This window comes from Arcticibacterium sp. SM2516, assembly GCF_057914865.1.
This window is the reverse complement of sequence record NZ_CP195290.1, coordinates 5,362,466-5,420,136: the sequence shown is the minus strand read 5'-3', so window position 1 is coordinate 5,420,136 and position 57,671 is coordinate 5,362,466. Positions and strand designations below refer to the sequence as shown.

Below are 57,671 nucleotides of genomic sequence, written 5' to 3'. Positions count from 1 at the left end.
ATCTATTGGTTTCCCCAACCTTTTGGCAATCTCCAGCTTTTTCAAAACTTCAGTGTCTTGAAAAATTACGCCTGGAAAATTCATCATTTCAGCCAAATAAGAAATTTCTGGCATATTAAGAAGCTCTTCAATAACTTCTGAATCTATGACTGCACCAGCAGTTTCAAAAGAGGTGGCTGGCACACAAGATGGAGCACCAAAAGCCAGTTTAAATGGAGTTTGTTTAGCATCTTCCACCATGTACTTCACGCCATCAATACCTAAAACGTTGGCTATTTCATGGGGGTCAGAAACGGAACCTACTGTGCCATGGGTTACAGCCACCCTTCCAAATGAGGCAGGACTAAGCATAGAGCTTTCTATATGAACGTGGGCATCCACAAAGCCCGGTAAAAGATAGCTCTCTCCCTTCTTTTCCTCGCCAAAGTTCTTAATGGTAAAAATTCTCCCATCCTTAACTATTAGCTCTCCCCAGTAAATAGTGTTATCAAAAATATTGACAATGTTACCTTGTATTACCTCCATATATCCATTTTTAAAATGACAAATTTAGGAATTAAATGAACCGCCCAACAAACAAACAGAGCTATTAGTCTTCATAAAAAAATGGCCTTTAGAAATTTACCCAAGGCAATTCGTCTTATAAAACGAAAGAGGCTATCCCACATTCATGAAATAGCCTCTCTTAAAATATAGCTGTGGCTTAGTTGGCCACTTCACTTAAAAACTTAACTCTAATTAGTCTAACGTCTTCTTCCGTTACTTCTTCTTCGTAATCTTCAAACTCCACCATAGCTTTATCTATGGCATCAGACTGTGAAGACATGAAATAATCATAAAGATCGTCTTGCTTATCCTCATCCATCTCTTCTTCCAGATAGTAATCTATATTAAGCTTGGTGCCTGAGTAGCAAATGTTTTCAATCTCCGTTAGCAGTTCATCAAAACTTATCTTCAGAGAGTCCGCTATTTCTGGCAAACTAACTTTTCTATCCACCTGCTGAATGATAACAATTTTGGCCTTTGATTTATTAACTGCAGATTTCACTACAAAATCCTGCGTCGTTTCTATGTCGTTTTCTTCAACATATTTGGCTATCATTTCAATAAAATCCTTACCAAATTTCTTAGCCTTACCCATTCCAACACCTTGAACCTGTGTAAGAGATTCCATATTAATAGGGTAAACACTGGCCATCTCTAATAAAGAAGGCTCTTGAAAAACAGCATAAGGAGGTATTCCGTGGGCTTTTCCTACCTTTTTACATAAGCTCTTAAGCATTTCCAGAAGAGCCTCATCTGCAGCACCACCGCCGCCACTTGGGCCGGAAGACTGAATACCGTCATCTCTACTACCTTCTGCAAGAGAAAGGTCGTGGTCGTCACGCATTTCTATTTCATGCGGTTTCTTTAAAAACGCCTTCCCGGTAGCAGAAACTTTTATGACGCCATAGTTTTCAATATCTTTTTCTATAATACCGTAAACCATTAACTGACGAAGCACTGAAACCCATCTGTCTGTAGGCCCAAATTTCTCTTTCTCCGTGTCGTCTTTACCGTTAGGTTTAAAAAAGTCTATTTTATCTCCTTTGAAATAATTTAAACCTGCACCATACTCTGCTAGTTTATGATGATCATGACTAACGATGTAATCATTTTTAGTGGTATTGGCAGTCAGTAAATCTGCAATGTGTTGCAAAGGAAACCTCTCTTCTGTTGCCAGAATAGCTTTAAGAGCTAAGGTAATCTCATCTTTCACTACAAAAGAACCTGTCTTGTGCTTACAGTTATCACAGAAACCACAGTCCTTGTCCATGTATTCGCCGAAATAGCCGAGAAGCTGACGTCTACGACAAACACCTAAAGTAGAATACGAAACTATTTCCATCAAAAGTGCTTTGGCGTTTTCACGCTCCATCACACTTTTATCTTTATTAAATTTCTCTAGTTTGAGAACATCATCATAAGCATAAAACATAAGGCAGGTTCCATCCAAACCATCTCTACCTGCTCTACCCGTTTCTTGATAATAACCTTCTAAAGATTTAGGGGCATCGTAATGAACCACAAAACGAACATCTGGTTTATCAATACCCATTCCGAATGCAATAGTGGCACAAACCACGTCACAATCTCCCTTCAAAAAGGCATCCTGGTTTTTAATCCTCACATCAGGATCCAAACCTGCATGATACGGAAGAGCTTTAACGCCGTTTACAGATAATAAACTCGCTATTTCCTCTACTTTCTTTCTGCTCAAACAATAAACAATCCCACCTTTCCCTTTGTATTGACTTACAAACTGGATTAGCTGTTTCTTAGGATTAATCTTTGGCCTAACTTCATAGTAAAGATTGGCTCTATTAAAAGACGTTTTGAATAAAGTAGAATCATCCATGTCAAGATTCTTCTTAATATCCATCTGAACCTTTGGCGTCGCGGTAGCCGTAAGGGCTATAATGGGCAAATTAACGTCAATGCTTTCAATAATGCTCCTGATTTTTCTGTACTCTGGTCTGAAGTCATGACCCCATTCAGAAATACAGTGAGCTTCATCTACAGCCACAAAAGACAATTTGGCCTGTTTAAGAAAAACAAGGTTATCTTCTTTTGTTAAAGATTCTGGAGCTATGTAAAGTAATTTACACTCTCCGCTGAGTACATCTTTCTTCACTCTGTTCATTTCTGACTTGTTGAGTGTAGAATTTAAAAATTGGGCATTGATCCCAAAGGCCACCATTTGGTCAACCTGATTTTTCATCAGGGCAATCAAAGGGCTAATTACAACTGCCGTACCGTCTAGCGTAATTGCGGGAAGCTGATAGCATAAGGATTTTCCTGCACCAGTTGGCATGATCACGAAAGTGTTTTGACCAGAAACCACACTGTGTATTATCTTATCTTGCTCTCCTCGAAATTTGTCGAAACCAAAGACATCTTTAAGATTTTGCTTTAGTTTGTTTTCTATTATTATATCAATCATGGTAAGTCACTAAGTACCTGCTCCTTACGTCCTATCAAAGGGCTTTAAAATTATGGTATCTAAATTTAGCCAAAAAAAATCACTTTACTTAGTACTTTTTAACTCAATTCACCTTAAGGGGCTTTAAATCTTATGCTGACAAAGATTTTATACTTTTGTCGAATAATTATTACTGAATTTTATAAGTGGATACGAAAATAAAGAAAAAAATAACCGACTTAGCCAAAAAAGTCATCACCGCTGAGTCAGAGGCAATAGATTCTTTGAAAAGTTCTATTAACGAAGACTTCATAAAAGCTATAAGCCTGATACTCAATTCTAAAGGAAAGGCTGTTTTAACGGGTCTTGGAAAGAGTGCGATAATTGCCCAGAAGATTTCTGCAACCTTTAATTCTACTGGGCAGAGAGCTGTCTTTATGCATGCCGTAGACGCACTTCATGGTGATCTTGGCATATTGGACAAAAACGATATAGTCATTTGTTTGTCTAAAAGTGGAAACAGTCCAGAAATAGTAAATTTACTTCCTTATATTAAACGGGTTAAATCTCCACTAATAGCCATTACTGGCAATGTAGACTCCGCCTTAGCCAAAGCTGCAGATTGCACTTTAAATGTATTTGTAGAAGTAGAGGCCGGCATAAATAACCTTGCTCCTACTTCTTCTACCACTACCGCTTTGGTAATGGGAGACGCCCTTGCAGTGTGTTTGATGGACATGAGAAATTTCGGCCAAGAGGACTTTGCTCAGTATCATCCTTCAGGAAATTTAGGAAAAATCATGCTCCTTAAAGTCTCAGACATTTATACAAAAAATGCAATTCCTGTGGTCAGGGAGAATGAGGGAATTAATGCCGTAATTCTGGAAATCACGTCAAAAAGACTAGGAGCTACTGCCGTTTTAAACGAGGAGGAAAACTTGGTAGGCATCATCACTGACGGTGATTTAAGACGTATGCTAAATGAGAATGCCGATTTCAGTGGATTAAAAGCAAAAGATATCATGGGTAAAACCCCAAAAACCATCAAAAAGGATGTTTTGGGCGTTGAAGCTCTAGGATACATGCGTAAAAACAGCATTACACAGCTCATCGTGGTGGACAACCAAAAGGTTTTAGGATTTATTCATTTACACGATTTACTTAGAGAGGGATTGGTATAATCAGTGGCATTATGGAAATTTCTTCTTTTTTTTGTTGAATAGTCTCAAACACTAATATGCGTCAAACAGATTTTTTAGTTATCGGTTCTGGTATAGCCGGTCTTAGTTTTGCTCTTAAAGCCGCCAAGGAAGGGAAGGTTTTAGTTTTAACCAAAGTAAACGCGGAAGAAACCAACACCAAATATGCCCAAGGAGGGATAGCTGCTGTTTTCAACCCAGAAGTAGATACGTATGAAAAACACATTAGCGACACGCTTATAGCTGGTGATGGGCTTTGTGACAGAAAGACGGTGGAAATTGTCATCAAGGAAGGCCCAGATAGAATCAGAGAATTGATAGAATACGGTGCCAATTTTGATAAAGACGAAGACGGTACTTATGATTTGACCAGAGAGGGCGGTCATTCAGAAAAAAGAATTCTCCATTATAAAGATATTACAGGCTGGGAAATAGAAAGAGCTCTTTTAGAAGAGGTCTCTAAAAACCCAAACATTGAAATCTTAACGCACTATTATGCCGTTGAGGTGATTACTCAGCATCATTTAGGCATTAAGATTACCAGAGAAACGGAAGACATTACGTGCTATGGTATATATGCTTTAGACGTAAACTCTGGAAAAGTAGAAAAGATTCTGTCGAAAATGACACTTATGGCCACAGGTGGTGCTGGGCATATTTATGCAGCCACTACTAATCCTGTGATAGCCACCGGAGATGGCATAGCGATGGTTTATAGAGCAAAGGGGAAAGTTAGAGACATGGAAATGATTCAGTTTCATCCAACTTCTCTTTACAACCCTGGCTCTTTCCCTAGCTTTTTAGTCACTGAAGCCGTAAGAGGTGAAGGCGGCGTCTTAAGAGATAAAAATGGTCGTGAGTTTATGTACGACTATGACGAAAGAGGCTCACTGGCTCCTAGAGATATTGTTGCTAGGAGTATAGATGCCGAAATGAAGAAGTCTGGTGAGGAGTTTGTTTATCTTGACATCACCCATAAGTCTAAGGAAATGATCCTTGATCATTTCCCTAATATCTATCAGAAATGTCTGACGGTAGGGGTAGATATGACCAAAGACTATATTCCTGTAACCCCCGCTGCCCACTACCTTTGTGGTGGTATTCTAGTAGATTATAATGGACAATCTAGCATCAGCAACCTTTTTGCCTGCGGAGAATGTTCCTCCTCAGGACTACACGGAGCCAATCGACTAGCATCTAACTCTCTTGTAGAAGCAGCAGTTTTTGGTAATAGAATAGCTCAAAAGGCCCTTGATAATATTGAAGGTATAGAATTTAATACTTCTATTCCCGACTGGGATGAGTTTGGTGCCGAGCAACCCAAAGAGGCCGTTCTAGTCACGCACAACCTTAGAGAGCTTCAAAGAATGATGTCTGATTATGTGGGAATTGTCCGTTCAGATTTTCGTTTAGAAAGAGCTATGAGAAGATTGCATTTATTGCAAGATGAAACGGAAGAGTTTTATAAGAAAACCAAGTTGTCTGTAAAACTTTGTGAACTTCGTAATCTTATTTTATGTGCCGAAATGGTCATAAAATGTGCTCAAAAAAGAAAAGAAAGTAGAGGCTTACATTACACCACTGACTACCCCTATAAACTTGGAGGGACCCCAGAGAATTCTGTTTTATAAATTAAATATTCTAGAGCAATACAGTAAAGAAAAATTAAACGCTTGAAGGGCCGTGGATAGCCTATAAGATTTTGCGTAAAAAGACCTAGTAAATTGGCTTAATAGATGCCATTTTGTAACTTCAAGCCAATTTTATCTTAAAATATTACATGCAAGAATTTCTCATTTACTTAAAACTTGGTTATCAGCACATAACCGACTTAAAAGGTTTCGATCACATCTTATTCATCGTTGCACTCTGTGCCATTTCTTCCTTAAAACAATGGAAAAGTGTACTTATATTGGTAACCGCCTTTACCTTAGGGCATTCCATGACTTTAGGTCTTTCTGCCACCGGTTTAGTAAAAGTAAATTCTGACCTGATAGAATTTTTAATACCTATAACTATTCTACTAACCTGTGTCGTTAACTTTTTCCATAAGTTCCAGAAAAGTATCTACGCTGAACCGCGAAAAAGAAAACTTGTAAGATACATCATTGCTACCGTTTTCGGATTAATCCACGGACTGGGCTTTTCCAATTACCTTAAAAGTTTATTGGGTGGAGAAAGCAGTATCATAAAACCACTTTTCGCCTTTAACTTAGGATTAGAATTTGGTCAAATCATCATTGTCCTTGCGGTGCTACTATTAAATTTCTTCATGATAACCATACTAGATTTAAGAAGAAAAACTTGGAACCTTATACTTAGTGGAATAATATTCGGAATGACACTTATGCTGATTATAAATGCCAACTAAGTCAAAAAGAATGGCATTGGACTTATTCTAAAAGACTTAAAGACTACCCTGTCCTGAAGGGCTTTTATAGATGATTAAGAATGGATTGCCATATAAATACCGTTAGTAAACCCCTTTACTAGAAACATAGCCTTACTAAAAAAACAAAATTTTTAATTCGACGTTAAAAGCACTTGAGTAAAGACCGAAGACCTTCCTATTATGTCAAGAAGGCTACATTATCGGCAGGTCTCTATAAAAGATATCTTTTTTCATATTCTTACGGTTTTTCTTTGTGGATTTTATTGATCAAATTAGCAAGCTCTTTACGTAATTAGAAAACCTATTAAATAATGTACATACAAGGAAAGGCCAAAGAAGCATTGACTTTTGACGCCATAGTGGTGGGATCTGGAATATCAGGAGGTTGGGCTGCCAAAGAATTGACCGAAAAAGGTCTTAAAGTGCTCATGATAGAACGTGGCAGACACATTGAGCACGTAAGTGGCTATGAAAATGCCATGAAAAACCCTTGGGACTTTGAATACAGAGGCCAACTTTCCAACAAAGAAAAAAAAGAATATTACTCAGGATCAAGAGCTGGCTTTGCCAATGCTCAAGACATACTACCACATTTCGTAAAGGATGTAGATTATCCTTTTGCGGAGCGAAAAAGATTTGACTGGGTACGTGGATATCAAACGGGTGGCCGCTCCCTAACTTGGGGAAAGCAAAGCTACAGATGGAATAAAAGGGATTTTGAGGCTAATTTAGAAGATGGTCATGGCGTAGACTGGCCCATCAGATATGAAGATTTGGCTCCTTGGTATGATCATGTAGAACGTTTTGCGGGTATAAGTGGAAGTATGGAAGGGCTAGACGTATTGCCTGATGGTATATTTCAAACACCCATGGAACTCAACTGCGTAGAAAAAGAAGTCAAAAAAGGAATAGAATCAAATTTTAAAAACAGACACCTTTTTATTGGAAGAGCTGCACATTTGACAAACCCAACAGAAGAACAATTAGCTCTTGGACGTGGTACTTGTCAAAACAGAAACCTCTGTAAAAGAGGGTGCCCTTACGGTGCTTACTTCAGTACACAAGCTGCCACATTGCCTGCCGCCAAAAAAACAGAAAATCTTACGGTGGTCAATGATAAGATAGTTTATCAAACCATTTTTGACAAGGAAACCGATAAGGTTATTGGCGTAAAATCCATTGATGAGAAGACCAATGAAGAAATAGAATATTTTGCCAAAATCATCTTCATCAATGCCTCAGCCATGAATTCAGCGTGGATAATGATGCAGTCGACCTCCTCAAAACATCCAAATGGACTGGGAAATGAAAGCGACCAATTAGGTCGTAATATTATGGACCATCACCTAAATGCAGGTGCAAGAGGTCACTATCCAGGTCATGAAGACAAATATTATTATGGCCGCAGGCCTAACGGTATATACATTCCGAGATTTGCCAATTGGGGGGATGACAAAAGAGATTTCTTAAGAGGTTTTGGCTATCAAGGTGGAGCCAGCCGAGCTCAAGGAGACCCAGGCCTAAACGATGCCAGTTTTGGTGCTGATTTCAAGGAAAAAATGAGCTTACCTGGACCTTGGTCATTTAGTATGAGAGGGTTTGGAGAAACCTTGCCAGACCCTAATAATAGAATAAGATTAGCTGATAAAAAAGACAAAAACGGGTTGCCTCAAATTGAATTTGATGCGGCTTGGGGTCAAAACGAGCTCCAAATGAGAGAAACCATCATGAAAGAAGCCATAGATATGTTAGAAGCAGCTGGCTTAGAAGATGTGGTAGGATATAATGAGATGGAGAAAAGTCCGGGAGTAGGAATACATGAAATGGGTACAGCCAGAATGGGTCGTGACCCAAAAACATCTGTATTAAACAAATGGAATCAAGTGTGGGGAGCAGAAAATGTATTTGTAACGGATGGAGCAGCCATGACATCTTCTTCCTGTGTAAACCCATCCCTAACTTATATGGCTTTAACAGCAAGAGCTGCGAATTATGCCGCCGAACAATTTAAACTAGGCAATCTATAATTATTCCGCCTCATTGATATAATAACCTATAAACATGTCATGTTTTGAATAAATACTAAGGACATTAGCTCTTGATTTTCAAGAGCTATCCTACAAACCTTTTCATTCACCCGTATTTAATAAAAAATATATTCTACCCATAGCATGTATATACAAGGAAAAGCTAAAGAAAACGTAACTTTTGACGCCATTGTAGTAGGCTCAGGAGTATCTGGAGGATGGGCAGCCAAGGAATTGACAGAAAAAGGCCTCAAAGTACTCATGATAGAACGGGGCAGACATATTGAGCATGTTACTGGTTATGAAAATGCCATGAAGGACCCTTGGGATTTCCCACATAGAGGTCAATTAACGAATAAGGAAAAAGAGGAATATTACGCTGGAGCTAGAGCGGGCTTTGCCAATGCTGAAGATATACTTCCACATTTTGTAAAAGACGTAGATTACCCGTTTGCTGAAAAAAGAAGGTTTGACTGGGTAAGAGGATACCAAACTGGCGGCAGATCTTTAACTTGGGGAAAACAAAGCTACAGATGGAATAAAAGAGATTTTGAGGCTAACTTAGAAGATGGACATGGCGTAGACTGGCCAATAAGGTATGAAGATTTGGCACCATGGTATGATTATGTAGAGCGTTTTGCGGGAGTTAGTGGCAGCAGAGAAGGTTTAGATGTTCTTCCAGATGGCATTTTCCAAACGCCCATGGAGCTCAACTGCGTAGAAAAAGAAGTTAAAAAAGGGATAGAGTCTAACTTTAAAAACAGACACCTTTTTATAGGCAGAGCCGCACATTTGACCAATCCAACAGAAGAACAATTAGCTCTAGGTCGTGGTACTTGCCAAAACAGAAACCTATGTCAAAGAGGCTGTCCTTATGGTGCTTATTTTAGTACCCAATCGGCCACTTTACCTGCAGCTAAGAGAACCGAAAACCTTACTGTAATCAACAACAAAATAGTTTACCAAACCATTTTCGACAAGGAGACAGATAAAGTTATTGGCGTAAAAGCCATTGATGAAAAAACAAATGAAGAGGTCGAGTATTTTGCCAAAATCATTTTCCTAAATGCCTCTGCCATGAATTCTGCTTGGATAATGATGCAGTCTAAATCTTCCAAACATGTCAATGGTTTAGGAAATGATAGCGACCAATTAGGCCGAAACATAATGGACCACCATTTGGCTGTAGGAGCTACTGGAAGGTTTGAAGGCATGGAAGACCGTTACTATTATGGACGTAGACCAAATGGCATATATATTCCAAGATTTGCCAACTGGGGTGACGACAAAAGAGAATTTCTTAGAGGCTTTGGCTTCCAAGGGCAAGCAACGCGAGGAAAAGGGCAATACCCAGAAAATGCTGCCACATTTGGAGCTGCGTTTAAGGACAACATGAGCCTACCAGGATCTTGGAATGTCAGTTTATGGGGATTTGGAGAGACACTACCTGACCCAAATAATCGCATGACAATTTCAGATAAAAAAGACAAAAACGGTTTGCCGCAAATTGAATTTGATGCCGGGTGGGGTAAAAACGAAATCCTTATGCGTGAAACCATCATGAAAGAGGCAGTAGATATGTTAGAAGCCGCAGGATTAAAGGATGTGGTAGGAAACAATGACAAAGAAAAAAGCCCAGGTGTAGGAATCCATGAAATGGGTACTGCAAGAATGGGAAGAGATCCTAAAACTTCGGTACTCAACAAATGGAATCAGGTGTGGGGTGCGGAGAACGTTTTTGTAACAGATGGAGCAGCCATGACTTCATCTTCCTGTGTAAACCCATCTTTAACTTATATGGCTTTGACGGCTAGGGCCGCCAATTATGCCGCTGAACAATTTAAACTAGGTAAGCTCTCGTGATTAATAAAGGACAAATGAACATTTTCAGTGAAAGGATAACCCTGAAACTGGTAGACAACTGTGACCTAGAACCTATTCATAAGCTACTCGCCAGACCGGAAGTAGACCATTTTAATACACTAGGAATACCTAAAGACATTAAAGAAACCGAGGGTACCATAAAACCATGGATCTCGGAAAACAGTAAAGACAGCATTGAAAATTACACCTTCTCCATTGAGCTGACTAAAACCAATCAGTTCATAGGCCTAATTGCTTTGGTTTCTTCTGGTTCAAAAAAGCAGCAAAAAGCAGAAGTATGGTATAAACTTCATCCAGATTTTTGGGGTCAAGGTTTTGCTAGCGAAGCTTTGGAGAGCATTTTAAGTTTTGGCTTTAGTAAACTGAAGCTACACAGAGTAGAAGCAGGCGTAGCCGTAGAAAATATAGCTTCCATTAGAGTCCTAGAAAAACTCAACATGCAGCAAGAAGGAAGAAAAAGAAAGGTATTACCCTTGAAATCTGGTTGGTCAGATAACTATATGTACGCCATTCTTGCCGAAGACTTTAACGCATGAAAAAATCAACTTGGCTACTCCTTTTAGTAGCCTCTTTAGGTTATTTTGTTGACACCTTCGACTTAGTACTTTTTGTGGTTATTGGTAAGAGTAGTTTAGCAGAAATGGGTTACTCTGGAGCATCTCTAGACCATATGAGATTATTACTGTTTGACATTCAAATGGTTGGTTTACTCATAGGAGGAGTTGTATTCGGTGTTCTTGGTGACAAAAAAGGACGCCTTTCGGTGCTCTTTGCTTCCATCATTTTATACTCTGTTTGTAATATCATTAATGGATTCATCTCTGATATTTATTCTTACTCCGCTCTTCGGTTTTTAGCTGGAGTTGGCTTGGCGGGCGAATTAGGCGTAGGCGTCACCATTGTGGCAGAAACTATGCCTCAGAAAATTCGGGGCTATGGCACTTCCATATTAGCCGCTACAGGTGTTTTAGGAGCCGTAGTGGCTGGCCTCATTGGCGATGCCTTCTATTGGCGTTATGCTTTTTTTATTGGCGGAGCACTCGGTATACTTCTTTTACTCTTACGCATCGGTACTTATGAGTCAGACATGTTTCTTCATGCCAGTGAAAGCAAAAAAGAAAGAGGAAACATTCTAAAGCTCATTAGAAATCCGAAAAGCAGAAAAATCTACCTTTTAAGTTTGCTCGTGGGCATCCCAGTCTTTTTCGTGGTCACTATTTTAATGCAAATGGCACCTTCATTGGCAGAAGAATTGGGTATAAAAGGAGAAATAACCACAGGAAAAGCAGTGGCATTTATATACCTCGGTTTAGCTTTTGGCGATGTGCTTTGTGGCGTAGTAAGTCAAAAACTCCAAAGCAGAAAAAAGGCTATAGGCATCTTTCAAGTATGCAGTTTGATAATTTCTTTGGTCTATCTCAACCTCCATGGGCAGTCGGCTTACACCTTTTACACCGTCTGTATTTTAATGGGTATTTCTACAGGTTACTGGATAGTGATGATTACCATGGGAGCAGAACAGTTTGGCACTAACATAAGATCTACCGTAGCCACCACCATTCCTAATTTTGTGAGAGGAGCCGCTATCCCTATCAGTATGTTATATGGCTTTATTGGTGCTATAAACGGATTTACCATTATTCAAGCCGCCATCATTACGGGGGTACTGTGTTTCTCATTAGGTATTTATGCCAATTATGCCCTACCTGAGACTTTTCATAAAGATTTAGATTATCTGGAAGATTGAAGGGCATAAATAAATATTGAGCCAGAAGAAATATTTTAAAGTCTATAGGCGTTAAAATGAAAAACTATCTCAACACTATGAAAAACACTAGCATTCTTTTTCTGCTTCTAAGCTTAACAATATTCTCATGTAAAAAAGACGAGGGAACCGAACCCATATCTGGCGTCGATGTAGTAGATACGATTCAAGAAGAAGTTGACTTGCTTCCCGAAATCACAGCCACAGAAATAGAGCAAAATTCCATTACTCAGATGGATGTAACACTAACACCAGATAATAAAGCCTCCGCCAAATATCTTTTATATTTATCTTACGACGATAATAATAGATTAAAAAGTGTACTTAGAAACACCGATACGCTTTATGCCTACAATTATAAGACAGACCAAGTTTCTGTACTTGATAATGGGAACAAAAAAATAATTTACTTGAGCAATGAGGGAATAGCAAAAGAAATCCAAGGCCTTACAAATCAATACAAATACTATTTTAAGAATAATTACTTCGTTAGAACCACAGAAATTAATTCTCTCAAGAAAGATTATTCGAGCGAAGGAGATCTAATGTTTTATAGAAACGGTGATCTCACCGCAGAATACGACTATACAGACCTACCGAATACCATACGCCAAGAGGTCTTATCTCCTTTAACTTTCCACTGGTCTTTTAGAGACAAGTATCTTGGGAATTTCAGTACACATCTGCTTAAAACGGTTGTTTTCCATGATGCCAGTTTAAATTTTGACTACACGCTTATCTTCTCCTATGAGTTTGACGAATTGGACCGTGTAAGCAAAGTCATTATCAACAGACAAGATGAACAGATTTCGTCATTAATTGAATACAAGCTCACTTACTAGAAATTAATAAAATCCTACTAAAACGGCTTGTACTATTAAAAGAAGAATTCCTTAAAGAATAAGTACAAAATACGAACCTTTTTCCGCTAAAAGGGATTTTATGGAACAAGTGATTCATAAAAATGAAAATTCTAGTTACAGGAGCGGCCGGTTTTATAGGACTTCATCTTATTAAAAAACTAATAGGCGAAGGACATGTAGTAGTAGGTTTTGACAATATCAATAACTACTATTCGCAGCAGCTGAAATACGATAGACTGGCAGATAATGGAATAGCGGCAAATGCTCAAATGCCCGAAAAAACATTAATAGCTTCTACCGTTTTTGATAACTATAGATTTATAAAAGCAGACCTACTAGATACTGAGGCTTTAGATGAGCTTTTTGCCTCAGAGCAATTTGACGTTGTCATTAATCTTGCTGCCCAAACGGGTGTAAGAAACAGTATTGACAATCCTAAAACATATATTAAAAATAATGTTGATGGCTTCTTAAATATCCTAGAAACGGTTAAAAAGTATCCTGTTCATCATTTAATATATGCATCTAGCTCTTCTGTTTATGGAAACAATGCAAAGATTCCGTTTTCGGTAGACGACAAAGTAGACCATCCCGTAAGTATTTATGCGGCTACCAAAAAGAGTAATGAACTTATGGCTCACACTTATAGCCATTTGTATCAAATCCCAACTACAGGTTTGAGATTTTTCACGGTTTATGGCCCATGGGGCAGACCAGACATGGCCCCTTCCCTATTTGCAGACGCTATGATGAATAAACGTGCCATCAAAGTTTTCAATAATGGAGACATGGAGCGTGATTTCACCTATGTAGACGACATCGTTGAAGGTATTTCTAGGCTTTGCATAAATGCTCCTCAAGGCCCGGGAGTTCCGTATGCCCTGCATAATATTGGCAATAGCACGCCTATCAAACTGATGGATTTCATTGAGGCACTGGAAGCCAATCTGGAAATAGAAAGCATTAAAGAAATGTTGCCAATGCAGCCGGGTGATGTGAAAAGAACTTATGCCGATATTGAGAGCCTGCGAAAAGCCATTGAATATACCCCTAACACCTCCCTTAAAGATGGCGTAAAGCACTTTGCCAACTGGTTTAAAAACTACAACGCATAATTTCTCATTTCACTTGAACTAAGTAAGCGGTTTCTAAAACAGAAGCTCTCGTGTTGGGATTTAGAAAATCTAAGCGGGGCTTAGAGACGCCAAAGTGTTTGAAGTGAAATTTCTTATTCCATTTAATACCCGCATTTTGCACCGCTTCTAAATCATCGTCATAGAAAAAAAGCCACTGTCCCGGCTTCACATTTTCTTTAACATCTTCTAAGGCTATTCTTGGCGTGTTTCTTTGGGTATAAAAATCTAAAGACCAACTGTATCTTCCAAAAAGTAGAAAAATATCCTTCGTAGGAATAGCCTCTTCTTTAATCACTTTGGCCGCTTCATTACCCGCTTGAAAAGGCATGATGTTTGGATAATAATGCGTACTCAGGCAGAAATTTATGATAGCCATATAAGAAACCGACACGAAAACTATCTTACGCCAAAGCTCCATTTTCTCCTTAATAATGAAGCCCAATACCACTATCAAAAAGCCATATGCTCCCAAGAGAATAGGTGATGGCAATCCAAAGGCCCAAAAGGTGAGGTAAAAAATACCGCCCGCTATGAGTGTTAAAGAGACATACTGTACTATCAAAATAACTTTCAATGTTTTAAGGCTATTCCTGTCTTTCAAGTTGATGATAAAACCTGCTACCAAAACAGACAAAATAGGTAATAAACTATTCAGATAATGTGGCAACTTAAACTTAGAGGTACTAATAACAAATAAAACTAAAATGGCACCTACAGAAGTCAAAATCTCCAAACCTTTAACATACTTAAAATTGTTTTTGACCAGTGATTTTATTCTGTCAAAAAAGGCCAAGTAAACGATAAAAGACCAAGGGATAAAAGCCCAAAGTAGATTATGAAAAAAGAACAGATAATCGGGATTGTTCTCTCCAAAACCTTTTGCGGTAAGCCTATTAAAGTTTTGGTCCCAGAGAATAAATTTTACGCCAGAAACATTCGTTTGACCTTCTATCACTAGCTCTGGATGTAAATCATACTGCACATAATAGGCGTAAACCACGGGCAAAATGCCCAAACCAAAAACCACTAAGCCTAAAAGCGATTTCCAGCTAAAAAAAGCTGACCACTTTCTGGCGTAAGCCATATAGGCCAGTAAAACCACACCCGTAATAAAAACACTGAGATGCCCTTTGCATGAAAATGCAATAGCGGCCGCAAATGCTCCCACCACCAAATATTTAAGCTGAGAAGTATGAATGTATCTTACCAACTGCCATACACTCCAAATAGACGCACCAGTTAAAACAGCATCTGTACGGACGTCATGATTGGCCAAAATAATGGCATAAGAAGAAAGAAATACTAAAGGAGCAATTTGGGCTGCTATTTCCCCGTAGAACTCTTTGGCCAATTTATAACATGAATAAGCCCCAATACCCGTAAATAAAATGGCCGGCAAACGATAAGCAATATGTGAAATCCCAAATACTTTAAAGGAAATTGCAGACAGCCAAAAGTGCATATGCGGCTTGTCTAGATAAGGAATACCTCCCTTAAAGAGGTGTAGAAAATCATTATCTAGGTATATTTGCATGGCCATTGTAGCGTGCTGGGCAGAGTCATTCTCCATCAGGGGAATAAATAAACCAACCACATATACGGCAGCCAACAAAAAGTACAACAGATTATAATCGTCTTTGGAAATAATACTATTCATAGGATAAAGTCTTAAAAGACCAAAAATTGAGATGAATTTGAGTGCTAATTATTTTCTTATTCGACGGTAAAATTAAATATTAAAAAGAGCATCTATAGCCCGCCAAGAACATATTTTCATGAATAAATCTCCGAAACTATCCATAATAATCCCCGTTTTTAACGAAGAAGGAAATAACGCCTTACTGTGCGATGCCATAGGTAAAGAATTAAAAGACTACGCATACGAAATCATCTTTGTAGACGACTACTCAACCGACGGGACTAGAGAAGAAATAAAAGGCTTCAAAAATCCAAATGTGGTGCTGATAGAACTTAAAAGGAACTATGGACAAAGCTCTGCATTGGCCGCAGGAATAGACTACGCCACAGGAGATTACGTCATCACGATGGATGGCGACATGCAAAACGACCCTTCGGATATTACCATGATGCTGAACCTAGCCATAAAAGAAGAATGGGATATGGTGACAGGTCAAAGGCAAAAAAGAAAGGATAATTTCCTGAGAACACTACCCAGTAAGATTGCCAATTACATCATCAGAAAAGCCACCAAGTTCCATATTACGGATGCCGGCTGTGCCTTAAAAGTAATGACGGCCGAAACGGCTAAAAACATTCCGCTTTATGGAGAGCTTCATCGTTTCATAGCCTTAAATGCTCATATAGATGGGGCCAGAATTACAGAAGTGCCTGTAAAACATCATGCTCGCCAGTTCGGGGTTTCTAAATACGGATTAGGCAGAACATTTAAAGTTATTAATGACGTCCTTTTGATTCTTTTCCAACAGAAATACATGCAGAAACCACTGCATTTTTTCGGGAATCTAGGGATGACCTTCTTTGGTATTGGTGCTTTGATAAATCTTTACCTTTTAATAGTGAAACTATCTGGAGAAGACATTGGTACCCGTCCGCTACTTATTCTTGGAGTGCTTTTAGTGTTGGTAGGTATACAGTTTTTCACCATCGGTATTGTGTCAGATTTACTGATGAAAACCTATTACGAGTCGCAGGACAAAAAGCCTTATAACATTAGAAAAGTCTCCACTTTTGAATAAAAAATCGCTTATAACGGCTCTTAAGATTCTATTTACGGTGGTGTTACTTTATGTGGTATTCACCAAAATTGAGTTTGAAAAAATAAAATCTGTTCTAGCAGATGCACAAATACTTCCGTTACTTCTGGCGGGAGTATTATTGTTAATTTCTCAGTGGATTTCAGCCGAAAGACTTCGTTATCTACTTTCAAAAAACACCTTCAATATCTCAAAAGCCAGCAACTACGCTCTGTATTTGCTGGGTATGTTTTATAATTTCTTTATTCCTGGCGGAATAGGTGGCGATGCCTACAAGGTGTATGCCATGCATAAGAAGTTTGATTGGTCTGCCAAAAAACTAACTGCCGTACTCTTTATAGACCGTCTTACAGGCTTAGCGGCTATCGGTGTTTTGGCTTGCCTTTTAGCCATAGGCTTGCCTTTGTTTCAAACGCCCCCCTTCACTTTACTTTTGATAGCAGCCGTTCCTGTGGGCTTAGTAAGCTTTTATCTTATTGTTAAACAGTTTTTCCCTTCTTTTAAGACAATACTTATACGCCCCCTTCTTCTTTCTCTTTTGATTCAGGGTTTACAGGTTTTCAGTTTGATAGCTTTACTTTACAGCATTTCGGAACCAAGCGACAGCATTGTTTACGCGGTAGTGTTTTTAGTTTCTTCAGCACTGTCTATCTTTTCTTTTTCTGGCATTGGCATAAGGGAGCTTATTTTTTATCAAGCTGCGGTATTCTTTGCTTTTGATAGCACATTAGCCGTTACCGTTGGCTTTCTTTTCTCATTTATTACAGCAGTCATTTCTCTATTTGGCATCGTTTATCATATCCAAAAGCCAGACTTAAAACTGGAGGGATAATTCCATTTTTTTGTACATTGTTGGCTAGAAAAAAATGTAACCCAAATGAAATTCCTATCAATACTGCTTATAGCATCCTCTTTACTGTGTCAAGCTCAAGTTTTACCTACAGTCTCACTCTTTAATGGTAAAAACTTGGAGGGCTGGTACATGATATCTCAAGACAACTCTCCCGCTCAAAACTACTTTGGTGTAAAAGATAAAGCCATACATGCATATCCCAACCAAACGGCAGATAGCAAACAACCCTTTGCTGCTATTATCACAGATAAAGAGTACGAAAACTATGTTTTAAAGTTCGAATACAAATGGGGTGAGAAGAAATTTGCTCCAAGAGAAAACGAAGTAAGAGACGCGGGAGTGGTATTTCATATATTTGGTGAGCGAGTTATCTGGCCCTCTGGCATAGAGTGTCAAATCCAGGAAGGCGACAGCGGTGACTTATGGATAATACAGGCTAGAGCCAGCTCTAAAGTGGATGGCAACGGAAACAATTATAGCCCAGAAGGTACTTTAATAACCAAAGGCGAAAAAAACACCTACAGCCGTATATCTAGAATGAACTCCTGGGAACACTCCGGCTGGAATAATGTCATGGTCACCGTAAATGGTAATAATGCTAAATTCTTTATCAATGGAAAGCTGGTAAACGAGGCCATTAATATGCAGCGATACGATGAAAGCACTAAAAGGTGGGTGCCATTAACCAAAGGTCAAATCCTTCTTCAAGCAGAAGGCTCCGAAGTGTTTTACAGAAACATCACGATACAAGACCTGAAAAAATAAGCCTACAAAAAAGAAGCCGAGCGGCTTCTTCCTGCAGATTTAATAAAAGGGGAAATGACTACAAAAGCACGTAAGCCTCCCAAGAAAGCTTGATGCTCTCATGCCTTATACTATAAAAGTGTTCCACATCTATCATTAAACACTTTGGGGCGTATTGGGGAGTTTTGGGTTATTGTTTGGGGTGTATTTCTTGAGCAGCCCCAAAAGTTGACTATAGTCCGTTGCTCAATAGTCAACATGACTTTACCTTCATTAATATAACATTCAAAATCTAGACAATTGGGAAATCTAGCACACGCTATTGGTCAGCGAATTATAGGCCTTCGAAAAGCTCATAATAAATTATCTCAAGAAGCCTTGGCATATAAAGCTGAAGTGGATAGAACCTACATGACAGGTATAGAGCGAGGCAGCAGAAATGTCTCTGTTCTTGTTCTAAACAAAATTGCCAAAGCTTTAGATACAGATTTGGCTTCATTTTTCAATCATGAATTGTTTAAAGAATAAAAACTGATTAGTATTAAAGACAACTAGTCCAATCAATTTTTTATTTAAAAACAATTAGTTTTAGATCAGTCTTTTAGATTTGTATAACTTATTCTATTAAAAGATGACCCAGCACTATTTTAAGAATATTTCAACTTTCAACCTTTACCAACTCGTGGTTCATAAATCTAAAATCAACAAATGCTGAACTACTATTACTCCGATTCTATTGCAGCATTTTTAAAAAAATCAGCTGAAACCATTATAGGTGAAATTTCAAGAAATGGTAGACAAGGACATATAAACACAGAATTAAAAGCATGGGAAGGTCAGATAGAAATATTAAATACTGTTTTAAAAAGTTTTAATGGTAGTATTTATTTCGAGTTTTCTATACCCCGAATGGGTAAGCGAGTTGATTGCCTTTTACTAATAGGGAATATTGTTTTTGTTTTGGAATTCAAAGTAGGTGAAAAAGAATACTTAAAACATAACTTAGAACAAGTTTGGGATTATGCACTTGATTTAAAAAACTTTCATAAACCGAGTCATTCGCAAATTCTTGTTCCGGTATTAATTGCTACAAAAGCAAAAGACTTACCAATTGAAATAGTTCTAACCAGTCATGATGATGACTTGATAAAACCTATTAAAACAAACTCCAAAAATTTAAAATTATGCATTGATACAGTTTTATCTACTTTCAAGAGTAATCAAATAATAAACGCTTTTGATTTCATTTCGGGAAGCTATTCCCCTACCCCTACTATTATTGAGGCCGCCGTAAAAATGTACAATAGTCATAGTGTGGAAGAAATCACTAGAAGTGATGCTGACGCCAAGAATTTAAAAGTAACAACCGATTACATTTCAAAAACCATTGAATTTGCAAAATCAGAACATAAGAAAGTAATATGTTTTGTAACTGGAGTTCCAGGTGCGGGAAAAACACTTGTAGGCTTAAAAGTAGCTGCGGAACATTTAGATAAGGAAAAAGGGAACACCAGTGTATTTCTTTCTGGCAATAAACCGTTAGTTGATATTCTTCAAGAAGCATTAACAAGAGACAAAGTATTACAAGAAAAACTTAAGGGCAAAAAAATCACAAAAGCACTAGCTCGTGAAAGTGTAAAAACTTTTATTCAAATAATTCACCATTATAGAGATGAATATTTAAGGGATTCAAAAGCACCTTTTGACCATATTGCTATTTTTGATGAAGCCCAAAGAGCTTGGACCAAAGAGCAAACTGTAAAGTTCATGAGGGAGAAGAAAAACAAACCTGACTTTCAGTATTCTGAGCCAGAGTTTCTGATATCTTGCTTGGACAGACACAATGACTGGGCAGTAATCATTTGTCTCGTCGGTGGAGGCCAAGAAATCAATACTGGTGAGGCAGGTATTTCAGAATGGATAGAAGCGGTAAAGAATAGTTTTCCTTATTGGGAAACCAGAATTTCGCCAAACCTTTACGAAAGCGAATATAATGCTATTGAAGCCATTAAAAACCTTCAATTACAGAACAAAGTACTTTTTGAGGAGAATTTACATTTATCTGTTTCCATGCGTTCTTTCAGAGCAGAACTAGTTTCTAAATTCATTAAACAAATTTTGGACAAAGATGAAGCTGCTGTAGAAACATTTCAAGGAATAAAATCAAAATACCCAATAGTACTGACACGTAATTTACAAACTGCCAAAAATTGGCTTAGAGAAAAAGCAAGAGGAAGTGAAAGATATGGAATTGTCGTTTCTTCACAGGCCTATAGATTAAAACCTTTGGCGATGGATGTTAGGTCACCCATCAATCATGTCAATTGGTTTTTAAATAACAAAGACGACATTCGTTCTTCATATTTCCTAGAAGATGTTGCCACTGAATTTCAAGTACAAGGCTTAGAATTAGATTGGGCCTGCGTCACTTGGGATGGGGACCTAAGAAGCTCAAAAGATGGTTGGGAATCATTTTCATTTCGAGGCAATAAATGGCAGAAAATCCATAAAGAGACTAGAAAAAAATATCTATTAAATGCATACAGGGTATTGCTAACTCGAGCAAGGCAAGGTATGATATTAGTAGTTCCTGAGGGAGATATTGAAGACCATACTAGACACCCTAAATTCTATGACGATACATACGAATATTTAAAAAAAATAGGTCTACCAATTATATAATCCCCCTACCCCAAAACAAACGGCATATCCCTAATCCTCTTACCCGTTAACCTGAAGGTAGCATTTGCTATGGCGGCGGCTATGGGGCCTAAAGGTGGTTCGCCTACTGCTCCTGGAGCATTGGAATTTTCTAGTATCATCACATCTATTTCTTTGGGAGCGTGACGCATCATGGCCATTTGATATGGCCCGTAAATGGTAGGGCTTAGTTGCCCATCGGTTACTTCCATTTTTTCAAACATTGATGCACTCATTCCCATAATAATGGCACCTTCACACTGAGCTCTAATCTGGTCTGGATTTACAGCCAATCCTACGTCTATCACGCAGGTTACCTTATGCACTTTAATTTCACCGTCTAAGATAGAAACCTCCGCTATCTGAGCCACTGGTGTGTTGGCATCTGTGCAGCAGGCAAAACCCACTGCCCTACCTTCTGCTAATGTCATATTCTTCCAGTTCACCCTATCTCTGGCCGCTTCTATCACTGTTTTAAGGCGATTACCCGCGGTATCATCCCCTATTTGGTCTAGCCTAAACTGTATGGGATCTTTGTCTGCTTTTACGGCCAGTTCGTCCATAAAACTTTCTATAGAAAAAGTATTGGCCAAGAGCCCCAAACTTCTCCACCAACTGGTGGCAAAAGGTAATTTTACTCGCCAAGAAATAGCACGATAGTTAGGAATACCGCTGTATTGAATCATGCCACCACGCCATGCACCAATATCCGCTCCTAAAGCGACATTGGCAATATGCGGCACTATGGCAGAGCCAAAAGCCACATCACCACTAGAAACATTATGCTCCAGAGCCTCTATTTTGCCATCTGATGTAAGTTTAGCTTTTAAGACATGATGTGTTGGCGGTCTGAAAGTATCGTTTTGAAATTCTTCTTTTCTATTAAAAAAGCATTTGACAGGTTTACCAACGGCCTTTGAAAGCACCGCCGCCTGAATGGCATTTGGCGTATGCAGCCTTCTACCAAAACCGCCACCCAAATAGGTTGGTTTTATTTCCACCTGCTCCTCTTTCAAGCCCAGTCTTTTTGCCACCTCTTTTCTAGTAATTCCGACCACTTGGGTTGAAATCATCACGGTAGCTTTATCTTTCTCTACAAAAGCCACGGCACCGTTTGGCTCTATTTGAGCATGAGCACCCAGCGGGCTCGTATATTCTGCGGTAATCAATCCCTCTTCTGATGCTAAAACTTTCTCAGCCTTACCTTCTTTCTGAATTTCAAAAGGCTCCCCTTTTCCTACTTTCACCAGAGCCTCGATATCCTTGGTTTGCCAGACTTTGTCCGTTTCCCAATTCGCGTTTATGGCTTCCTTGGCATTTTCTGCCGCCATTCTTGAAGTAGCCACCACACCCACAAAATCTTCTTCTTTCACCACTTTGACCACGCCTGGCATTTTCTCCGCTTCTGTAGTATCTGCATCTAGGTATTTTGCACCTATTGCCGAAGGCCTCACCACCGCTCCAAAAAGCATATCTGGCATAGCGGCATCCATTCCAAATATCGGTTTACCCAACACCTTGTCTTTTAAATCGACACGGCTAACGGGCTTTCCTATGTATTTATAGGCTTTCAAATCCTTTAAAGCAGGTGTATCTGACAGTTCCCATTCGGTAATTCCTGCTACGGCTTCGCCAAAAGTCATGGTTTTATTTCCTGAGCTTATGACGCCATCCGTCACTTTCAAAGAGGCTAAGTCTACCCCCATTTTCTTGGCGGCTTCAGCTTTTATAACCTCTCTGGTGGTAGCGGCCAATTCTCTCAGCGGCATCCACAAACTAGATATGGACGTACTGCCACCCGTAGCAAAAGCATCAAAGTGTAAGCTTGAAGGAGCGTGTTCTACCCTAATTTGATTGATGTTTATTTCTAATTCGTCGGCAGCCATTTGTGCCAATCCGGTAAAAGTGCCCTGCCCCATCTCTACTTTTGGGCTATACAGCGTTACCACATTATCAGCACTTATTTCAAACCAAACTTCAGGGTCTGAGATGTTTCCTGCGTATGGCGTTTCTGCCGTATTTGCCACGCCTGCCAAGGTTCTTCTAATAGGCTTTTTAAACAAATACGTTGCCCCCACTAGTAAGCCCGTTCCGCCTAAAATAGACCTAATTATAAATTTCCTTCTAGATACTTTAGCCATGATTTATTTCTTTAAAGTCTTATTATTTTGGATTTCAGCAGCTCTGTGAATGGCCTTTCGCATTCTGTAATAAGTAGCACAGCGGCACACATTGATAATATTATTGTCAATATCTTCATCCGTTGGACTCGGCACTTTATTGAGCAAGGCAGCCGTGGCCATCATAAAACCCGGCTGACAGTATCCACACTGAGGCACTATCTCTTCTATCCAAGCTTGCTGCACGGGGTGCAAATTTTCTTCTGAGTCTGACAAACCTTCAATGGTGGTCACTTCTTTTCCCTCCACAAACTCAATAGGGTAAGAGCAGGAACGCACGGCTTCACCGTCAATATGCAAGGTACAGGCACCACAAGCAGCTTTTCCGCAGCCATATTTAGTGCCTTTTAAATCTAAAATATCTCTTACTACCCAGAGTAGCGGCGTGTTGACATCTGTTTCTACCGTTTCTGGTTTTCCGTTTATTGTGAAGTTTATTTTCATATCAGCATCAATTAAAATGTGGTTTTCTATTTATTCGGGATTTTAGCCCCGTCTTTAATCCAAGTTTTTACGGCAGCTATAAATTCCTCCTTAGAAACTGGCGGTTTTTCTCTAGGGCTACGGTCGGCATGAACACCAGGCTCAAAAGCCCAAAGCACCAGTTCGTCTTCCGTCATATGTTTCTCTATTTCTTTGAGAGATTTATGACCGTTTTTTGACCTGTCCAAAATAATCTCCGCTATTTCTACCCTGGATTTCCCCTCCCAAGCCATACTTTTAGGAGCTAAAGACCAATGTGGTGCCCCAGGTACTCCAGAAGCATCATTGTTTTTTGACTGGTGACAGGTATTACATGTAGTAGCTTCAAAACCGTGATTTTCTTTTCCTCTTTCTATACCAAAATAATGCAGATGGCTATCTTCCCCTTGTCTCGGCTTATCCCCCGATGGGTGACAATTCATACAACGTTTATGGGTCAAAACCTTCATCATGGTATCAAAGGCCGGCTGAGCTTCCTGATGTTCTATTTTCACCACAGGCATGACCTTCTCCTTTTCAGGCATATTGAAAGAAAACACTGCCAAAGGCACAGCAAATAAAAAGATGTATTTTTTGTAAGTCATATCAAAGCAATTCACATTATTAGTAAGTAATCACTCACAAACAAAGCTCAGAATTAAATTTTAAATATTTACAGAAAAGGTCAATTCTTTAGCCTTTTCCTTTAGTGAAGTACTCAAAAGATACGTATTTCTTCCCAAAAAGTTTAAAACATTATCACGCACGCATTTGCCCCCAAATTCCAAATATGCTATATTTGTAAGTATATGCTCACAATTAAACCGTTTCTGTGACCGACAAAAAAGCTAACATATTAATAGCAGCCCTTGAGCTCTTTGCCAATGAGGGCTTTAACGCTACCTCTACCAAATCTGTAGCTAAAAAAGCTGGCGTATCTGAGGCTTTAATTTTTCGTCATTTTCAGAATAAAAAAGGCCTTTTAAATGCTATTTTGGGGCAGGGCGAAAAAAAGTTCATGGAATTAATGGGACCAATTTTGTTTCAAAATGAGCCTAAAAAGATCATTAAAATGACTTTAGAGTTACCTTTCTCCGTCAAAGAATCGGAATATGATTTTTGGAAACTCCAGATTAAACTGAAATGGGATAGCGAATACTATAACCCACAAAAAATGGTGCCACTTACCAATAAGCTTACCGAAGCATTTACGGCCTTAGGTACCGAGATGCCAGAACTAGAGGCACTATCGCTTAATCAAATGGTAGAATCTATTTCTATTGGTTTGATTAAAGGTGAAATTAAAGATAAAAAACAATATTTAGCTTTTCTGTTGGCTAAATACGGGGTATAATTTAAAAGAGCGTTTGTCAAGGTTTTGGAGTAAATCAAGATAAATATTATAGAACACTGAATAACATGTCGCTCCGCTGGAGCTTATCACGTCGGGAATTTACTCGGTGCTATTAACATACCGCTCCTCCGGAGCTTATGAAACAAACCGTTCACCCATTCCTATTAGAATATCGCTTCACTGGATTTTATAAAGCACGAAATTTACCCAATGCTATTAAAATACAACATGTCGCTCCGCTGGAGCTTATCAAACAAACCGTTCACTCATTCCTATTAGAATATTGCTTCTCTTGATTTTATAAAGCACGGATTTTACTCAGAGCTATTAAAACACAACATGTCACTCCCCTGCTGCTTTCAAGCATAAAAGCAGAATAAGTTTCAGAATTCCATCATGATATCAATGCCTTCTTTATCTACTAGTTTTGAACCTAATACGTCCTTCATTATGTTAAAACGAAGACTATGTCAGCATTTTTATACCCATAGACACATCAACAAAAATTGAAAAACATAACCTTTAAAGGCTTCTTCAAAAAAACGGGAATTGGCCTTCTGCTTCTTTTTTTGATACTGACTTTATGGCTCGTATACTTCTTCGTAAAAAATAATGCTCCTTTTCTTAACGGAGATGTGATATATAGCAGTGTTTACAAAGAAAATCTAGCCTTAGACATTTATACCCCTACTAAAAGAATTTATGAAAAATCTCCCGTGGTGCTTTACATTCATGGTGGTGCATGGATAGGTGGCCTAAAAGAATCTATCAACAATAACCGCTTTAATTCGGCAATAAATCAACTGCGAGAAAAGGGTTATACTATTATTAGCCCAGACTACAGCGTAGCCATAAATGGCAAAGGGGCGTTTCCAGATTGTATCATTGATGTAAATCAGGCCATAAAATGGGTTGCACAAAATGCGGATTCCTTAAAGTTAGACTTGAATAATTTTGGAATTTTTGGCGAGTCGGCCGGAGCACATATCGCTATGATGAACGCCTTTCCTACAAAACTTAGTTTTGACAGTTCTTTCTACAACGTAAAATTTAATTATGTGGTAGATGTATATGGGCCAAACGACCTCAAAGGCATTTACAGAAGCAAACTGGCCGACAGTTTGGGAAACATAGTGGCCACCTTGCCAGAATATTTCCGAGATGATTTTGATATAGCTAAACGCATTTTCGGTTTTGACCCAAAATCAGACAGCATAAAAGCTGATAGTATTATGAGGCTTTATTCACCATATCGCTATTTGACAAGACACGCTCCTCCTATTCTGATGATTCATGGCGATGCCGACCAAGTGGTGCCCATCATACAGTCGCTGAGTCTTAAAAAATTATTGGATTCTTTGAAAGTGGAGAATGAAATTCATGTGCTGGAAAAAGTGAATCATGGTTTTATAGATGCCCAACAAGCTCAAATGGATTCTACACAGATATGGATTGTGGATTTCATTTTATCAAAATATAAAGCTGCGGAGAAATAGAGCTAATCAAAAGATTAAGAAACGGAATATACTAGCATCGTAGAAGCGTTTGTCATGATTTTGGCCATAGGCCAAAATGACGCCAAACATATTAGACCATTATACAATTTCAATCGGATTGTAGTATATCGCTCCGCTGGAGCTCTAACCTTTAGTTAAATATAAAGGTGAGAAATGAGGTAACTTATTCCTCATCCTCTGAATTTACGATGATTTCTGAACTGACGGCTACCACTAAAAACGATAGTCCGAATACGGTATAATATAAAATTTCTGATGGATGCATAATTGTTTACTTTTTACAGTAAATAATTAAAAATAAGTTCCACCATTTTGGAATGCAGAAAATGTGGAAAACACGCCACAAAATGCCACATTGGCAACATCTCTAGTCGGTTACATCAAACTCAATGGTAAAAGAAGAACCCTTTCCTAACTCAGAATCCACCTCTATTCCTGCATCATGGGCTTTTAAAATACCCAGTGTAGAGGCTAAGCCCAAGCCTACACCGTTTGTTTTGGCTGTGTAAAAAGGTTCAAAGAGCTTGGACTGTAATTTTTCGTCCATGCCTATACCATTATCTGTAATTACCACAATCACCTTCTCGTTTTTTGCATAGCTTTTTATGCTCACTTTCGGGTTCTCTCTTTCTTCTAAGGCCTCTATTCCGTTTAGAATAATATTAACCAATGCCGTGCAAATTTGCTCTGCATTCAACTTTAGTTTAGGAGATTTATCTATGTCTGTTTCTATTTCCACACCTCGCATATTTGCTCGGTCTTTTATCTGAGAAATAGCCTTTTTTATAACCTTTCTTAAGTCTGTGGCTTCTTTTAGAACTTCCTTTTCCGAGGCTGCATGAAGCACTTCATTAATAAGTTTATCTATCCTTCTGGTGTTTCTTTGAATGATTTCTAGCACCGCCTCATCTTCTGCAAGCACTTTATCTGATAAACTTTCTAAAGAAAGATTAATATTCATCAAAGGGTTTCTGACCTCATGAGCCAGAACCTGCATCAGCCTGGCTGTGGATTCTAATTTCCTGGTTTGTCTTAAAGCTCTTTCTGCTTTAATTTTCTCGGTTTGGTCGGAGAATATGCCGTGTAAAAAGAAGCGGTCGTCTGCATCAAATTCCACCACCACTGAGACCAAACCAGACTTCACTTCGCCATTTTTAGCTTTCAGATGAATTAGATAATCTTTTATGCTACCATCTCCTTTCATCTGGTCTTGCATATCCACTATCTGCATGGGATTTTCAAAATACTCATGGCTCTGCATAGCATAGACCTCTTCTGGCGTATAGCCCATGTAGCCCTCCACCGCCTTACTCACGTGGATGATATTGAAGTCTTCGTTTGCAATAAAAATTATCTCTTTGGAGCCTTCAAAAACTCTACGATATTTTTTTTCACTTTCTCTTAAAGCCTTGAGGGTATTGGCATGCTTTACGGCATACCTCACACTCCTACCCAGTGAATCTGAATTTAAAGTCGTTTTCTCCAGATAATCATAGGCACCTAGCTCAATAGCTTGCTGGTCTATTTTGTCATCGCCCTTCCCTGTCAGTAAAATAGCAGGAAGGTCGTCGTTTTTAGTCTTTAAGAGTTTTAATAATTCTAGGCCAGAACGTCCTCCTAGCAGGTAGTCGAAAAGGTAAATATCATGCCTCTCTTCTAATATGACCTTTTCAGCTTCACGGTAAGACTTTACCCAATCTAGCTTGTATTCAATATGAGAAATCTCTCTTAAGATAGAGCGTGTGATGAGATAGTCATCTTCATCGTCTTCAACCAGTAAAATTTTTAATGGAAAGGTTGTCATTTAAGCAGCTGGTAATAAAATATGAATAGAGGAACCTATAGGTTGATCTTTTTCAGACCAAATGGCTCCACCCATTTTCTCCAGAATGGCTTTAGAAATAGAAAGTCCCATTCCAGCACCTTCAAATTCAGACCTACCATGGATTCTATAAAAGGGTCTAAAAATATCTAAAACATATTCTTCTGGTATTCCAATGCCATTGTCTGTAAAAATCAAATACGCATAATTTCTAGACGGATTTAAGCCCTTCGAGGCTATAACCGTGGAGAAAATTGATTTGGTCGAGATTCTAATTTTCACCTTCCCATTATTAAACTTCTCGGCGTTATCCATCAACTCTTGAAAAGCTATTTTTAACTGTATTCTATCTCCATAAGCAATCTTTGGGCATTGGAATTTAAAATCTGTTTTATCATTCACCTTCAGCTCTTCTATAAGTTCGGATAGTACAATTTTCTGTCTTTTAAACTCCGTAGTATTTATTCGTGATAGCTTAAGCAAATCATCAATCATCCTCTGCTGCCTATTGGCAGCATCCATCATTCTTTCAAAAAAATCTTTTTCTTCTTCGCTTAACCTACCTTCCAAACTCTTACTTAGTCGCTGACCAAAGGTGGTTATTTTCCTCGCAGGTTCTTTTAAATCATGTGATGCCAAATAAATAAACTCATCAAACTCATTTTGAAGAGCCATTACGGCCTCAGGAATTTCGGGTTTCAATAAGTGTTCGCTCATTAAATATTAAGTCTTTTCATTTTGTTGTACAGCGTTTTCCTATCAATGCTCAACAAGGCAGCTGCTTTACTTTTATTAAAATTGACTTTTTTCAAAGCCTCCAATATCATCTGATACTCTGCTTCAGATGCTGCCATTTTAAGATGTCCAGAATTCCCACTTGGTGCATTTTCTGTTTCTACGGTATCTTCTTTCTTTTCAGCAAAAAGCATTTTCTCGTGATTCACTATCTCAAAAGGCAAACTTGCTACTTCTATCCACTCTCCTTCAGTTAAAAGCGTAGCTCTTTTTATCACATTATTAAGCTCTCTTAAATTTCCATACCACGGGTAATCCAGCATGTTCTTTTTAACTTCTTCCGAAAAGCCCTTCACATCTTTTTCTAACTCTCTGTTGGTTTCCTTTAAAAAGTGTTCCGCAAACTCAAAAATATCGTCTCCTCTGTCTCTCAATGCCGGCACTTCCACATTAAACTCGTTAAATCTGTGGTATAAATCTTCTCTGAACTTGCCTTTAGAAATAGCTTCTGATAGTTTTTCATTACTGGCCACCAGAATCCTTACATCTAGACTTATCTCCTTATTTCCTCCTATTCTTTTTACTTTTTGTTCTTGCACCACTCTCAGTAAAGAAACCTGAACCTCATAGGAAAGATTAGCCACCTCGTCTAGAAATAAAGTTCCGCCATTCGCCAGTTCAAAATGTCCAATCTTCTGATTTATAGCACCTGTAAAAGAGCCTTTTTCATGCCCAAAAAGCTCACTTCCTGCTAATTCGTTAGAAATAGCCCCGCAGTCCATCGCTATAAAAGGGCCATCTTTTCTTTTACTCTTATTATGTATGGTTTTCGCGATCGCCTCTTTTCCAGAACCACTTTCTCCGTAAATAATCACACTAAAATTAGTGGGAGCCACTAGATTGACCTGCTTTACCAAGTTTTTTGCCAACGCACTTTTTCCAAAAATATAGTTATTCTCTTTGAAGCTGAGCCTACTCTTTCTCTCTGTTTTAGCCGCAGGCGTACTCGTCTCTTCTGTATGCAGGGCTTTTTTGATGTTCATCAAAATCTCGTCTGGAAAAAGAGGTTTGGTGACGTAATCAAAAGCCCCCATTTTCATTACATTTATAGCCACTTTAATATCAGAATAGCCCGTAATAACTATCACGGGTAAATTTGGCATCATTTCCTTAGCCTTTTTAAGAACTTCTGAACCATCAATGTCTCCCAGTTTAAAATCTGTCAGAAGAAGGTCTGGCTTAAACTCTTTTATTTTTTTTAATCCCAAAATGCCAGATATAGCGGTTTCCACCTCATATCCATTTTTGGTTAAAAAGCGATTCATTAAAAGACAAATGTCTTGGTCGTCGTCTATGACAAGTATTTTAGGCATATATTAAAGTGCTCTTCTAAGTTTTGATGAGGGGATATTCATATTCTCCCTGTATTTGGTAATGGTTCTTCTGGTTAGATTAAGACCATCAGAAGCCAATTTCCTACATATTTCTGAATCGGTAAGGGGTTTCCGCTTATTTTCATCCGATACTAAATTACTTACTATTTGTTGAACTTCTTTGTTGCTAATCAATTCTCCATCTTTTCTTTGAATGGCTTCAGTGAAAAGACTCTTTAAAAGGATAAGGCCAAAGTGAGTTTGAACATATTTTTGGCTTGTAACTCTAGAAAGCGTAGAAATGGTTTTGCCTGTAAGGCTAGCCACATCCTTTAATACCATTGGTTTTAAATCTGATGTACTCCCGCTCTTAAAATATGCCTCCTGAATTTTCACTACAGCCTCAAGACAAGTATTCATGGTATGCTCTCGCTCTTCAATGGCCTGAATAAACCAGGCGGCAGACTCCCTTTTTTCCGACAAAAACTTATTCAATTTTTTATCCGTTCTCTCCCTGAATTCTTTTCCGTAATTTTCATTAAATACTAACTTCTTTCCATTCTTCGTCAACGTTCCGTAAACCAATTTCCCATCTCTATAATCTACCTTATATTCTGGAATAATGGTTTCATTTTTTTCTACGCTAGACAGTTCAAAACCATAAAATGGATATGGCTTAAAACCACAGATAGTTTTTAAATATTGTCTTAATTCATTATTTGAGACACCTAAACGATGCCCCAAAAGATTAAAATCCCTTTCGGATAAAACATCAAAATGTTCTTCCAAAATAGAGATAACAATTGGGTTCAAATTCTTCTCTCTTGCTTGAAATGTCAAAAACGCTTGTAATCCGCTAGTTCCAAGACCCTGCGGCTCCAAACCTCTTAATTTCTGCAGTACGTTTGATATTTCCTTTTGATTCAACAGCATGTTTAAGCCGAAAGAAAGTATATCTTCTAGCTCGTCTAAAGTGTAAGTGAGATAACCTTTTTCATCCACCGAATCTATGATAAAATCTGCTATTGACAATTCCTTTTCGGAGCTTGCTAGGTATTGAAATTGCTCTTTTAACTCTACTCTTATATTGGATTTAACCGCTTTGTTCATATCAAAGAAGCCATCATTACGCTCCGCCAAGTTTTCATGAGACCGTGATAGATAACAACTCTCCACCTCTTCATTTTCCTCCTCATACTCCAACACTGGATTCTCTTCTAACTCCTTCTTAATCTCATGCTCTAGTTCTATTTCATTAAGCTGAAGAAAATGTAGGAATTGAATCTGCCTTGGGCTTATTTTTAAACCTTGTTTCTGGCTAAGTATTAGTTTTTGACTTGACATAGTGGCAATGTTTTATAATAATACTTATTCAATTTGGAGACCGTTTTTATATATAAGAATCATCTTTGCTTTAATCACACCAATAACCGTCACACTCACAGCATATTAAAATCTCAATAGGTTTTAAAAAAAATCATGCTGCGTTTAAAGGGTTCTAAATGTGAGGATTTTTAGGGGAAACAATTCCCCAGAATGTGGCATTTCTAATACATAACACCAATGCATAAAAAGCTCGTCAATCTTATCTTCGGAATTTCTCTAGGAATACTATTACTATTGTGCGTCATGACCTTTGACAGACTGAGTAATTTCAATAAATATTCAAAAATCATTGATAATAGTAACAGGGTGCTACTAGCCATCTCTAATATGCGTTCTGGTTTTAATACATCCATTGCGGAGCAGAGAAGTTATCTACTCACAAAAGACACCGACTATTATAATAACTTCCAATCTGAAAAAGACTCCTTAAGGCGTTCCATTCAGCTTTTTAAAAGATTAACAAGAGGGAATAAAGTCCATCAGCATTACGTAAAAAAATTAGAACAAGAGTCTGATCACAGAATTCAGAGTTTGTTATTAGAAATCATCAATGATACTTCTACCGCTAAATACAAGTTTAATCAGCTAGAGCTTATTGCTGCCAACGACCAGATAAATAAAAACTATTTTAAAGTTCTAGAAACCATTGATCATCATGAGAAAACCCTTTTGAGTAAACGGCTTAGAATAAAAGAATTTGAAGAACAGTTTACGCCATTTCTTTTATTCATTTTGGCACTTATAGCCATGGGAATCATCATTTACTCCTTTATGCTTATCAGTGTAGAACTAAAAAAACGTGACGAAACCACTGAGCTACTAAAGGCGAGTATTGAAGAGCTGAATCAATCAAACCAGGAACTAGAACAATATGCCTATGTAGCTTCTCATGACCTACAGGAGCCATTAAGGAAAATTAGACTTTTCAGCAATAAACTTTTGACAGATTATAGTGAAACCATGAAAGTAGAAGGAAAAGATATGCTACTCAGGATGAACAGCTCTGCAGAAAAAATGACCGTTCTGATAAAGGATTTACTCAGTCTCTCTACCCTTTCAGCTGAAAACCCAGCACCTGAAAAGGTGGATTTAAATTACATCGTAAAGGAAGTAGAAAAGGAATTTGAAGATACTATTCAGAAAGAAAACATAGACTTCAGCTATTCAGAACTACCCACCATTTATGGATATTCTGGACTACTTCACCAACTGTTTCAAAACTTAATTGGCAACGCTATCAAATTTAGACGAGAGAACGAACCGCTGGAGATATCGATAAGAAGTTATAATGTGACCAAATGGGAAGGCGAAACCTCATATAATTATCACCACATTGCCATCAGAGATAATGGAAAAGGTTTTGACAATGAGTTTAAGAATAAAATGTTTACCATTTTTGGCAGATTAGACAAAACTGCTGATATTGAAGGGACAGGAATTGGACTTTCTATTTGCTCTAGAATTATGCAAAGCCACGACGGAGAACTGGATGCGGAAGGGGTTGTGAACAAAGGGGCCACCTTTCATCTTTACTTCCCTCAGCAGCAACAATAACACAGGAATGACAAAACAATTTAACGTACTCATAGCTGAAGACGATCTAGATGATCAAATGCTGATGAAATGTGCTTTTCAGGACAATCAAATTGAGTGCCACTTGGAATTTGTTACGGACGGGGAGCAATTAGTTTCTTTACTTCAAGAATGTAAAACCTTACCAGACCTGATACTTTTAGACCTTAACATGCCCAAAATAGATGGCAGAGAAGTGCTTAAAACCATAAAAAACTCGGATAGATATAAGCACATACCTACCATGGTAATTTCCACTTCTAGTGCACAGGCTGAGGTTAAAAATGCCTATTCTTTAGGTGCCGCCGCATATTTAGTAAAACCGGCAAGCTATGATGCCCTTCTCAAACTTATAAAAGACCTAGCTTCGTTCTATTTTGAAGCCGCCACATTAAGCAAATAAAAATGCCCACCGGAAACCGGCGAGCATTTAAAAAAATATAAGTTGAATTATTAATTAAAAACCTTCTCTTTAACTCGAAAAGAGGAGATGTCCAATTTGGAATCATCTCCTCTTTGATTTTATCTTAATCTGAAATCTACCGTTCCTAAATAATCATCTTTTGAATAAACTTTACCTTTGTAAAAGCCTTCTTCAAGTTTCCCTTTAGTATCCACTGTAAATGTAATTACTTGAGGATTTTTGCTATAATCTACCTCTTTAACACCATGAACCTGAACCGGAATAGCACCTTTTTCAGTATTAACGTTCACTTCTTTTATCCAACCTTCAATCGGAACTATTTTCTCATCAAAAAGGCTTAAATAAATCGTCTCATTTTTACCCATTTCCTTTTGTAAATAGGCTGGCATCAAGAAAGAGACGGTGATTTTATCCGCTTTCTTAGCTTTGCTTGTTAATTTATCCCTCGATGTTAAAACTTCTACTCTAAAGTTATCTGCAGGAGCGTCATATATTAACTTCTGATATCTGGTATCTAAATCCATAAAATCTTTCTCGAGAAGTGCAAATTTCTCTTCCCACTCGGTTACTTGTCCTTTAAGGTCTAGATTCTCCGCTTCTAAAACAGGAACAATTTCTAAATCCTTTTCTAATTTCATGTTCGTCTCAGACAAAGTAGCAATCTGACCCTGTAAGCTTCCTATTTCTTCATTTTTAAGTACTAAGTCTGCCTCTAATTGCTTTCTTCTTTGACTAGACTTGAAAGAATAAGCACTACTTTTCTTACTAGCCTCTTTGATCTCTTCCAATTCCTTAGCCGATGCTTCTGCTTCAGCTATTTTCATTCTAAGTTTTTCTGAAAGGCTTCCTACTTCAGATTCTAGGGCATCATTTTGAGTGCTCAAATTTTCTGCCTGACTATTAAGGGCAACAATCTCATTTTCCGTTTCTTTAACATTTTGGTATTGATAAACACCTACAGCTGCTGCTGCCAAAAATGCTGCTCCTAATAGTACAGTGGCTATTCCAGAACCTTTTACGTTATTATTTTCCATAATATATGTGTTGTTTATTTTTGGTTTCATCTGGAATCTCAAATTATCATTCCTATAACAAAATCAACCACTTAACGACTTATTCCGAGTCAATTGTTTCCCAAATGAGGTCGAATGAGGTAGGCTGGGCAGCTTTAATCCCAAATGACCGCGATTGAGGAATGCTGTAGAGCGTTAATCCCCATTTTTCCCCATTTTTTAGAAAAAATAGAAGGAACAGATTTTATAGAAATAAAATATAACCCTCACTATCTAAGACTATGAAAACACTATTAAATTTTGCAGCATTACTCTCACTTATAGGACTGACCTCTTGTAGTAATTTCGACCTCATTACCCCTTTAAATAGCAGTAAAACAACGGTCTCAATTAATGAGAAACTAACGTCCAGTGTTGTTACTGGCTATGAAACAAAGCTTCAACAAAATTATGGTAAGAATAGATTTCAAAACTATGATTTATACCTTCCAAAAGTAGATACCACTTCTTTCAAAATGAAGTCGGTTTCAATGGTAATGGTTCATGGCGGAGGGTGGAGTATTCTGGATAAAAGCTTCCTAAACTCTGTGGTAGAAGAATACAAAAAAAGGAACCTTAACCTTACCATTTTCAACATAAATCACAGATTAGCAGGCACAGACGGCGTAAAATTCGCAGATATCATGGATGATTTTGACCTGTTTTTCAAACATCATGATAGTCTCAAAACCAAGCTAAACTTATCTGACGACATCATACTTTGGGGATACAGCTCTGGAGGTCATTTAGCATTGTCTTATGCCTACCAATTCTCCGAAACAAACATCAAAGTTGTAGCAGCATTGGTGGCTCCTACAGACCTCACAGACGACTACATTTATCAGGGTATTTATGATGACAAAAACAGGAATCTGACAGAGCTCTTAATCGGTGAATCTTATAGCGAAAACCCTGGGGCTTACCAGAGAGCTAGCCCCTATTATTTAGCCAATAGGAAAAGCACTAACACCATTCTTTTTTATGGAGGGAACGATATTTTAGTAAAGAAAGAACAAGGCGAGAAACTAAATTCAATTTTAGTGAACAAGCAAGTCAAAACGGAATATCACGTAGTACCCAATGGGACACACGATTTAAAGGCAGAGGAGATAGCAGGGACTACGGATGATATTATAAGTTTTTTAAAAAATGTAAAATAGTGGTTAGATATGCTAAATAACAATCCCCACTGCCACTGGCGGTGGGGATTTTCGTTTTAATCCCGTTTCGTGCATTATAGGCAATCTCCCGATTTTATCGGGACCGTAACTAAATTGCTTCCCATCGTCAAGCTCAGTACAGGCTAAACCCATTTAAACTCAATCACCAGAACCCTAAGACATTAGCTCAGGGTAAACGTTATGCTAATTTCCTTTAATTATCTGATTTATTGCACTTTAAAACTCATAACGATTCCCCAACACATCATCCGAGTTAAATCTATTTTCTTCCCAACCACCAACCCACTACCGCCCCTGCCAAACCAGAAATACATGACGCTATGATGATATCAGAGATAGTATTGGAAAGTGTTGAAATGTTGGTGGTGCCCAACATAGTGAAATCATAAGCGGCAGAAGCGAAAGCACCAACACAAAGGCCTGCCTTAGCTCCTTCAAAGGCATTATTCACATTAGCCCATTTACTTAAAACATATGCTAGAAAAAGCCCCATCAAAACTTGACCAATGACCAAGTAATGCATGGTGCTCATCATTTCTTCTTCAGACTTCATTACTCCATTTGCTGTTTCTGAAAATAGATCAGTAAATACAACACCGAAAGCCAACCAGTTCAACAAAAAGTAGGTGATCCCAGCCAAAATACCAGCAGTAAATGTTTTTACATTCATAACTCAAACATGTTAGGGTTATAAATTTATTAAAAAAAATGCAATTTGATAAGTCTCACAAAGAATAGTTACGATGTCTGAAAATCTAGGCTATTTTTCGATTCGGAAGGAAAAACGCTTAAATTCTGACATTCCTTGTATTGCATTTTGGTCAATAATTCACAGTTATCCACATTTTCAAAACTTATCTACAATAACAGTTGTATGACTCATAGTAGCTTCTAAAACGGCTATATTTGTTTCTTCAAAATTCAAAGAATATGGGAAAAATCATTTCTATTGTAAACCAAAAAGGTGGTGTTGGAAAAACAACCACAGCAATCAATTTATCGGCTTCATTAGCTGTTTTGGATTACAAAATCCTTATAGTTGATACAGATCCTCAAGCTAATGCTGGCTCAGGTCTCGGCATTGACTGTAAAGAGCAGAATCATAATATATACTCTGCCTTAATAGGAGAATCAAACATTAAGGAGTGTATTGTTTCTACTCAAATTCCTAATCTTGATGTGATTCCATCCCATATAGATTTAGCAGGTTTTGAATTGGAGATTGTAAACCAAGTAGCCAGAGAATATATTCTTAAGGATTTGATTCAGCCTCTAAAAGAAGACTACGACTTCATATTCATTGACTGCTCTCCTTCTTTAGGACTAATGGTAATTAACTCTATTGTAGCCTCGGATTCTGTTTTAATTCCTGTACAGTGCGAGTACTTTGCACTTGAAGGTATTGCGAAGCTTCAAAGTACGGTAGACATTATCAAAAAACGTCTGAACCCAAATTTGGAGTCAGAAGGTTACATTTTAACCATGTATGATGGCAGAACTAATCTTTCTAAAATGGTAGTGGAAGATGTACGTAGTTTCTTTCATGATCTTTGTTTTGATACGATTGTACCAAGAAACGTGAAACTGGCTGAAGCTCCTAGTTATGGACTTCCTGCACTGTTAATGTTTACTGGAGAAAAAGCAGAAGAGTTTGACATCAAATTCTTAGAAAACAAAGGAGCCATCAGCTATATAGATTTGGCTAAGGAGCTTTTAAGAAGGAATAAATTGCCTGAGTTTAAATCAGAGTTAGAAAATGTCGCATGATATGGGTAAAGGCCTCAATTCTTTATTAAGTGATAGTAATCTGAAAGTTAGTCAGAGACTTACTTCATTTAAAGGAGTTAAAGAGGTCTTAGTGAGTAAAATTAAGGTAAATCCTCATCAGCCTAGAACGGATTTTGATGAAATTGCTTTAAATGAATTAGCCGATTCCATAAAAGTACATGGCATTATACAGCCACTTACCGTTAGAGAATCTGCAGACGGACAGTACGAACTTATTTCTGGAGAAAGAAGATTAAGAGCTATTAAGCTCGTGGGGCTGGAAAAAGTACCTGCTTATATTAGAAATGTTGACGATCAGCGTTCTCTTGAGATGGCTTTGATTGAAAACATTCAAAGAAAAGACTTAAATGCTATTGAGGTAGCTTTATCGTTTGAAAGAATGATAAATGAGTGTAACCTAAAGCATGAAGAGCTAGGTGGTCGTGTAGGAAAAAATAGAGCTACGGTAAACAATTACCTCAGACTTTTACAACTACCAGAAGTCATTCAATCTGCGATAGTTTTGGGTCAAATAAGCATGGGGCAAGCTCGCCCACTAATTACGATTCAAGATAAAGTTTTTCAAATAGAACTTTTTCATAAGATTATACAACAAGGGCTTTCTGCCAGAGCGGTAGAAGAACTTCTTAAAAATGACGGTGCTCAATCCAAAACTTTTACTGCTGTAGATAGCTATAGGGAGGACATGAGAATAGAAGAGCTTTCTCTTAAAGGAAAGACCTTAGTCCCTCTTAAAATAAAAGTTAGTGCGGTAGATAAAGGAGAAATTTCCTTACCATTTGCCAACGAAGAGCAGCTTGCCGAAATAGTAGAAATGCTTGGCATTTCTTAAAAAACATTATCTATACTATAAAAAAGAACCCTCCTTATGGCACAAGCCAGAAGACGTTTTCCATCTAAAGACGCTGAAAAAAAACAACCTCTTTTTCAGCAACTTTCTCACGTGAAAGCTTTAGAGGCAAACGTTTTAGGGGGAGTTGTAAAGGAAAAAGATGCTTTAACATCTGTTATAGACATCTTAAAACCAGATAGTTTCCAGGACGAAAGGCACGTAGCCATCTATCAGGCTATACTTCAACTTTTCGGAAAAACGGAACCCATTGACCTTTTAACCACCACCAATCAGCTAAGACTTAATGGTGAGCTGGAGTTTGTAGGAGGAGCCTCTTATGTGGCCAACATTATGGCCAATTCTACGGTGGCTCACATTGAACAAGACGCGAGGATTATTGTTCAATACGCCATTAGAAGGAAAATAGTAGAAACGCTAGATAACGTGAATACCAAAGCCTACGAAGACACCACGGATGTCTATGGCTTAATGGATAGTACGGAACAAAGCCTTAGAGACATTCAGGAAGGAAACTTAAATAAGAATATTCCCGAGTTAAGTGCCGTGGTGGCCAAAACCATCCAGGAAATCAAAAATAAAACGGACGAAAACTCTGACCATTCTAATGTTCCTTCGGGCTTTCCTTCCCTGGATTTGCTGACTGGAGGTTTTCACAATACCGAGCTTATTATTATTGCTGCAAGACCCGGTATGGGAAAAACAGCTTTCGTTATCTCTGCTTTAAGAAACGCCGCTATAGATTTTCATTTGCCTGCGGCACTGTTTTCTTTGGAGATGTCGGCCCAGCAGGTCATGCTTCGTCTTATTTCTGCAGAGGCAGAGATAGATAGCCATAAACTTAGAAAGGGAGATTTAAATGAGGAAGACTGGCATGCACTGCATTCGAGACTGAACAATCTATCGACAGCACCAATCTACATAGACGACACTCCTGCCCTTTCAATCTTGGAGCTTAGAACTAAAGCAAGAAGATTAAAGGCTTTTCATAATATAAAGATTCTAATTGTAGATTACTTGCAGTTAATGACTGCCGGAAATCAAAAACAAGGAATGAACAGAGAGCAGGAGATTGCAGCTATCTCTCGTTCCCTAAAGACCTTAGCAAAAGAATTAAATATCCCGGTGATAGCTCTTTCTCAGTTAAGTAGATCTGTAGAGACAAGAGGGGGAGATAAAAGACCACAATTATCCGACTTGAGAGAATCTGGTTCTATTGAGCAGGATGCCGATGTGGTGATGTTTCTTTACAGACCAGAGTATTATGACATTGACACATTGGAAGATGGAACCAGCACCACAGGTATGGCAGAAATGATTATTGCTAAAAACCGAAGTGGGAGTATTGACGACGTCAAGCTCAAGTTTATTGGTAAATATACCCGATTCGCAGAATTCGACGGTTTTACGGTATCCGCCGAAGAATATGAAGAGAGAGCCGGTTTTACTATTGCTGGCAGTAAGGCCAATAAGATGTAGGTAAGCCTTTACCCCTTCTTCCTTTTCTTAAGATTGTACTTTTCTAAAAATTCCAATATTAATCTATCGTATGCTTTAAGACCTATGGAGTCCATTTTTCCTGTGGCAATTACAGGAATTTGACTGGCTGTGGAATCAATAAAATCTGGATCACGAGGAATAAAGGTATCAAAAACCTCGTCTTTAAATTCTTTACGCATTAGATCCATAATGGTTCTTGAAAACTCAGCTTCATCATCAAACATGGTCATCAAAATTCCTTCAACGTAAAGATTAGGCTTTAATCTTCCTTGTAAAATCTTTATGGTATCCAAGAGCATCTGCATGCCCTCCAAACCAAAAAATTCGCACTGAAGTGGGATAATTACAGAATCTGCTGCCACCAAACTATTGATAGGAACAATTCCCAAAGATGGCGGGCAATCAATAAAAATGAAATCATAAAGCGGCTTAATGATTTCTAATTTTTCTGAAAGGATAAACTCCCTTTCTGTAGCCGTAATAAGTTCTATTTCTGCCCCTACCAAATGCTGTGTAGAGGGAATAATATCTAGGTTCCTTCTTTTAGTAGGAATAATGCAATCTTGGATAGGAGCTAAACCAACTAATGCGGCATAAATACTCTTATTGTCATATTCCATATTAATACCCAATGCCACCGTACAAGACGACTGGTAATCGGTATCTATCAGCAACACTTTATAGCCTCGCATAGCAAGACCTACAGACAGGTTTACACTGGTGGTGGTTTTACCTACCCCACCCTTTTGATTTGAAATTGCTATGACTTTTGGTACCATTAAGAAAGCATGGCCCAGTTTTCAGGAGCCTATTTTATCTCTACTATTTGTTCTATTGCTTCTAGAGAATCCGGATTCCCATAATCCAATATACCAAGCATGGAATATTGGCCTTTTGGCAAGCCCTTCGGCAAATGTAAGGATACAACACGTTTCCCCAATGGGAATATAGGACATTCTTCTATCTCACCTTTAAACTCTTCTCCCGTACTAACGTTGGTCAGCTCTAAATATGTTTTTGTGCGTACCATAACATAACCAGTATTCTTCACTTCCATGTCGAAAACGTTGGCGTCGTCTGGGTTTTGCTTAATATCAACCGCTTTTGCTTCAAATAATTTAAGATTTCCTGGAGTTTGATATAGATGCACACCAAAACGCATAATTTCATTGATTTTCGTTTGGATACCTGTAGAACCTTGACTAACCTTCTCTCTAAACTCCGAACCCTGAATATAAAGCATGGTCCATTTCATAGCTTCCAAATCCTTCTTATTATCTGGAGCATGTAAAGTTACAATGAGCTGACCAGATTCTTTAGGACCTAAATTCAAGAAATTGGTATTTAAAGTCACCCATTTTGAGCATGAATAGGTTTGTGTACCCGCTTCAAAATAAGAATGTGTGCCATCTTCGTTCCTGTTCCAATCGCCCAAGTATATCTCTATCGCTTGACTTTTTTCAGAATTATTCGTGATATTTATGGTTTGAGTTTCAGTATTCCCTATATCACTGAGGCTAAAGTGTAGAGATGTAGGATGAATATTAAAATGCTGAGCAACGCTAAGCTTAGCTATTAATAAAAATGTTATCAAGAAAAAACTTTGTTTCATTTTGAAAATATTATCAGAATCAGTTTTAGTAAAATTAAGGAGGCTCAAACCAACATTCATCTTGAGCATCCTGTTATTTGTATTCAAATTTAATACCGCAAATGCTCAATCCATCGATTTTTCTATTTCTTCGAAAAATTTAGGTTTGATATACCAAAATGAGACAGATTTTGAAATCACCAAGGTCATCTCGGACGCCATTGTTTTGAATATTGGAAAGAACAAAAAAAGTATTTTAGTTTCTGCCCGAACGGTTTCCAACATGAATTATTCCTTTTCAAAAATACCTACAAACATATATGCCTTGAAGCTAACAAACAGCAACATTGCCGTTTCTTCTAACTATGAGCAGCTATACCCATTAGATTTCCCAGACACTAATATACTGGTTCACAATAGGAGTAATAATAAAAACTCCTACTATCATTATGATTTACACGTAGCTCCCATTGGCTTTGAGCATGAGCCTGGGCAATACTTCTATTCTATCATCTTTACACTCTCCGAGCAATAAATGATAAAATACTTCTTTTTAATGGCATTCCCGATGGCAGGATTTGGGCAATTTGGCTCAGGTCAGGGTGTTCAAACTCATTTAGATATCCGGCCATTTATGAGCCTACAGGTTTCTGTAGTCGGTCAAGACCTAAACTATAAATTCGAGCAAGTCCAAGATTTCAGAAACGGCATTCTTAAAAATGATGTATTTAACGTCAAAATCAAATCAAATAGAAACTGGCAGTTAACCATTTCTTCTTTGACTTCTACTTTTCAAGATTATGAAAATGGTCAAAATAGCACATTATCTTCCTCCACATTAAGTCTCAGAAAGGGCTCTTTTAATGTGTTTATACCTATTACAATAAATCAAACAGCAATTGCCACTGGCAGTAGGGGTGGTACGGGAAACGCAAGTAATAATTTCAATTTGGATTTGTTGGCAAACGTTCCGCAATCTCAAAGGAGTGGGCGGTATTCCCTAGATGTGGTTTTTACTTTAACCGCGGATTAAGAAGCCTTAATAAGAGCCCGCTTTTTTGATATTCAGTTTTCTACCTTTCTCTTTAACAGTGAAAATCAAAGATGGCTGGTTTTCGGAATCTAATTTTACCTCTTCTAGAACTCTATCAAAATGCATCCTTTCATCTAAGACCGTTGTAGGCATTTTAATGGTATAATTCCCCTCCACTAAATTAAAAAAGAAAAGTCCCTCTTGGTTGGTGATGGTTTGAAATGACTCACCATGAACATTTGTGGCAATGATTCTTAAACCTGAAAGTTTTACTGTTGACATTAACGAATAGTTAGAAGCCTCATAAACAATTTTACCAGAGATTACCTTAGAGGTCTTAAAAGGAACAACCAACTCTCTGTTTCTTTTTAAAGAGATGGTGTCTGATAACAATTTAGGCGGCATCCACCCTTTTTGATTTGTAATAGGACTAAAATCGATAATATAATCGCCCTTTTCCACGTTTTTCATGAAGATATCTCCATTATTATTACTCCTCAAATGGTTCCCATTAACTTTTACATTGGCTTGCCTCAAAGGCTCTTCACCTTTATCCCAAACATTATTATTATTGGCATCTTTAAACATTCTTACTTTTAGATTAGTGTATCTCTTCACGAAAGGTAAGGGTAGATCAATGAGCTTCTTCAAAGAAAGTGTTACAAATGGAGACTCAGCTGTTTTGAGGAGATTCATAGAAGAAGTCAATCCAAAACTCCATTTTTTATTAGGGGAGTCAAACTCCAAATCAGTTCTAATATTTAAATTCTTTGAAGAATAGCTCGCCATATCAAAATAACTGGCAGATACTCTTGCTTTTAGCGTCTTGCGATCATCAGAATTCCAGTATACGCTGTAATGCTGACGTTTCATTTGATTTCCTGTTTTATATTGATACAAATAATCAAAATAATAAGACGGGCCATGCTCATACCTCAGTGTGTAGCCGAAAGATTTAAACCTGCCGTTTAGCATAGCATTATATGAAACCACTTTTTCTCCTCTACTATCTCCTTCCATAAAACGAGAGTTAATAGCATGGACAGTCAAAATTTGGTCTGTAATCGCATTCTTTAAAAAATAACTTAAGGACACTTTCTGACCTTCGATACTAGGGTTTGAGTTCAACCCTTCATCCCGAATCATGCTTGAGCTATTCTGGACTTGATAGGTGTTTCCTGCTTTCACTAAAAGTTTACCATAGCCCATTTTAAATGCCAATTGCCCCCCGTATTCCTTGTTTTCATTGGTTGTCAAACTATAAGAATCGCTAAAGTCACTATTATAAATTTCGGGAATCCGTTTCATTACATTTCCAAATCCACCGAGCTGAAGAGGACCAAAAACCAGCATCAAATCGTGGTTTTGATAGTTTAATCCGCGATTTACGCCAGGAAACCATTTAGAAGAAAATTGGAAATTAGACCTAAACGAATAGTGTTTTTTAGCAGTATTAAAAACATAACCGCCGGTAAATCCTTTATTAATAACACCAATCTTGGCCGCTTTCTCTCCGCTGTACCCTGCCTTTATTTGCAGTCGAGAATTATCTCGAAATACTAAAGCATAGGTATGAAGCCCAAAAGAACTCACTACACCGGTTTCGACATTTCTATTATGCAGAGCTTCCGTTAAGATTTTTCCCTTTTGCGAAAGGCTAATTTCCTGTCTAAGTCCCGTAACACTTCCGTCGTTAAATTTATTTTTTACACTTAATATTTGATACGTTTTATTATCATCTCTAAAACCAGCCCGAACTCCCAATCCACTAATCTGAGTGTACATAAAATCTTGAATGGTGCCCAATTGTAAATCTAATTTTGGAGAATTATAATTAAGGATATAGTAACTGTTTAGATCATTATAAGAACCATCCCTTATGTTAAATCGGGTATTGAAACTTAACGTTCTTCTATTGCTTAACTTTAAGGCACCATTGGCCTCTAAAAATTGGGTGATTGAGCTACCCTTGGCCAAATTAACACCGGTCCATCGAAACTCCATTGGCATAAAGTAATTTTGAAACTCGTGAGCTTTAAACTCATTTGAAACAATAAATATTTTTTGATGCAAAACCTTCTGAGAATTCCTTGATTGGATTAGAATAGCTATTTCATCATTTATCTCTTCTAAATTTCTACTTCTTACGCCTACGGTTATGAGGGTATCTGTTCCCGGCTTTAATATGAGCTGATTTCCTTTGCTAGGCAAGGTTAGCCTTAATTTGGAATCAAAGGAGAAATCAAAAAGTTCTGATCTATTTCCAGAATTTGTAATTCTAAAGCTAAATTCCGGAAGGACATCCTGGTCTGAACTATAAATTACAGATTCGTCCAAAGTTCCACGCCAATTTGTAACGGCTTCCATTGTAACTTCGAAAATCTTATAAATTAAAGAACCCGTTACTGGGTCTTCTATCGTTATTCTTACAGGATAAACTCTCCCGGCCGATAGTCCAGAAGAGGCCTTAATACGAAAAGCCAAAATACTGTTATGTCCTTCAGAAATACTCACATAAGAAGGCATAGGATGCAATAAGGACAAACCAGAAGGAAGATCTATTTTGAGACCCAGTTCCAACAGGTTTCCAGAATGGTTAATAATAGTTAAAGAGTTAAATCCGTACTGGCCTGTGGAAAGACTCAGAGAGTCCTTAATAAGACTCGCAGAAAAGCGACCATCTGCAGCAATTCCTTCCTGGCCAAAACCAATAAGGGCATATATTGCCAAGACGCTTGTCAAAAGCGATATTTTTATTTTATTCAGCACGTAATTATTTTTTTAAGAAAGCAAGTAAAGAGTGAGAGGGTCAGTAGCTCCCACTCTTTTAAAAATACAAGACTTAGTCGGTTGTCATGGTAATGTAAACAGTTGTACTGTATTCACCAGCTGCATATTCCCATTTACCTGTTCCTAAATCTACATCATAAGATAATTCAACTTCTGGGTAACTTCCAGCAGTTCCAGACTCTACCTCTACCTTATTATCTACACCTATGCCAATAGCCTTAGAGTTGACAGTAAGAACAGATATAGGAATGTTAAGCGTCTCATCTGCAGCTTCTATAAAGTTAGAGCTCGCGTAAACATCAATACCCCAAGCTGAGTTGGCTTGGATACTCAAAGATTTTGTTTGCGATTCGTGGCTATTTGCTTCAATGGCATCTGCGTTTGCAAATGAGAAACTAATGCCGTTCTCATCACCTAATTCAAGCTCCGCCACCGACGAAATACTAATGTTCACTTGGTGAGAACTTTGAGAAAATCCAGCAAAAGATACTAATGCTAATCCGATTGAAAATAGTGTTTTTTTCATTTTCATTTTTTTGTTAATAATTGAAATTCATTAGGACGATGCACATAAGTCAGGTTAGATTCTTTACTGAGCCGATGCCGTATAAAAAACATTTATAAAGTATAAGCCCTCGGGATAATTAAAACCAGGGTTGGCGAAGTAATCCACAGAAATTCCATGTCCATTATCTTTGTAAGCCCCGGGTGTTCCTGTTGCTATTTCAAAGGGTTCCGAGTAAGATAGTGCACTATATTCTGTGGCACCACTTTTACGAAACTGTAAAACCTCTGATGGCATATTCGGATTGACCGGATTGTTAACATTGTAATAGGAGAATAATGGGAAACCTGCGGAAACTGTCAACTTCCAATTCTGATTGGCCTGAATCTGAAGCATTGCTTGGTTTGCTTTAAACACGCCTTCCTCTAAATCCTTTTTAGATGTAAGAGAAATATATCTAATAGCAGACGTGCCATTTACAAACTTTAAATCCAATGCGGGGTTTATGCCTATGGATACTTGATGGGCACCTTGCCCATAAGTAAGTTTGGAAACAGCAAACAATACCAAAAGCATTGTTGTGACTTTTCCTAACATACGTCCGTTTTTTGTGAATCCTTTTTGGACTATAAACACTTCATGTGATCTTCATGCAACGTTTTAAAAACCAGAAAAAATTCGATTAAATAAATCAAAAAACTAAAACAGTTAATGTTCATAATCCATGGCTTAGAACATTCCGTTGAATCGTATATCACTAATTCTGTGCCAATTGAAAGTACCAACGTGCTTTTTCTCTATACGAAATAGAATTAATAAACCTGAACAAAGGATAGCGGGTAAAGGATAATAGTCGACACAATACTACACTTCGTCAACTAATTGATTCATTAATAGCAGTCTAATACAATATAATAAATTTCGAATTCTCTATATAATTGCTCTTGGGAAGGGCAAAAAAAAATGATTCTAAATATTTTCTATTTAGAATCATTAAAAATAAAAAGAACACTAAAGTCTTCGAAAAAGACAATAATCATCAAAATTCTAAGGGAAATATAAACTAATTGGGACTCACTGTTAGTACCACATTCATGGTATAAATACCTGCAGAATAGCCTATACCAGGATTGGCTTGATAATCGAGGTTGAATTCATTCTGCCCACCAAAGTCTCCAGAGCTTCCAGATTTAATAGGAGTGGGTAACGTAGCCAAGGTTTGAAATTCGTTTGGAGAGTTTCCTTCTTTTATTTTTAATATAGAGCACGGCATATCCGTACTACTTCCTTCACCTATATTTGTAAAAAACGCATTCTTAGCTCTAACAGACACTACCCATTCGTTATTAGATCTTACCTGATAACTACCTACCCCCCACTTTGTAATTCCACTTACTATTTGGCTCACATCATCAAACTTAAAATCCGTCTGTTCTAGCTTTGTAGGCTTTGCTCTAATTTCAGTAAACTCATTGATATGAATATTTACGGTATGAGAAGCTTGAGCCTCTGCATACTGAGTAAAAAGTGTCAAGGAAATAAAAATGTATAATTTATTCATCATTTTAACAATGTGATGGTTCACATTTTACCCAAAGTACATGACATTTATAAGTCTTTTACACACCTAAAACCAACATGAAATAAGCTTGTTTCTGGAGAAGAAGAAGACCTGCCAGAAACCCTGTATCCATGACACCAACTAGGCTCACAAAGGAAAGAACCTCCTCTTTCTGCTTTTTCCCCTTTAAAGGTAGAGGGAATATCTTCCATAATTAAGGAGCGATAGTCAAAAAGATAATTTGAGCACCACTCCCATACATTTCCAGAAAGATCTGTTAAGCCAATAGGGCTTTCTCCAAATTGCCCTACCGGAGAAGTCTCGGCAAAAGAATCTGTATTTTCATTAAAGTTGGGGAAGGTACCTTGCCATACATTCGCTAAATATTTTCCATTTTCTGATATTTGGTTACCCCAAGCATATATATCTCTGGAGTTGCTTCCGTTTCTAGCGGCATGCTCCCACTCTATTTCATGTGGTAATCTTTTACCTGCCCATGTGGCATAAGCCGTAGCATCATTCCAAGAAACTTGGGTGACTGGATGGTCGTCTCCTGCTTTAGGAAAGTCCTTTCCTAATGGGTATTCCCAATTCGCCCCATCCTTTAGAATCCAGTTTTTATCTGTGGATTCATGTATTATACCGGCATTGCCAAATTTATCCGCTTCTGTTTTATAATCCGTGGCTTCCACAAACTTCCTAAACTCGGCTACGGTCACTGGCGACTTATCCATAAAAAAAGGTTTTATTCTTGCCCAAAACATCGGTCTTTCATGCTCAAAACCTTCTTCTGAACCTATTCTTACATTGCCGCCATTTATAGCCACCATTTTATCCGGTGCTTTTTCGGTATTAGGAATAGCGGCTCCCTCACTTGGCTCCTTTAAACCCACATATGTTATCGTACCAGGCAGTTCCGCTCTTGGATTAAAAGAAGGCTCTTCTGTTTTTTCTTCTTTTGATTGAGATGTGCCACAGCTTGTAATTCCTACGGCAATAAAAATTATAATTAATACTTTTTTCATTGATACCAGTCTTGAATACTCTTTGTTAAGACGTTATACACCTCTAGGAGGTCTTCATCCTCTTTTAAAATTTCTCTATGTTTATCTATTGTACTAAAATCATCTCTAATGGCTGGCCCTGTCTGAACCTCCGCTGGGTGATTTGCTTTCATACCTTTCTTAAACGTTTCATTTATCAAGGGCTTTAAAAGGTCAAAATCGAGTTCAGAATCTTCCAAAATCTCTTTTCCTAGAGCCAATAAATGGTTGGTAAAGTTACAACTAAAAACTGCTCCAACATGCAAAACAGAACGTTGAATAGAGTTTACGAAGTAAATTTTATCTGAAATTCTTGAGGCCAAATCACTTAGAATATCCTGAGTACTTTTATCTTCTGCTTCCAAACAAACAGGCACTTCCCTAAAATTGACTTTTAAACCACGAGTAAAAGTCATTAAAGGATATAGCACGCCCATTTTAACATTGGGGTTTGTATAGGATGCTTTAAGCAAAACATTCATATCCCTAGCTCCCGATGTATGAATCAATAACTTATTCGGGGGAAGAATAACTTGGCTAGCTACAGCTTCAATGGCGTCATCGGAAACTGCAAGAATAAAAATATCGGAAGGGCTATTTGAGAAATCTAGATCTGTTTTGACTTTCACATCATAAAGGTAGCCCGTAATAGCTTCTACCTTTTTCTTATCTCTACCAAAAACCTCCGCTACCCTAACCCCTTTTTCTTCAAAAACATTGACCAAGTGCCATGCAATATTTCCAGATCCTATAATACTTACCGTCATTTGCCAGCCTTTATTTTTCATTGACTTTTACAAGGTATTTTTAATTCCAATCAATATATATAGATTGAACAATATTTCAACCCTCCTAAAACGATGAAAAAACTAATTGTATTGATTTTATGCTTCTCTGTATCCTGCGGAGTTGCTCAAAAAAACACCAATTCCGAAATCTTAAAGGCTTCAGAAAAATTTCTCAACACACTTTCTAAAGAACAAAAAGCGGAAGCCATTTTTAGCTTTACTGACAAAGAAAGAAAAAATTGGTTCTATACGCCTGTCCCAAGAAACGGTCTAGACTACCGCAAACTCTCTGATGACCAAAAGAAACTAGCCATGAATGTGTTGTATGCCTCTCTCAGTGCAGAAGGAACCAAAACGGCACTTGCCATTATGCAGTTAGAGGGTGTTTTACACGTTTTGGAAAACAGACCAACAGATAGCGACCACCGCGACCCACAGAAATACTATTTCTCATTTTTCGGAACTCCAGATGCTCATAAAAACTGGGCTTGGAGAATAGAAGGTCACCATCTATCCCTTAACTATTCTTCCGAAAAAGGTAAAATTGACTCTGCTACACCCCTATTCTTCGGGACTAATCCTGCCAGAGTACCCGCGGGAATGCCCCTGCCAGAAGGCACGGAGGTCTTAAGAGATGAAACAGCTATGGGATTTGCCTTTATAAAGTCTTTAGACTCCCAGCAACATGCCAAAGCAAAAATCAACGATAAAGCACCTTATGACGTAGTAAGCTCAAACAAGGCTCTGGCAGAGATAAACCAAAACGAAGGGATTGCTTTCGGGGAAATGAGTAAAGAACAACAGCTAGAACTTATGAAAATTATTAGCCATCATGTGAAAAGAGCTCCGAATGGCTTTGCAAATGAATTCATGAAAAAGATCGAAGCCGCAGGTTTAGAAAAACTGCACTTTGTGTGGATGGGAGGCGAAAAATGGGGCGAAGGACATTATTACAGAATTCATAACCCAGTACTTTTAATAGAATACGACTGCACACAAAACGACAATAATCATGTGCATTCTGTGGTTCGTGACCTCACAAATGACTGGGGCGAAGATGTCATAGCCAAACATATCAATGAGTCACATTAGAACTTAAAAAGATGAAAATTGTTAATCAATTCGAAGCCTCTTTTCCAAATTCTCATTAAATAACGAATAGATTATGTTTAAACTATATGCCTTTTTCCTTCTTTTTTGGACCTTTTTCGGCTTTCAAAGTCAACCCGAGCTAGAAAAGGAAATCACTATGTGTCATAATGTAATGCCAGCGAGCATGGCAGACTTTGTCAATGACCCTGAGTTTATTAAAATGCACCCATCTCCAATTGAAATCAATTTTAAAGTCCTAGGTTATGAAATAAAAATCACTTCGCCAGATGGAAAGGATGCATCTGGCTATTTCATTAAATCCACTTCAAACAGCAATAAATGGCTGTTGGTTTACCAAGAATGGTGGGGATTAAATGACCATATTAGAAACGAGGCAAATACTTTCTTTAAAGATCTTAATGGTCAGGTAAATGTATTGGCTCTTGACATGTATGATGGCAAAACGACTACAAACCCAGAAGTAGCCGGAAAACTAATGGGTGGTGCAGACCAAACAAGACTAGAAAACATCATGAAAGCTGGAATTAACTATGCTGGTCCTAAAGCAAAAATTGCGAGTGTGGGATGGTGTTTTGGTGGTGGCCTATCTCTTAGGTCTGCTCTTCTAGAGGGTCAGCAGGCTGTGGGTACTGTAATGTATTATGGCATGCCTGTTCAAGATGTGGAGCAGCTAAAAACGTTAAACTCAGATGTACTTGGACTTTTTGCTACAGAAAAATGGATTAGTAAGGATGTCATTGAGACTTTTGCGGCTAATATGAAAAAGGCCGACAAAAAGTTGACTTATAAAATTTTTGATGCGGTGCACGGTTTTGCAAATCCGAGTAATGCCAAACACGACCCTGAAGCCACTAAAGTGGCCAATAAAATGACAATGGATTATTTGAAGGCGAAGTTTAAGGTTTAAGAATTCTCGAATTTTCTATCCAATTTAAAATCACATCGGTAGCCCCGGTGTGATTTTTGACATATGCAGCAGTGATGTTTTTTGTTTCTTGATATTTCGAAGCGTCCCTAAGCAGCTCCTCCATAATTTGATAGAAATCATCAAAACCCGAAATACTAAAAGCTCCCTTCTCTTCCATTAAGTCCTTAGCTTCCTGAAATTTCTTGAAAGCTTTATCTCCAAAAAATATCGGCATTCCGAAAGTGGCCGCTTCCAATATATTATGAAGCCCAGTGGCAAAACCTCCACCAATAAATGCAAACTCACCATACTGATAAAGCGAAGAAAGCATGCCCACATTGTCAATTATCAGAACATCATATTTAGCTAAATTTGAATGTGTCTCTGCCTTTGAAAATCTAATTACAGACTTATCCCTCATTTGACTCTCCCATTCGCTCATCTGCTTGTCTTTGATTTCGTGAGGAGCTAAAATGAATTTCAAATCTTTTAATTTATTAATAAAAGGAATGAGCACCTCCATATCTTCTGGCCAAACAGAACCACCCACCAAAGTCTTTTTATTATTTTTGAAAACCTTCGCCACTTCTATCTCACGAATAGTTTTTAAAGTATCTGCTACACGGTCAAACCTAGTATCACCGGCTACTTCTACATTATTTTGACTAATCTTCCTTAGCAAATCTTCTGATTCTTGATTTTGCACAAAAAACTTGTCTATCTGTAAAAGTGGTTTTCTGGCAAAGCCACCAAGTGATTTAAAATATGTTTGACTTGGTCTAAAAATAGTCGAGAAAGAAACTAAAGGAACTTGTCTTTCTTTCAAACCTGCTATGAAGTTTCGCCAAAACTCGTATTTGACAAAAAATGCAATATCAGGCTGAAAAGCTTCTGAAAATCGTTTCACATTAGATTTTAAGTCAAGTGGCAGATAGCAGATAATGTCGGCCTCGGCATAGTTTTTCCTTACCTCATAACCAGAAGGCGAAAAAAAAGTTAATAATATCTGATGCTTTGGATGCTTCTTTTTGAAGGCTTCTATTACGGGTCTCCCCTGCTCAAACTCCCCTAAAGAAGCACAATGAAACCAAGCCAAAGGCTTGCTTAGATCTCTTTTTGAAACAACATCCTTCCAATTGTTTTGATCAGCAGAACGAAGCTTGGCTTTTGAGCTGAATAAGCTCACTATCTTGATACCCAAATTGAAAAAATGGATAGAAAATGAATATAGTACGTCCAGAATGAAAGTCATTTTGAAAAATTAAACACAAATATACCACATATGCCAAGTTTGAAACCTTTATAATACTGAATTCCCTATCTTTGCCCACCATTTCAAAAGCCGGAGTTCCGGTTCAAGTTTTTACACCAAATTGGTAAGTTTTTAGATGAAATATCCTGAGTATAAGTCGGTCAATTACGCTGACGTAGCAGACGAAGTTTTAGCATTTTGGAAATCTGAAAATGTCTTCAAGAAATCTATTGAAGAGCGTGAAGGAAATAAAACCTTTACCTTCTATGAAGGTCCGCCTTCGGCAAATGGAGCCCCTGGCATTCACCATGTGATGGCCAGAACCATAAAAGATATTTTTTGTCGCTATCAAACGCTCAAAGGATTTCAAGTAAACCGTAAAGGTGGTTGGGATACACACGGACTTCCAGTAGAACTTCAAGTCGAAAAAGAACTTGGAATAACTAAAGAGGATATAGGAAAGAAAATTTCCGTAGCGGAGTATAACCAAAAATGCCGTGAAGCGGTTATGCGATTTACTGGTATCTGGCAAGACATGACAGATAAAATGGGCTACTGGGTAGACATGGAAGACCCATATATCACTTACAAAAACGAGTACATTGAGTCTGTATGGAGTTTGCTAAAAAAACTATACGACAAAGACTTACTATATAAAGGATACACCATTCAGCCTTATTCTCCTGCTGCAGGCACTGGACTTTCTTCGCATGAAATTAATCAACCAGGAGCCTACCAAGATGTGACAGACACCTCTATGACGGCTCAGTTTAAGCTAACAAAAGACAAAAAATCAGCTTTTGTTTTTGATGCCGCAGGCAATGATGAAGTATTTGTTTTAGCATGGACCACCACTCCTTGGACTTTGCCTTCAAACACGGCGTTGACCATAGGTAAAAACATTGAGTATGCTTTAGTTAAAACCTTTAATCCATACACTTTCTTGCCTGTGAATGTTATTTTGGCGAAAGACTTACTAGGAAAGCATTTTTCAGAAAAAGGAAAAGATGGTGACTTTGAAGGTTTTGAAGCTTCAAACAAAAAACTAATCCCGTGGACAGTAGAAGCTGTTTTTAAAGGTTCTGAAATAGAAGGCCTAAACTATGAGCAACTACTGCCTTACGTAAAGCCTAATGGAGATGCTTTTAAAATAATCATAGGTGACTTTGTGACTACTGAAGATGGTACTGGTGTGGTGCACACCGCTCCAACTTTTGGTGCCGATGACTTTAGAGTAGCTCAGCAAAATGGCATTGGTGCCATAATGGTCAAAGATGAAGCAGGCAAAGACATGCCCTTGGTTGACCGTAAAGGACGTTTTGTGAAAGAGGTAACTGATTTTGCTTTAGAATATGTAAAAGCGGAATACTATACCGAAGCTGAACTAGAAATAGAAAAGCAGAAACAAGAAAGAGACAAATACCTTTCTGTAGATGAAAGGATATCTATAAAACTGAAGGAGGAAAACAGAGCATTCAATGTGCAAAAATATGTTCACTCCTACCCGCACTGTTGGCGTACAGATAAACCAATTTTATACTATCCGTTAGATAGCTGGTTTGTGAAAACTACGGCTGTAAAAGATAGATTAGCAGAACTTAACAAGCAGATTAACTGGAAACCTGAATCTACAGGTTCTGGAAGGTTTGGCAACTGGTTAGAAAACTTGGTGGACTGGAATCTTTCTCGTTCAAGATTTTGGGGAACACCGCTTCCTATCTGGAAAAACGAAGATGATGAAATACTTTGCATTGGTTCTGTGGACGAACTTAGCCTTGAAATTGATAAAGCAATTGAGGCTGGGTTTATGACAAAAAACTATTTGGAGACTCAACCTCACCCCCTGCCCCTCTCCGGGGGAGAGGGGCTTTTTGACGAAAACAAGTTTTCTTCTGATAATGCTCGAATTAGTGGAACATTTGACTCCGGAGGTGAGCTTCGAGAAGCTTTGGTTTTTACCGCTGAAACAAAGAAATGGTTGTTTAATCTAAAGGCCAATGCAAGAGAGAATAGAAAGAATGCTACACAAGCTGAAGATGCGTTCTGGCAATTGTGTAGAAATAACAATTTAGGTGAGAAATTCAGACGTCAACATGCCATTGCAGACTTCATTGTGGACTTTGTGTGTATAAAACATAATCTAGTTGTAGAAATTGATGGGGAAATTCACGATTCTGAGGAAGCAATTAAATATGATAATTACCGAACGGCCTATTTAAACCAAAAGGGTTTTAGCGTTATAAGATTTAAAAATGCCGAAGTACTCAACAATATCGAAGATGTAAAGGAAAGAGTTCTGAAAGAACTTGAAAAAGCTCCCCTCTCTACCGGAGAGGGGCAGGGGGTGAGGTCGAACTACGAAAATTTCGATCTACACCGCCCATATGTAGATGATGTAGTCCTCGTTTCTAAAACAGGTAAAAAACTTTTCCGTGAGCCAGACTTGATAGATGTTTGGTTTGACTCAGGAGCCATGCCTTATGCTCAGTGGCATTATCCATTTGAAAATGAAAGCACTTTTGACAAATCCTTCCCGGCAGACTTTATCTCTGAAGGTGTAGACCAAACACGTGGTTGGTTCTTTACGCTTCATGCCATTTCTGGGATGCTTTTTGACTCTGTTGCTTTTAAAAATGTAGTTTCTACAGGTCTGGTTTTGGATGCCAAAGGCAATAAAATGTCTAAGAGACTTGGCAATGCTGTTGACCCATTTGAGACTTTAAAAAATTATGGAGCCGACCCTACCAGATGGTACATGATTACCAATGCTCAGCCTTGGGACAATCTTAAATTCAACTTAGATGGCATTACGGAAGCTAGAAACAAGTTCTTTGGAACATTGACAAACACCTATAATTTCTTTGCTCTTTATGCCAACCTTGACAATTATAATTTTACAGGAGAAATTGACCTATCAAAAGCAACCGAATTAGATAAATGGGTGCTTTCTAAACTTCAAACACTGATTAAAGAAGTGGACGAAGCTTATGAGACTTATGAGCCTACCAAAGCCGGTAGAGCCATTCAGAATTTTGTGACAGACCAACTTTCCAACTGGTATGTGCGTCTTGGAAGAAGACGTTTCTGGAAAGGTGAACTGAGCGAGGATAAAAAACTGGCTTACGAAACATTGGGTGTTTGCCTTAAAACGGTAGCCAAATTGATGTCTCCAATCGCTCCTTTTTATAGCGACTGGTTATATAAGAACTTAGTGGCAGATTCAGAAAAAATCTCAGTTCACCTTTCTGACTTCCCTGTGGCCAACGAAGCCTGGATAGATGAAGACTTAGAAGGCTCTATGGATTATGCACAAAGAGTGAGCTCACTGGTGCATTCTTTAAGAAAAGGAAACCAACTGAAAGTTCGTCAGCCTTTGGCAAAAATTCTTATCCCAGTTTTATCTGAGCGTGTTCGTTCCCAGATTAGCTCTGTGGAAGAATTGATAAAAACCGAGGTTAATATAAAAGCTGTAGAGTACCTTGACGACGCGTCTGGTGTCTTAAGTAAGAAAGTAAAACCTAACTTTAAAACCTTAGGGCCAAAATATGGTAAAGAAATGAAAGCTGTTGCGGGAGCTATTTCTGCCATGGATTCTGCTGGAATAAAAGAACTTGAAGCGAACGGCAAACTAACTTTAAGTGTTGGAGAAATAGAACTGGCAGACGTAGAAATACTAACTGAAGACCTCCCTGGGTACTTAACGGCTCAGGATGGCAACCTTACCGTGGCCTTGGATATTCATATTTCAGAAGCATTAAAACACGAAGGAATAGCTAGGGACTTTGTGAATAAAATTCAAAACTACCGTAAAGACAGCGGTTTTGAGGTAACGGACAAAATCAACATCCAGCTAGAAAACAATAATCAGGAATTGGCAACAGCCATTACCGCAAACCAAGCCTATATCTGTGAAGAGGTTCAAGCACTTTCTTTAATAGTAAGTGCGTCAATTACAGAACCTACAGAAATAGAAATGGAAGATTATGTTTTAATTCTAAACGTAAGTGTGGCTTAAGAAAGAATGCTTGTTGCGAGGTGTCTGATTTCAATATCGGACGTATAGTTAAATTAATCTCTAACAGAACTCAGACGACTAACATCACGTAATAGCAGACAAAAACAACAATTAGAAAATCATAAAAAATAAGTAAGCATGATAGAAGCAAACGTATATTTCGACAACAATGTAAAATCACTTGGATATGAAACGCCAGAAGGTAAATCTTCTATTGGCGTGATGGAGCCCGGAGAATACACTTTTGGTACTGGTGCACCAGAAATCATGAATGTTATTCAAGGAGCCCTTACTGTTCTTTTACCAAATGAAACAGAGTGGAAAACATTCAATGGTGGTCAGCACTTTAATGTTATTGGGGATTCTTCCTTTAAAGTAAAAGTGGAAACGCAGACTTCTTATATGTGCCAATATATTTAGGAAGAAATTATACAAAAGCTCATTAATAAGACTGGTACGGGATAAACCCTACCAGTTTTGTTTTTTACAGCCCTCCGGTTTTGAAATAAATAACGACCCTGTAAAATGTGAGTGAGCTCATCATAAAAGCAATATAGGAATCTATTTCATCCCAAACCAATAGTCTCCTAAACTTGCCTTTAAGCCTTTCTTTGCTT

The 57,671-nt window shown here is 38.0% G+C and carries 49 protein-coding genes (1 of these 49 cut by a window edge); 28 read left to right on the top strand and 21 right to left on the bottom strand.

Annotated features, from left to right (window positions below; genetic code table 11):
* A protein-coding gene (gene ade / locus ACSBFT_RS22090; RefSeq protein WP_489602462.1) for an adenine deaminase crosses the window boundary here: on the bottom strand, nt 1-525 show its beginning. The gene continues 1,116 nt to the left of window position 1, outside the view; only the first 525 of its 1,641 coding nucleotides appear in the window; it begins with the start codon at nt 523-525; its stop codon lies off the left edge, out of view.
* Nucleotides 526-703: 178 nt separating this feature from the next.
* Nucleotides 704-2,983, bottom strand: coding sequence for a RecQ family ATP-dependent DNA helicase (locus ACSBFT_RS22085; protein WP_463048797.1), 2,280 nt, complete (start codon nt 2,981-2,983; stop codon nt 704-706).
* A 185-nt stretch (nt 2,984-3,168) separates the two neighbouring features.
* Between ACSBFT_RS22085 and ACSBFT_RS22080 the strand changes: the two genes are divergently transcribed.
* From ACSBFT_RS22080 to ACSBFT_RS22040, 9 genes are all read left to right on the top strand, one after another.
* Nucleotides 3,169-4,143 carry a KpsF/GutQ family sugar-phosphate isomerase gene (locus tag ACSBFT_RS22080; protein WP_463048796.1) on the top strand — a complete coding sequence of 325 codons (975 nt, stop codon included), beginning with the start codon at nt 3,169-3,171 and terminating at the stop codon, nt 4,141-4,143.
* Between the two features lie 56 nt (nt 4,144-4,199).
* Entirely contained in the window at nt 4,200-5,792 is a 1,593-nt protein-coding gene (gene nadB / locus ACSBFT_RS22075) for an L-aspartate oxidase (RefSeq protein ID WP_463048795.1), read from the top strand.
* A gap of 134 nt (nt 5,793-5,926) precedes the next feature.
* The gene (locus ACSBFT_RS22070) at nt 5,927-6,532 is read left to right on the top strand and encodes a HupE/UreJ family protein (RefSeq protein WP_489604856.1); all 606 of its coding nucleotides are present in this window, start codon (nt 5,927-5,929) and stop codon (nt 6,530-6,532) included.
* Between the two features lie 332 nt (nt 6,533-6,864).
* Complete coding sequence (locus tag ACSBFT_RS22065; RefSeq protein ID WP_489602461.1) at nt 6,865-8,580, top strand: FAD-dependent oxidoreductase; 1,716 nt, start codon at nt 6,865-6,867, stop codon at nt 8,578-8,580.
* Nucleotides 8,581-8,724: 144 nt separating this feature from the next.
* On the top strand, nt 8,725-10,443 hold the full coding sequence (locus ACSBFT_RS22060) for a GMC oxidoreductase (RefSeq protein WP_489602460.1): 1,719 nt from the start codon (nt 8,725-8,727) through the stop codon (nt 10,441-10,443).
* Nucleotides 10,444-10,457: 14 nt separating this feature from the next.
* On the top strand, nt 10,458-11,000 hold the full coding sequence (locus ACSBFT_RS22055; RefSeq protein WP_489602459.1) for a GNAT family N-acetyltransferase: 543 nt from the start codon (nt 10,458-10,460) through the stop codon (nt 10,998-11,000).
* Nucleotides 10,997-12,211 carry an MFS transporter gene (locus tag ACSBFT_RS22050; RefSeq protein WP_489602458.1) on the top strand — a complete coding sequence of 405 codons (1,215 nt, stop codon included), beginning with the start codon at nt 10,997-10,999 and terminating at the stop codon, nt 12,209-12,211. Before ACSBFT_RS22055 ends, ACSBFT_RS22050 begins: the two co-directional genes overlap by 4 nt.
* A 77-nt stretch (nt 12,212-12,288) precedes the next feature.
* Nucleotides 12,289-13,071: a hypothetical protein gene (locus ACSBFT_RS22045; protein WP_489602457.1), complete on the top strand. Its 783-nt coding sequence runs from the start codon at nt 12,289-12,291 to the stop codon at nt 13,069-13,071.
* A gap of 122 nt (nt 13,072-13,193) precedes the next feature.
* Nucleotides 13,194-14,207, top strand: coding sequence for an NAD-dependent epimerase/dehydratase family protein (locus ACSBFT_RS22040; protein ID WP_489602456.1), 1,014 nt, complete (start codon nt 13,194-13,196; stop codon nt 14,205-14,207).
* Between the two features lie 4 nt (nt 14,208-14,211).
* Here the strand turns inward: ACSBFT_RS22040 and ACSBFT_RS22035 are convergent, their stop codons facing one another.
* A complete protein-coding gene (locus ACSBFT_RS22035) occupies nt 14,212-15,885 on the bottom strand; it encodes an ArnT family glycosyltransferase (protein WP_489602455.1) in 1,674 nt (557 codons plus the stop codon).
* 118 nt (nt 15,886-16,003) lie between these two features.
* Here ACSBFT_RS22035 and ACSBFT_RS22030 point away from each other — a divergent pair, with 118 nt between their 5' ends.
* The 5 genes from ACSBFT_RS22030 (at nt 16,004) to ACSBFT_RS22010 (ending at nt 21,242) form a co-directional block, all read left to right on the top strand.
* Nucleotides 16,004-16,945: a glycosyltransferase family 2 protein gene (locus ACSBFT_RS22030; protein WP_489602454.1), complete on the top strand. Its 942-nt coding sequence runs from the start codon at nt 16,004-16,006 to the stop codon at nt 16,943-16,945.
* The gene (locus ACSBFT_RS22025) at nt 16,938-17,795 is read left to right on the top strand and encodes a lysylphosphatidylglycerol synthase transmembrane domain-containing protein (RefSeq protein ID WP_489602453.1); all 858 of its coding nucleotides are present in this window, start codon (nt 16,938-16,940) and stop codon (nt 17,793-17,795) included. The genes ACSBFT_RS22030 and ACSBFT_RS22025 overlap by 8 nt, the downstream gene beginning before the upstream one ends.
* A gap of 45 nt (nt 17,796-17,840) precedes the next feature.
* The gene (locus ACSBFT_RS22020; protein ID WP_489602452.1) at nt 17,841-18,581 is read left to right on the top strand and encodes a 3-keto-disaccharide hydrolase; all 741 of its coding nucleotides are present in this window, start codon (nt 17,841-17,843) and stop codon (nt 18,579-18,581) included.
* Nucleotides 18,582-18,860: 279 nt separating this feature from the next.
* On the top strand, nt 18,861-19,088 hold the full coding sequence (locus tag ACSBFT_RS22015; protein ID WP_489602451.1) for a helix-turn-helix domain-containing protein: 228 nt from the start codon (nt 18,861-18,863) through the stop codon (nt 19,086-19,088).
* A gap of 180 nt (nt 19,089-19,268) precedes the next feature.
* Entirely contained in the window at nt 19,269-21,242 is a 1,974-nt protein-coding gene (locus tag ACSBFT_RS22010) for a DUF2075 domain-containing protein (protein ID WP_489602450.1), read from the top strand.
* A gap of 5 nt (nt 21,243-21,247) precedes the next feature.
* Here the strand turns inward: ACSBFT_RS22010 and ACSBFT_RS22005 are convergent, their stop codons facing one another.
* The 3 genes from ACSBFT_RS22005 to ACSBFT_RS21995 are packed head-to-tail and all read right to left on the bottom strand — an operon-like array spanning nt 21,248 to nt 24,507.
* Complete coding sequence (locus ACSBFT_RS22005) at nt 21,248-23,401, bottom strand: xanthine dehydrogenase family protein molybdopterin-binding subunit (RefSeq protein ID WP_489602449.1); 2,154 nt, start codon at nt 23,399-23,401, stop codon at nt 21,248-21,250.
* A gap of 3 nt (nt 23,402-23,404) precedes the next feature.
* The gene (locus ACSBFT_RS22000; RefSeq protein ID WP_489602448.1) at nt 23,405-23,884 is read right to left on the bottom strand and encodes a (2Fe-2S)-binding protein; all 480 of its coding nucleotides are present in this window, start codon (nt 23,882-23,884) and stop codon (nt 23,405-23,407) included.
* A 26-nt stretch (nt 23,885-23,910) separates the two neighbouring features.
* On the bottom strand, nt 23,911-24,507 hold the full coding sequence (locus tag ACSBFT_RS21995) for a hypothetical protein (RefSeq protein WP_489602447.1): 597 nt from the start codon (nt 24,505-24,507) through the stop codon (nt 23,911-23,913).
* Nucleotides 24,508-24,734: 227 nt separating this feature from the next.
* Between ACSBFT_RS21995 and ACSBFT_RS21990 the strand changes: the two genes are divergently transcribed.
* Together ACSBFT_RS21990 and ACSBFT_RS21985 are read left to right on the top strand one after the other, a co-directional pair.
* Nucleotides 24,735-25,256 (top strand): TetR/AcrR family transcriptional regulator, encoded by a 522-nt coding sequence (locus ACSBFT_RS21990; protein WP_463046972.1) that lies wholly within the window; start codon nt 24,735-24,737, stop codon nt 25,254-25,256.
* A gap of 506 nt (nt 25,257-25,762) precedes the next feature.
* Nucleotides 25,763-26,752, top strand: a complete 990-nt coding sequence (locus tag ACSBFT_RS21985; protein ID WP_489602446.1) for an alpha/beta hydrolase fold domain-containing protein — start codon at nt 25,763-25,765, stop codon at nt 26,750-26,752.
* Between the two features lie 388 nt (nt 26,753-27,140).
* On the opposite strand, the gene ACSBFT_RS21980 is transcribed toward ACSBFT_RS21985, so the two are convergent.
* Genes ACSBFT_RS21980 through rpoN form a run of 4 tightly spaced genes read right to left on the bottom strand, consistent with a single transcriptional unit; the run spans nt 27,141 to nt 32,047 of the window.
* On the bottom strand, nt 27,141-28,577 hold the full coding sequence (locus tag ACSBFT_RS21980) for a two-component system sensor histidine kinase NtrB (RefSeq protein ID WP_463046974.1): 1,437 nt from the start codon (nt 28,575-28,577) through the stop codon (nt 27,141-27,143).
* Complete coding sequence (locus ACSBFT_RS21975) at nt 28,578-29,312, bottom strand: sensor histidine kinase (RefSeq protein WP_463046975.1); 735 nt, start codon at nt 29,310-29,312, stop codon at nt 28,578-28,580.
* Entirely contained in the window at nt 29,312-30,703 is a 1,392-nt protein-coding gene (locus ACSBFT_RS21970; RefSeq protein WP_463046976.1) for a sigma-54-dependent transcriptional regulator, read from the bottom strand. The genes ACSBFT_RS21975 and ACSBFT_RS21970 overlap by 1 nt, the downstream gene beginning before the upstream one ends.
* A gap of 3 nt (nt 30,704-30,706) precedes the next feature.
* Complete coding sequence (gene rpoN / locus ACSBFT_RS21965) at nt 30,707-32,047, bottom strand: RNA polymerase factor sigma-54 (RefSeq protein WP_489602445.1); 1,341 nt, start codon at nt 32,045-32,047, stop codon at nt 30,707-30,709.
* Nucleotides 32,048-32,266: 219 nt separating this feature from the next.
* Between rpoN and ACSBFT_RS21960 the strand changes: the two genes are divergently transcribed.
* Together ACSBFT_RS21960 and ACSBFT_RS21955 are read left to right on the top strand one after the other, a co-directional pair.
* Nucleotides 32,267-33,643 carry an ATP-binding protein gene (locus ACSBFT_RS21960; RefSeq protein ID WP_489602444.1) on the top strand — a complete coding sequence of 459 codons (1,377 nt, stop codon included), beginning with the start codon at nt 32,267-32,269 and terminating at the stop codon, nt 33,641-33,643.
* 7 nt (nt 33,644-33,650) lie between these two features.
* On the top strand, nt 33,651-34,064 hold the full coding sequence (locus ACSBFT_RS21955; protein WP_489602443.1) for a response regulator: 414 nt from the start codon (nt 33,651-33,653) through the stop codon (nt 34,062-34,064).
* A gap of 119 nt (nt 34,065-34,183) precedes the next feature.
* Here the strand turns inward: ACSBFT_RS21955 and ACSBFT_RS21950 are convergent, their stop codons facing one another.
* Nucleotides 34,184-35,119, bottom strand: coding sequence for a hypothetical protein (locus ACSBFT_RS21950; RefSeq protein WP_463046980.1), 936 nt, complete (start codon nt 35,117-35,119; stop codon nt 34,184-34,186).
* 260 nt (nt 35,120-35,379) lie between these two features.
* Here ACSBFT_RS21950 and ACSBFT_RS21945 point away from each other — a divergent pair, with 260 nt between their 5' ends.
* On the top strand, nt 35,380-36,297 hold the full coding sequence (locus ACSBFT_RS21945; RefSeq protein WP_489602442.1) for an alpha/beta hydrolase fold domain-containing protein: 918 nt from the start codon (nt 35,380-35,382) through the stop codon (nt 36,295-36,297).
* 280 nt (nt 36,298-36,577) lie between these two features.
* On the opposite strand, the gene ACSBFT_RS21940 is transcribed toward ACSBFT_RS21945, so the two are convergent.
* Nucleotides 36,578-36,988, bottom strand: a complete 411-nt coding sequence (locus ACSBFT_RS21940; RefSeq protein ID WP_463046982.1) for a hypothetical protein — start codon at nt 36,986-36,988, stop codon at nt 36,578-36,580.
* A 260-nt stretch (nt 36,989-37,248) separates the two neighbouring features.
* On the opposite strand from ACSBFT_RS21940, the gene ACSBFT_RS21935 reads away from it, so the two are divergent.
* The 3 genes from ACSBFT_RS21935 to dnaB are packed head-to-tail and all read left to right on the top strand — an operon-like array spanning nt 37,249 to nt 40,435.
* Nucleotides 37,249-38,085, top strand: coding sequence for a ParA family protein (locus ACSBFT_RS21935; RefSeq protein ID WP_463046983.1), 837 nt, complete (start codon nt 37,249-37,251; stop codon nt 38,083-38,085).
* Nucleotides 38,075-38,938 (top strand): ParB/RepB/Spo0J family partition protein, encoded by an 864-nt coding sequence (locus ACSBFT_RS21930; protein ID WP_489602441.1) that lies wholly within the window; start codon nt 38,075-38,077, stop codon nt 38,936-38,938. Before ACSBFT_RS21935 ends, ACSBFT_RS21930 begins: the two co-directional genes overlap by 11 nt.
* Before the next feature lie 36 nt (nt 38,939-38,974).
* Nucleotides 38,975-40,435 (top strand): replicative DNA helicase, encoded by a 1,461-nt coding sequence (gene dnaB, locus ACSBFT_RS21925; protein ID WP_463046985.1) that lies wholly within the window; start codon nt 38,975-38,977, stop codon nt 40,433-40,435.
* 8 nt (nt 40,436-40,443) lie between these two features.
* Here dnaB and ACSBFT_RS21920 read toward each other — a convergent pair whose 3' ends face one another.
* Nucleotides 40,444-41,235, bottom strand: a complete 792-nt coding sequence (locus ACSBFT_RS21920; protein WP_463045840.1) for a ParA family protein — start codon at nt 41,233-41,235, stop codon at nt 40,444-40,446.
* A gap of 29 nt (nt 41,236-41,264) precedes the next feature.
* On the bottom strand, nt 41,265-42,068 hold the full coding sequence (locus ACSBFT_RS21915; RefSeq protein WP_463045841.1) for a fimbrial biogenesis chaperone: 804 nt from the start codon (nt 42,066-42,068) through the stop codon (nt 41,265-41,267).
* Nucleotides 42,069-42,129: 61 nt separating this feature from the next.
* Between ACSBFT_RS21915 and ACSBFT_RS21910 the strand changes: the two genes are divergently transcribed.
* Both ACSBFT_RS21910 and ACSBFT_RS21905 read left to right on the top strand, forming a co-directional pair.
* Nucleotides 42,130-42,582 (top strand): hypothetical protein, encoded by a 453-nt coding sequence (locus tag ACSBFT_RS21910; protein ID WP_463045842.1) that lies wholly within the window; start codon nt 42,130-42,132, stop codon nt 42,580-42,582.
* Nucleotides 42,583-43,080 carry a hypothetical protein gene (locus ACSBFT_RS21905; RefSeq protein WP_489602440.1) on the top strand — a complete coding sequence of 166 codons (498 nt, stop codon included), beginning with the start codon at nt 42,583-42,585 and terminating at the stop codon, nt 43,078-43,080.
* A 6-nt stretch (nt 43,081-43,086) separates the two neighbouring features.
* On the opposite strand, the gene ACSBFT_RS21900 is transcribed toward ACSBFT_RS21905, so the two are convergent.
* From ACSBFT_RS21900 to ACSBFT_RS21875, 6 genes are all read right to left on the bottom strand, one after another.
* Nucleotides 43,087-45,849 (bottom strand): hypothetical protein, encoded by a 2,763-nt coding sequence (locus ACSBFT_RS21900; protein WP_489602439.1) that lies wholly within the window; start codon nt 45,847-45,849, stop codon nt 43,087-43,089.
* Nucleotides 45,850-45,922: 73 nt separating this feature from the next.
* Nucleotides 45,923-46,396: a hypothetical protein gene (locus ACSBFT_RS21895; RefSeq protein WP_489602438.1), complete on the bottom strand. Its 474-nt coding sequence runs from the start codon at nt 46,394-46,396 to the stop codon at nt 45,923-45,925.
* Between the two features lie 63 nt (nt 46,397-46,459).
* Nucleotides 46,460-46,972, bottom strand: coding sequence for a hypothetical protein (locus ACSBFT_RS21890; RefSeq protein ID WP_489602437.1), 513 nt, complete (start codon nt 46,970-46,972; stop codon nt 46,460-46,462).
* A 466-nt stretch (nt 46,973-47,438) separates the two neighbouring features.
* Nucleotides 47,439-47,939, bottom strand: coding sequence for a hypothetical protein (locus tag ACSBFT_RS21885; RefSeq protein ID WP_463045847.1), 501 nt, complete (start codon nt 47,937-47,939; stop codon nt 47,439-47,441).
* A 44-nt stretch (nt 47,940-47,983) separates the two neighbouring features.
* Nucleotides 47,984-48,961 (bottom strand): formylglycine-generating enzyme family protein, encoded by a 978-nt coding sequence (locus ACSBFT_RS21880; RefSeq protein WP_489602436.1) that lies wholly within the window; start codon nt 48,959-48,961, stop codon nt 47,984-47,986.
* Nucleotides 48,958-49,767 carry a Rossmann-like and DUF2520 domain-containing protein gene (locus tag ACSBFT_RS21875; RefSeq protein ID WP_489602435.1) on the bottom strand — a complete coding sequence of 270 codons (810 nt, stop codon included), beginning with the start codon at nt 49,765-49,767 and terminating at the stop codon, nt 48,958-48,960. The genes ACSBFT_RS21880 and ACSBFT_RS21875 overlap by 4 nt, the downstream gene beginning before the upstream one ends.
* Before the next feature lie 72 nt (nt 49,768-49,839).
* Here ACSBFT_RS21875 and ACSBFT_RS21870 point away from each other — a divergent pair, with 72 nt between their 5' ends.
* Together ACSBFT_RS21870 and ACSBFT_RS21865 are read left to right on the top strand one after the other, a co-directional pair.
* Nucleotides 49,840-50,859, top strand: a complete 1,020-nt coding sequence (locus ACSBFT_RS21870; protein ID WP_463045850.1) for a DUF3500 domain-containing protein — start codon at nt 49,840-49,842, stop codon at nt 50,857-50,859.
* Nucleotides 50,860-50,932: 73 nt separating this feature from the next.
* Complete coding sequence (locus ACSBFT_RS21865) at nt 50,933-51,787, top strand: dienelactone hydrolase family protein (RefSeq protein ID WP_489602434.1); 855 nt, start codon at nt 50,933-50,935, stop codon at nt 51,785-51,787.
* On the opposite strand, the gene ACSBFT_RS21860 is transcribed toward ACSBFT_RS21865, so the two are convergent.
* Nucleotides 51,777-53,039 (bottom strand): 3-deoxy-D-manno-octulosonic acid transferase, encoded by a 1,263-nt coding sequence (locus ACSBFT_RS21860; protein WP_489602433.1) that lies wholly within the window; start codon nt 53,037-53,039, stop codon nt 51,777-51,779. The two genes, ACSBFT_RS21865 and ACSBFT_RS21860, sit on opposite strands and share 11 nt — an antisense overlap.
* Before the next feature lie 136 nt (nt 53,040-53,175).
* On the opposite strand from ACSBFT_RS21860, the gene ACSBFT_RS21855 reads away from it, so the two are divergent.
* Both ACSBFT_RS21855 and ppnP read left to right on the top strand, forming a co-directional pair.
* Entirely contained in the window at nt 53,176-57,054 is a 3,879-nt protein-coding gene (locus ACSBFT_RS21855; protein ID WP_489602432.1) for a class I tRNA ligase family protein, read from the top strand.
* Nucleotides 57,055-57,192: 138 nt separating this feature from the next.
* Nucleotides 57,193-57,474 carry a pyrimidine/purine nucleoside phosphorylase gene (ppnP, locus tag ACSBFT_RS21850; protein WP_111371024.1) on the top strand — a complete coding sequence of 94 codons (282 nt, stop codon included), beginning with the start codon at nt 57,193-57,195 and terminating at the stop codon, nt 57,472-57,474.
* Nucleotides 57,475-57,671: the final 197 nt, after the last annotated feature.

Coding starts and splice junctions, on each gene's coding strand:
- ACSBFT_RS22000 (WP_489602448.1), bottom strand. CDS start 23,884: ATGAAAATAAACTTCACAATAAACGGAAAACCAGAAACGGTAGAAACA.
- ACSBFT_RS21975 (WP_463046975.1), bottom strand. CDS start 29,312: ATGAGCGAACACTTATTGAAACCCGAAATTCCTGAGGCCGTAATGGCT.
- ACSBFT_RS22010 (WP_489602450.1), top strand. CDS start 19,269: ATGCTGAACTACTATTACTCCGATTCTATTGCAGCATTTTTAAAAAAA.
- ACSBFT_RS21945 (WP_489602442.1), top strand. CDS start 35,380: ATGAAAACACTATTAAATTTTGCAGCATTACTCTCACTTATAGGACTG.
- ACSBFT_RS21960 (WP_489602444.1), top strand. CDS start 32,267: ATGCATAAAAAGCTCGTCAATCTTATCTTCGGAATTTCTCTAGGAATA.
- ACSBFT_RS22005 (WP_489602449.1), bottom strand. CDS start 23,401: ATGGCTAAAGTATCTAGAAGGAAATTTATAATTAGGTCTATTTTAGGC.
- ACSBFT_RS21890 (WP_489602437.1), bottom strand. CDS start 46,972: ATGTTAGGAAAAGTCACAACAATGCTTTTGGTATTGTTTGCTGTTTCC.
- ACSBFT_RS22020 (WP_489602452.1), top strand. CDS start 17,841: ATGAAATTCCTATCAATACTGCTTATAGCATCCTCTTTACTGTGTCAA.
- ACSBFT_RS21995 (WP_489602447.1), bottom strand. CDS start 24,507: ATGACTTACAAAAAATACATCTTTTTATTTGCTGTGCCTTTGGCAGTG.
- ACSBFT_RS21920 (WP_463045840.1), bottom strand. CDS start 41,235: ATGGTACCAAAAGTCATAGCAATTTCAAATCAAAAGGGTGGGGTAGGT.
- ACSBFT_RS22035 (WP_489602455.1), bottom strand. CDS start 15,885: ATGAATAGTATTATTTCCAAAGACGATTATAATCTGTTGTACTTTTTG.
- ACSBFT_RS22085 (WP_463048797.1), bottom strand. CDS start 2,983: ATGATTGATATAATAATAGAAAACAAACTAAAGCAAAATCTTAAAGAT.
- ACSBFT_RS21935 (WP_463046983.1), top strand. CDS start 37,249: ATGGGAAAAATCATTTCTATTGTAAACCAAAAAGGTGGTGTTGGAAAA.
- ACSBFT_RS21880 (WP_489602436.1), bottom strand. CDS start 48,961: ATGAAAAAAGTATTAATTATAATTTTTATTGCCGTAGGAATTACAAGC.
- ACSBFT_RS21895 (WP_489602438.1), bottom strand. CDS start 46,396: ATGAAAAAAACACTATTTTCAATCGGATTAGCATTAGTATCTTTTGCT.
- nadB (WP_463048795.1), top strand. CDS start 4,200: ATGCGTCAAACAGATTTTTTAGTTATCGGTTCTGGTATAGCCGGTCTT.
- ACSBFT_RS21970 (WP_463046976.1), bottom strand. CDS start 30,703: ATGCCTAAAATACTTGTCATAGACGACGACCAAGACATTTGTCTTTTA.
- ppnP (WP_111371024.1), top strand. CDS start 57,193: ATGATAGAAGCAAACGTATATTTCGACAACAATGTAAAATCACTTGGA.
- ACSBFT_RS21955 (WP_489602443.1), top strand. CDS start 33,651: ATGACAAAACAATTTAACGTACTCATAGCTGAAGACGATCTAGATGAT.
- ACSBFT_RS21860 (WP_489602433.1), bottom strand. CDS start 53,039: ATGACTTTCATTCTGGACGTACTATATTCATTTTCTATCCATTTTTTC.
- ACSBFT_RS22040 (WP_489602456.1), top strand. CDS start 13,194: ATGAAAATTCTAGTTACAGGAGCGGCCGGTTTTATAGGACTTCATCTT.
- ACSBFT_RS21905 (WP_489602440.1), top strand. CDS start 42,583: ATGATAAAATACTTCTTTTTAATGGCATTCCCGATGGCAGGATTTGGG.
- ACSBFT_RS21940 (WP_463046982.1), bottom strand. CDS start 36,988: ATGAATGTAAAAACATTTACTGCTGGTATTTTGGCTGGGATCACCTAC.
- ACSBFT_RS22030 (WP_489602454.1), top strand. CDS start 16,004: ATGAATAAATCTCCGAAACTATCCATAATAATCCCCGTTTTTAACGAA.
- ACSBFT_RS22060 (WP_489602460.1), top strand. CDS start 8,725: ATGTATATACAAGGAAAAGCTAAAGAAAACGTAACTTTTGACGCCATT.
- ACSBFT_RS21950 (WP_463046980.1), bottom strand. CDS start 35,119: ATGGAAAATAATAACGTAAAAGGTTCTGGAATAGCCACTGTACTATTA.
- ACSBFT_RS21885 (WP_463045847.1), bottom strand. CDS start 47,939: ATGATGAATAAATTATACATTTTTATTTCCTTGACACTTTTTACTCAG.
- ACSBFT_RS22055 (WP_489602459.1), top strand. CDS start 10,458: ATGAACATTTTCAGTGAAAGGATAACCCTGAAACTGGTAGACAACTGT.
- rpoN (WP_489602445.1), bottom strand. CDS start 32,047: ATGTCAAGTCAAAAACTAATACTTAGCCAGAAACAAGGTTTAAAAATA.
- ACSBFT_RS21875 (WP_489602435.1), bottom strand. CDS start 49,767: ATGAAAAATAAAGGCTGGCAAATGACGGTAAGTATTATAGGATCTGGA.
- ACSBFT_RS21915 (WP_463045841.1), bottom strand. CDS start 42,068: ATGAAACAAAGTTTTTTCTTGATAACATTTTTATTAATAGCTAAGCTT.
- ACSBFT_RS21865 (WP_489602434.1), top strand. CDS start 50,933: ATGTTTAAACTATATGCCTTTTTCCTTCTTTTTTGGACCTTTTTCGGC.
- ACSBFT_RS21980 (WP_463046974.1), bottom strand. CDS start 28,577: ATGACAACCTTTCCATTAAAAATTTTACTGGTTGAAGACGATGAAGAT.
- ACSBFT_RS22045 (WP_489602457.1), top strand. CDS start 12,289: ATGAAAAACACTAGCATTCTTTTTCTGCTTCTAAGCTTAACAATATTC.
- ACSBFT_RS21855 (WP_489602432.1), top strand. CDS start 53,176: ATGAAATATCCTGAGTATAAGTCGGTCAATTACGCTGACGTAGCAGAC.
- ACSBFT_RS21870 (WP_463045850.1), top strand. CDS start 49,840: ATGAAAAAACTAATTGTATTGATTTTATGCTTCTCTGTATCCTGCGGA.
- ACSBFT_RS22065 (WP_489602461.1), top strand. CDS start 6,865: ATGTACATACAAGGAAAGGCCAAAGAAGCATTGACTTTTGACGCCATA.
- ACSBFT_RS22050 (WP_489602458.1), top strand. CDS start 10,997: ATGAAAAAATCAACTTGGCTACTCCTTTTAGTAGCCTCTTTAGGTTAT.
- dnaB (WP_463046985.1), top strand. CDS start 38,975: ATGGCACAAGCCAGAAGACGTTTTCCATCTAAAGACGCTGAAAAAAAA.
- ACSBFT_RS21930 (WP_489602441.1), top strand. CDS start 38,075: ATGTCGCATGATATGGGTAAAGGCCTCAATTCTTTATTAAGTGATAGT.